Source organism: Aestuariirhabdus sp. LZHN29 (assembly GCF_049985285.1).
In the GTDB taxonomy this organism is placed as follows: Bacteria; Pseudomonadota; Gammaproteobacteria; order Pseudomonadales; family Aestuariirhabdaceae; genus Aestuariirhabdus.
Genome location: NZ_JBNIEU010000004.1, coordinates 288,358 through 343,748, shown reverse-complemented (window position 1 = coordinate 343,748; position 55,391 = coordinate 288,358). Strand labels below are relative to the sequence as shown.

The 55,391-nt window shown below is 55.1% G+C and carries 54 protein-coding genes; 36 read left to right on the top strand and 18 right to left on the bottom strand.

Annotated features, from left to right (window positions below; genetic code table 11):
* Positions 1-619: 619 nt before the first annotated feature.
* The 8 genes from ACP3PW_RS15700 (at position 620) to ACP3PW_RS15665 (ending at position 7,862) form a co-directional block, all read left to right on the top strand.
* Positions 620-1,279 (top strand): VOC family protein, encoded by a 660-nt coding sequence (locus ACP3PW_RS15700; protein ID WP_426417676.1) that lies wholly within the window; start codon positions 620-622, stop codon positions 1,277-1,279.
* Between the two features lie 130 nt (positions 1,280-1,409).
* Positions 1,410-2,297 carry an SDR family NAD(P)-dependent oxidoreductase gene (locus tag ACP3PW_RS15695; protein ID WP_426417675.1) on the top strand — a complete coding sequence of 296 codons (888 nt, stop codon included), beginning with the start codon at positions 1,410-1,412 and terminating at the stop codon, positions 2,295-2,297.
* 61 nt (positions 2,298-2,358) lie between these two features.
* On the top strand, positions 2,359-3,315 hold the full coding sequence (locus ACP3PW_RS15690; RefSeq protein WP_426417674.1) for a hypothetical protein: 957 nt from the start codon (positions 2,359-2,361) through the stop codon (positions 3,313-3,315).
* Between the two features lie 113 nt (positions 3,316-3,428).
* Entirely contained in the window at positions 3,429-5,009 is a 1,581-nt protein-coding gene (locus ACP3PW_RS15685; RefSeq protein ID WP_426417673.1) for a DUF898 family protein, read from the top strand.
* Complete coding sequence (locus ACP3PW_RS15680; protein WP_426417672.1) at positions 5,006-6,070, top strand: M48 family metallopeptidase; 1,065 nt, start codon at positions 5,006-5,008, stop codon at positions 6,068-6,070. Before ACP3PW_RS15685 ends, ACP3PW_RS15680 begins: the two co-directional genes overlap by 4 nt.
* Before the next feature lie 96 nt (positions 6,071-6,166).
* Positions 6,167-6,886, top strand: coding sequence for a TSUP family transporter (locus tag ACP3PW_RS15675; RefSeq protein WP_426417671.1), 720 nt, complete (start codon positions 6,167-6,169; stop codon positions 6,884-6,886).
* Between the two features lie 40 nt (positions 6,887-6,926).
* Positions 6,927-7,502, top strand: a complete 576-nt coding sequence (gene smrA / locus ACP3PW_RS15670) for a DNA endonuclease SmrA (RefSeq protein ID WP_426417670.1) — start codon at positions 6,927-6,929, stop codon at positions 7,500-7,502.
* 72 nt (positions 7,503-7,574) lie between these two features.
* On the top strand, positions 7,575-7,862 hold the full coding sequence (locus ACP3PW_RS15665) for a 4a-hydroxytetrahydrobiopterin dehydratase (protein ID WP_426417669.1): 288 nt from the start codon (positions 7,575-7,577) through the stop codon (positions 7,860-7,862).
* On the opposite strand, the gene ACP3PW_RS15660 is transcribed toward ACP3PW_RS15665, so the two are convergent.
* Entirely contained in the window at positions 7,859-8,575 is a 717-nt protein-coding gene (locus ACP3PW_RS15660) for a transporter substrate-binding domain-containing protein (RefSeq protein WP_426417668.1), read from the bottom strand. The two genes, ACP3PW_RS15665 and ACP3PW_RS15660, sit on opposite strands and share 4 nt — an antisense overlap.
* A gap of 245 nt (positions 8,576-8,820) precedes the next feature.
* On the opposite strand from ACP3PW_RS15660, the gene corA reads away from it, so the two are divergent.
* The 4 genes from corA to ACP3PW_RS15640 all read left to right on the top strand — a co-directional run bounded on the left by corA (position 8,821) and on the right by ACP3PW_RS15640 (position 11,683).
* Positions 8,821-9,774, top strand: a complete 954-nt coding sequence (gene corA / locus ACP3PW_RS15655) for a magnesium/cobalt transporter CorA (protein ID WP_426417667.1) — start codon at positions 8,821-8,823, stop codon at positions 9,772-9,774.
* A 101-nt stretch (positions 9,775-9,875) separates the two neighbouring features.
* Positions 9,876-10,703: a mechanosensitive ion channel family protein gene (locus ACP3PW_RS15650; protein ID WP_426417666.1), complete on the top strand. Its 828-nt coding sequence runs from the start codon at positions 9,876-9,878 to the stop codon at positions 10,701-10,703.
* Between the two features lies 1 nt (position 10,704).
* Entirely contained in the window at positions 10,705-11,145 is a 441-nt protein-coding gene (locus ACP3PW_RS15645) for a DUF4124 domain-containing protein (RefSeq protein WP_426417665.1), read from the top strand.
* 112 nt (positions 11,146-11,257) lie between these two features.
* Positions 11,258-11,683 carry a hypothetical protein gene (locus ACP3PW_RS15640; protein ID WP_426417664.1) on the top strand — a complete coding sequence of 142 codons (426 nt, stop codon included), beginning with the start codon at positions 11,258-11,260 and terminating at the stop codon, positions 11,681-11,683.
* 185 nt (positions 11,684-11,868) lie between these two features.
* On the opposite strand, the gene ACP3PW_RS15635 is transcribed toward ACP3PW_RS15640, so the two are convergent.
* Together ACP3PW_RS15635 and nhaC are read right to left on the bottom strand one after the other, a co-directional pair.
* Positions 11,869-12,174: a hypothetical protein gene (locus ACP3PW_RS15635; protein ID WP_426417663.1), complete on the bottom strand. Its 306-nt coding sequence runs from the start codon at positions 12,172-12,174 to the stop codon at positions 11,869-11,871.
* Between the two features lie 156 nt (positions 12,175-12,330).
* Positions 12,331-13,800, bottom strand: coding sequence for a Na+/H+ antiporter NhaC (nhaC, locus tag ACP3PW_RS15630; RefSeq protein ID WP_426417662.1), 1,470 nt, complete (start codon positions 13,798-13,800; stop codon positions 12,331-12,333).
* A 174-nt stretch (positions 13,801-13,974) separates the two neighbouring features.
* Between nhaC and ACP3PW_RS15625 the strand changes: the two genes are divergently transcribed.
* The 4 genes from ACP3PW_RS15625 (at position 13,975) to ACP3PW_RS15610 (ending at position 16,697) form a co-directional block, all read left to right on the top strand.
* The gene (locus ACP3PW_RS15625; RefSeq protein WP_426417661.1) at positions 13,975-14,427 is read left to right on the top strand and encodes a cyclic nucleotide-binding domain-containing protein; all 453 of its coding nucleotides are present in this window, start codon (positions 13,975-13,977) and stop codon (positions 14,425-14,427) included.
* Between the two features lie 243 nt (positions 14,428-14,670).
* A complete protein-coding gene (gene yfcD, locus ACP3PW_RS15620; protein WP_426417660.1) occupies positions 14,671-15,171 on the top strand; it encodes an NUDIX hydrolase YfcD in 501 nt (166 codons plus the stop codon).
* Positions 15,172-15,217: 46 nt separating this feature from the next.
* Positions 15,218-15,832: a riboflavin synthase subunit alpha gene (locus tag ACP3PW_RS15615; protein WP_426417659.1), complete on the top strand. Its 615-nt coding sequence runs from the start codon at positions 15,218-15,220 to the stop codon at positions 15,830-15,832.
* A 130-nt stretch (positions 15,833-15,962) separates the two neighbouring features.
* On the top strand, positions 15,963-16,697 hold the full coding sequence (locus tag ACP3PW_RS15610) for a substrate-binding periplasmic protein (RefSeq protein WP_426417658.1): 735 nt from the start codon (positions 15,963-15,965) through the stop codon (positions 16,695-16,697).
* Positions 16,698-16,729: 32 nt separating this feature from the next.
* Here the strand turns inward: ACP3PW_RS15610 and ACP3PW_RS15605 are convergent, their stop codons facing one another.
* Positions 16,730-17,668: a tRNA dihydrouridine synthase gene (locus ACP3PW_RS15605; RefSeq protein WP_426417657.1), complete on the bottom strand. Its 939-nt coding sequence runs from the start codon at positions 17,666-17,668 to the stop codon at positions 16,730-16,732.
* 348 nt (positions 17,669-18,016) lie between these two features.
* Here ACP3PW_RS15605 and ACP3PW_RS15600 point away from each other — a divergent pair, with 348 nt between their 5' ends.
* The 6 genes from ACP3PW_RS15600 to ACP3PW_RS15575 all read left to right on the top strand — a co-directional run bounded on the left by ACP3PW_RS15600 (position 18,017) and on the right by ACP3PW_RS15575 (position 24,183).
* Positions 18,017-18,265, top strand: a complete 249-nt coding sequence (locus tag ACP3PW_RS15600) for an OadG family protein (protein WP_426417656.1) — start codon at positions 18,017-18,019, stop codon at positions 18,263-18,265.
* 65 nt (positions 18,266-18,330) lie between these two features.
* On the top strand, positions 18,331-20,115 hold the full coding sequence (gene oadA, locus ACP3PW_RS15595; RefSeq protein WP_426417655.1) for a sodium-extruding oxaloacetate decarboxylase subunit alpha: 1,785 nt from the start codon (positions 18,331-18,333) through the stop codon (positions 20,113-20,115).
* A gap of 12 nt (positions 20,116-20,127) precedes the next feature.
* On the top strand, positions 20,128-21,432 hold the full coding sequence (locus tag ACP3PW_RS15590; RefSeq protein WP_426417654.1) for a sodium ion-translocating decarboxylase subunit beta: 1,305 nt from the start codon (positions 20,128-20,130) through the stop codon (positions 21,430-21,432).
* Between the two features lie 140 nt (positions 21,433-21,572).
* On the top strand, positions 21,573-22,790 hold the full coding sequence (locus tag ACP3PW_RS15585; RefSeq protein WP_426417653.1) for a hypothetical protein: 1,218 nt from the start codon (positions 21,573-21,575) through the stop codon (positions 22,788-22,790).
* Entirely contained in the window at positions 22,787-23,524 is a 738-nt protein-coding gene (locus ACP3PW_RS15580) for an OmpA/MotB family protein (protein ID WP_426417652.1), read from the top strand. Before ACP3PW_RS15585 ends, ACP3PW_RS15580 begins: the two co-directional genes overlap by 4 nt.
* Positions 23,521-24,183: a hypothetical protein gene (locus ACP3PW_RS15575; protein ID WP_426417651.1), complete on the top strand. Its 663-nt coding sequence runs from the start codon at positions 23,521-23,523 to the stop codon at positions 24,181-24,183. The genes ACP3PW_RS15580 and ACP3PW_RS15575 overlap by 4 nt, the downstream gene beginning before the upstream one ends.
* 104 nt (positions 24,184-24,287) lie before the next feature.
* On the opposite strand, the gene ACP3PW_RS15570 is transcribed toward ACP3PW_RS15575, so the two are convergent.
* Positions 24,288-24,623, bottom strand: coding sequence for a hypothetical protein (locus ACP3PW_RS15570; RefSeq protein WP_426417650.1), 336 nt, complete (start codon positions 24,621-24,623; stop codon positions 24,288-24,290).
* A 450-nt stretch (positions 24,624-25,073) separates the two neighbouring features.
* On the opposite strand from ACP3PW_RS15570, the gene ACP3PW_RS15565 reads away from it, so the two are divergent.
* Positions 25,074-25,259 carry a hypothetical protein gene (locus ACP3PW_RS15565; RefSeq protein WP_426417649.1) on the top strand — a complete coding sequence of 62 codons (186 nt, stop codon included), beginning with the start codon at positions 25,074-25,076 and terminating at the stop codon, positions 25,257-25,259.
* A gap of 118 nt (positions 25,260-25,377) precedes the next feature.
* The gene (locus ACP3PW_RS15560) at positions 25,378-26,442 is read left to right on the top strand and encodes an MBL fold metallo-hydrolase (RefSeq protein ID WP_426417648.1); all 1,065 of its coding nucleotides are present in this window, start codon (positions 25,378-25,380) and stop codon (positions 26,440-26,442) included.
* 23 nt (positions 26,443-26,465) lie between these two features.
* On the opposite strand, the gene ACP3PW_RS15555 is transcribed toward ACP3PW_RS15560, so the two are convergent.
* The 4 genes from ACP3PW_RS15555 to ACP3PW_RS15540 form a co-directional block, all read right to left on the bottom strand.
* Positions 26,466-26,837: a hypothetical protein gene (locus tag ACP3PW_RS15555; RefSeq protein WP_426417647.1), complete on the bottom strand. Its 372-nt coding sequence runs from the start codon at positions 26,835-26,837 to the stop codon at positions 26,466-26,468.
* Positions 26,838-26,971: 134 nt separating this feature from the next.
* Positions 26,972-27,337 carry a hypothetical protein gene (locus ACP3PW_RS15550; RefSeq protein WP_426417646.1) on the bottom strand — a complete coding sequence of 122 codons (366 nt, stop codon included), beginning with the start codon at positions 27,335-27,337 and terminating at the stop codon, positions 26,972-26,974.
* A gap of 101 nt (positions 27,338-27,438) precedes the next feature.
* The gene (locus ACP3PW_RS15545; RefSeq protein WP_426417645.1) at positions 27,439-27,675 is read right to left on the bottom strand and encodes a hypothetical protein; all 237 of its coding nucleotides are present in this window, start codon (positions 27,673-27,675) and stop codon (positions 27,439-27,441) included.
* Between the two features lie 222 nt (positions 27,676-27,897).
* On the bottom strand, positions 27,898-28,863 hold the full coding sequence (locus ACP3PW_RS15540) for an NADPH:quinone reductase (RefSeq protein ID WP_426417644.1): 966 nt from the start codon (positions 28,861-28,863) through the stop codon (positions 27,898-27,900).
* Between the two features lie 146 nt (positions 28,864-29,009).
* Between ACP3PW_RS15540 and ACP3PW_RS15535 the strand changes: the two genes are divergently transcribed.
* Entirely contained in the window at positions 29,010-29,582 is a 573-nt protein-coding gene (locus tag ACP3PW_RS15535; RefSeq protein ID WP_426417643.1) for a DNA-3-methyladenine glycosylase I, read from the top strand.
* A 1-nt stretch (position 29,583) separates the two neighbouring features.
* Here ACP3PW_RS15535 and ACP3PW_RS15530 read toward each other — a convergent pair whose 3' ends face one another.
* From ACP3PW_RS15530 to ACP3PW_RS15510, 5 genes are all read right to left on the bottom strand, one after another.
* On the bottom strand, positions 29,584-29,925 hold the full coding sequence (locus ACP3PW_RS15530) for a hypothetical protein (protein WP_426417642.1): 342 nt from the start codon (positions 29,923-29,925) through the stop codon (positions 29,584-29,586).
* On the bottom strand, positions 29,925-31,352 hold the full coding sequence (hemG, locus tag ACP3PW_RS15525) for a protoporphyrinogen oxidase (protein WP_426417641.1): 1,428 nt from the start codon (positions 31,350-31,352) through the stop codon (positions 29,925-29,927). The genes ACP3PW_RS15530 and hemG overlap by 1 nt, the downstream gene beginning before the upstream one ends.
* Positions 31,352-32,602 (bottom strand): radical SAM protein, encoded by a 1,251-nt coding sequence (locus ACP3PW_RS15520; RefSeq protein ID WP_426417640.1) that lies wholly within the window; start codon positions 32,600-32,602, stop codon positions 31,352-31,354. The genes hemG and ACP3PW_RS15520 overlap by 1 nt, the downstream gene beginning before the upstream one ends.
* A gap of 8 nt (positions 32,603-32,610) precedes the next feature.
* Complete coding sequence (locus ACP3PW_RS15515; protein WP_426417639.1) at positions 32,611-34,578, bottom strand: universal stress protein; 1,968 nt, start codon at positions 34,576-34,578, stop codon at positions 32,611-32,613.
* Between the two features lie 220 nt (positions 34,579-34,798).
* Entirely contained in the window at positions 34,799-35,536 is a 738-nt protein-coding gene (locus ACP3PW_RS15510; RefSeq protein ID WP_426417638.1) for a carboxypeptidase regulatory-like domain-containing protein, read from the bottom strand.
* Between the two features lie 581 nt (positions 35,537-36,117).
* Between ACP3PW_RS15510 and ACP3PW_RS15505 the strand changes: the two genes are divergently transcribed.
* From ACP3PW_RS15505 to ACP3PW_RS15470, 8 genes are all read left to right on the top strand, one after another.
* Positions 36,118-37,935, top strand: a complete 1,818-nt coding sequence (locus ACP3PW_RS15505) for a cytochrome ubiquinol oxidase subunit I (RefSeq protein WP_426417637.1) — start codon at positions 36,118-36,120, stop codon at positions 37,933-37,935.
* Positions 37,935-38,471 carry a c-type cytochrome gene (locus ACP3PW_RS15500; protein ID WP_426417636.1) on the top strand — a complete coding sequence of 179 codons (537 nt, stop codon included), beginning with the start codon at positions 37,935-37,937 and terminating at the stop codon, positions 38,469-38,471. The genes ACP3PW_RS15505 and ACP3PW_RS15500 overlap by 1 nt, the downstream gene beginning before the upstream one ends.
* Positions 38,472-38,487: 16 nt before the next feature.
* Complete coding sequence (locus ACP3PW_RS15495; RefSeq protein WP_426417635.1) at positions 38,488-40,866, top strand: c-type cytochrome; 2,379 nt, start codon at positions 38,488-38,490, stop codon at positions 40,864-40,866.
* Between the two features lie 159 nt (positions 40,867-41,025).
* Entirely contained in the window at positions 41,026-42,114 is a 1,089-nt protein-coding gene (locus ACP3PW_RS15490) for a cytochrome-c peroxidase (RefSeq protein ID WP_426417634.1), read from the top strand.
* A 12-nt stretch (positions 42,115-42,126) separates the two neighbouring features.
* The gene (locus tag ACP3PW_RS15485) at positions 42,127-43,308 is read left to right on the top strand and encodes a cytochrome-c peroxidase (protein ID WP_426417633.1); all 1,182 of its coding nucleotides are present in this window, start codon (positions 42,127-42,129) and stop codon (positions 43,306-43,308) included.
* Positions 43,308-43,871: an arsenate reductase (azurin) small subunit gene (locus ACP3PW_RS15480; RefSeq protein ID WP_426417632.1), complete on the top strand. Its 564-nt coding sequence runs from the start codon at positions 43,308-43,310 to the stop codon at positions 43,869-43,871. The genes ACP3PW_RS15485 and ACP3PW_RS15480 overlap by 1 nt, the downstream gene beginning before the upstream one ends.
* A 7-nt stretch (positions 43,872-43,878) precedes the next feature.
* Positions 43,879-46,575: a molybdopterin-dependent oxidoreductase gene (locus ACP3PW_RS15475; RefSeq protein WP_426417631.1), complete on the top strand. Its 2,697-nt coding sequence runs from the start codon at positions 43,879-43,881 to the stop codon at positions 46,573-46,575.
* 66 nt (positions 46,576-46,641) lie between these two features.
* Positions 46,642-48,477, top strand: a complete 1,836-nt coding sequence (locus ACP3PW_RS15470; protein ID WP_426417630.1) for a hypothetical protein — start codon at positions 46,642-46,644, stop codon at positions 48,475-48,477.
* Positions 48,478-48,492: 15 nt separating this feature from the next.
* Here the strand turns inward: ACP3PW_RS15470 and ACP3PW_RS15465 are convergent, their stop codons facing one another.
* Positions 48,493-48,732, bottom strand: coding sequence for a hypothetical protein (locus ACP3PW_RS15465; RefSeq protein WP_426417629.1), 240 nt, complete (start codon positions 48,730-48,732; stop codon positions 48,493-48,495).
* Between the two features lie 319 nt (positions 48,733-49,051).
* Here ACP3PW_RS15465 and ACP3PW_RS15460 point away from each other — a divergent pair, with 319 nt between their 5' ends.
* Genes ACP3PW_RS15460 through ACP3PW_RS15450 form a run of 3 tightly spaced genes read left to right on the top strand, consistent with a single transcriptional unit; the run spans position 49,052 to position 50,901 of the window.
* Positions 49,052-49,801 carry an OmpA family protein gene (locus ACP3PW_RS15460; protein ID WP_426417628.1) on the top strand — a complete coding sequence of 250 codons (750 nt, stop codon included), beginning with the start codon at positions 49,052-49,054 and terminating at the stop codon, positions 49,799-49,801.
* 51 nt (positions 49,802-49,852) lie between these two features.
* On the top strand, positions 49,853-50,125 hold the full coding sequence (gene yidD / locus ACP3PW_RS15455) for a membrane protein insertion efficiency factor YidD (protein WP_426417627.1): 273 nt from the start codon (positions 49,853-49,855) through the stop codon (positions 50,123-50,125).
* Between the two features lie 2 nt (positions 50,126-50,127).
* Positions 50,128-50,901, top strand: coding sequence for a substrate-binding periplasmic protein (locus ACP3PW_RS15450; RefSeq protein WP_426417626.1), 774 nt, complete (start codon positions 50,128-50,130; stop codon positions 50,899-50,901).
* Positions 50,902-50,914: 13 nt separating this feature from the next.
* Here ACP3PW_RS15450 and ACP3PW_RS15445 read toward each other — a convergent pair whose 3' ends face one another.
* The 3 genes from ACP3PW_RS15445 to ACP3PW_RS15435 are packed head-to-tail and all read right to left on the bottom strand — an operon-like array spanning position 50,915 to position 55,274.
* Positions 50,915-52,117, bottom strand: coding sequence for a lipocalin-like domain-containing protein (locus ACP3PW_RS15445; RefSeq protein WP_426417625.1), 1,203 nt, complete (start codon positions 52,115-52,117; stop codon positions 50,915-50,917).
* Positions 52,114-54,624: an ABC transporter permease gene (locus ACP3PW_RS15440; RefSeq protein ID WP_426417624.1), complete on the bottom strand. Its 2,511-nt coding sequence runs from the start codon at positions 54,622-54,624 to the stop codon at positions 52,114-52,116. The genes ACP3PW_RS15445 and ACP3PW_RS15440 overlap by 4 nt, the downstream gene beginning before the upstream one ends.
* A complete protein-coding gene (locus tag ACP3PW_RS15435; protein ID WP_426417623.1) occupies positions 54,624-55,274 on the bottom strand; it encodes an ABC transporter ATP-binding protein in 651 nt (216 codons plus the stop codon). Before ACP3PW_RS15435 ends, ACP3PW_RS15440 begins: the two co-directional genes overlap by 1 nt.
* Between the last annotated feature and the right edge of the window lie 117 nt (positions 55,275-55,391).

The window sequence follows — 55,391 nt, the reverse complement described above, 5'->3', positions numbered from 1 at the left end:
AATCGTGCCGGGCGCGCCAAATAAAGAGAAAGAGCTCAACCCGCGAGGGTTGGGCTCTTTTTTGTTGAGCCGCGCGGGGTCGATGAGAACGTGGTTCGACAACCTTCTCCCGGAGAAGGTTGGACCGAGGAGCGCAGCGACGAAGCCCTGGTGCTGTAACGGCCCACAGGGCGTTACAGGTCAATCGTGCCGGGCGCGCCAAATAAAGAGAAAGAGCTCAACCCGCGAGGGTTGGGCTCTTTTTTGTTGAGCCGCGCGGGGTCGATGAAAACGTGGTTCGACAACCTTCTCCCGGAGAAGGTTGGACCGAGGAGCGAAGCGACGAAGCCCTGTTGCTGTAACGGCCCACAGGGCGTTACAGGTCAATCGTGCCGGGCGCGCCAAATAAAGAGAAAGAGCTCAACCCGCGAGGGTTGGGCTCTTTTTTGTTGAGCCGCGCGGGGTCGATGGGAATCTGGTGGAAGGGCCAGTTTTGCTACCCGGCGTGTTTATCCCTGAATGACAAACTGTGGATCAGGAACCTTATCTTTAACGGGGGGCTTTAGCTCCCGACCGCGGCCCAATGATCTATTCAGGCTGTGTTAGTCTTAGCTTGGCGCATAGAGCAGGAGGTGAGCTAATGTCAGTATCGATGGACCATTTAGTAGTGGCGGCGCGTACTGTAGAGGAGGGTGTTGATTATCTTAGGCAGCAATTGGGTGTATCGCTGCCGGCAGGGGGCAAACACCCCAGGATGGGTACCCATAATCATCTGATGCGGGTTGGTGATGGAGTTTTTCTGGAGGTAATTGCAATCGACCCCAAGGCTGAGCCGCCACAGCGGCCGCGCTGGTTTGGGCTCGATGATAGTGCTGTACGCAGGTTGCTGGACAGGGGCCCTCGATTACATACCTGGGTTGCCAATGTTCCTGACCTGAGCGCGCGCTCATCTCGACTCGGGGCGTGCTACGGCACGGTCGAGGCGATGACCCGTGATGCACTGCGTTGGGATATAACCCTGCCTGAGGATGGCCAATTGCCGGGGGGCGGGTTGTTACCCACACTGTTGCAGTGGCATACGCAGGGCCATCCATCGAAGGCAATGACTGATTTGGGGTGCTGCCTGAAGCAGCTCGTTCTGCGCCACAATCGTCCCGACTGGTTGCGTGATCAGCTACAACAGATCGGCGCCGAGGCGCTGGTTGCGGTTGAGGGAGTAGGCGATGATCGATCACCTTCACTCTGCGCACGCTTTGAAACCCCAGCCGGTGAGCGCTGGCTGGATTCGAGCACAACTTGAAGGCATATCACCCCTATGAATGATCCGCATATCTTCGGGGAAATATCGCGAGTAAGGCCAGGGGCCGCGGGTTAGACTGGAAGCCTATGATAATCCTCATTTTGTGTGCACCTCGGAAAGGGGGGGCTAAGTGTCATCAGGCCCTATGCAGCAGAATAATAGAAATTCAAATGATGAAATGATCGACCTGGGAGCGCGTATGCGGAGTTTTGCGGGTAAAGTGGCGGCTATCACAGGAGCGGGATCGGGCATCGGGCAGGCGCTGGCGTTGCAGCTGGCGCAGCAGGGAGCCCATCTGGCGCTGGCCGATATCAATGAGCAGGGACTGCAGCAGACGCGAGAGAAGGCCGAAGCTCATGGCTCCAAGGTCTCTGTGCATAGAGTTGATGTGTCCCAGCGGGACCAGGTAGAGGCTTTTGCCGCAGAGGTGGAGGCAGGTCATGGCGGGTGCCATCTGCTGTTCAACAACGCCGGGGTCGCGTTAGTAGACCGTATCGAAACCATGGATATCGCCGATATGGAGTGGTTGATGGGAATCAACTTCTGGGGTGTGGTCTATGGAACCCAAGCTTTTCTGCCGCTACTAAGACGTGTCGATGAAGCCCACCTGATTAATATCTCCAGTATCTTTGGCATTGTCGGGGTTCCTACGCAGGGCGCCTATAACGCCTCCAAATTTGCCGTTCGCGGGTACTCCGAGGCCTTAAGGATCGAGCTTGCCGGGAGTTCTGTTGGCGTTAGCTGTGTCCATCCGGGTGGTATTCGCACACAGATCTCCGCAAATGCGCGGGTCGCTGAGGAGAATGTTAAGCAGAGCAAGCAGAGTTTTACTCGCCAGTTTGATAAGTTGGCCCGCACCAGTGCCGAGGATGCGGCCTCCATTATTCTGAAGGGCGTGCAGCGGGGGAAAGTTCGTATTCTTGTGGGCGGGGATGCGCGCTTTATGGACCTGGTGGCGCGGCTATTTCCCTCCCGCTATGAGCGAGTCCTTGGTCTGCATAAGTTGGTTGGTCAGTAGCTCCTGAGAACACTTTCGTGTGCCCGGGCGGCTTTTGAGCGAGGGGCGGGAGGAGTATGCTATGGGCATGATCTTCACCGGTTTAACCTTAGGTACTCGTATTCATTGCCTGCGACGGCCTGTCCGGCTGGCCTTGCTGGGGTTAGTAGCGGGCGCGGGGTCCGTACAGGGCGATTGTTTGCCAATGGCCGTTACTCCCTATGAACGGATATATTGCGATATTCGCAATCAAGGTAAAGGAGCAGGATTACCCGATTTTGCCCAGTTCCAAAACAATCCCCCGACCACCCAGCGACTGCTGTTAAAGCGTCCAGCTGGACGCCTTGGCATCAAACTGCCCGCGGTTTCATCTAAGGGTGCGCCATCGGCAATGGCTACAGTGGTTGCCATGAAAAACAGTTCAGCCTCTCCCCAAAGCTCGGTTGGCGGTGACATCGCTAAGCGAAAGAGCGCGAAAGCAGGCGAGCAAGGTTTGGGGCCGGTTAAGGGTGAGGGCCCCCGCAAAGCCGCCGCTCCTGTGATCGGGCGGCAGTCGGAGGACAATCTGGTATCCCGTTGTCGTCAGCACAGCGACCGTATTCGGTGCGGTGACAATCAATACCGGTTGCAGGGGAATTTACCCAATCGGGTGCTGGAACCCGATGCGTTGGAAGATGGCAACCGTCTCCGCTTGGTGCCATATTCCGGGGGCGGAGATGACCCGGATGCATTGAACCGCTATCTGGGGGGGGCATACCAGCAGTACATCGACAAAATGCTGGAGATCGGCCTGGGGGGCGTCACCATGAGCTACTCCCGCTTTTACTACACCTACCTCGATCTTCAGGAGAGCGGGCACGACTTTGCTGGTCGTTTTGAAACCATGTTTGAGTACCTAAAGCGGGACAAGCGGCACTTGGTCGTCGGTAGGGCGCCGCCGCCTGCCTTCGATGGATTAAAGTATTGCATGGCACTGGACCGGCGTCTGATCGTGTGTGATAACCAGCGAGTTAACTGGGTCTATCGTCTCGAAAACTAGCATCTATCGCAGCTATCTCTCCTTAACGACAGCTTATCGGCCGCTGCTTGCCCATAGGCTTCTAACCTTGTTAGCCTGCTGGTTTCCAAAGGTCAGGGACGAGGGTAAGTTTGATGCAAGATAGCGCTCAATACGATGCTGTATTTCATGGCAAGCTGCTTGATGGTGTTGATCCGGAGCGGGCACGGGAACAATTTTCCACGCTCTTTAAGATGAAACCTCAGGCCGTTGATTCACTATTTGAGCGCGTGCCTGTAGTGATCAAAAAGGGCCTTGATAAGACCCAGGCAAAACAGCTACAGGCGAAGATGGCGCGGGCAGGCTATCAGGTCGCGTTTCGTAAAATTGAGCCGGCACCCGCACTAGAGCCTGAACCAAGAGTAGAGCCTGCTCCATCCCAGGTAGGAGGTAGCTGGTCGCTCGAACCTATCGCAGGGGAGGTGGAGCAGGATCCAGCGCAGACCGGGGATAACAACAGCGATGAAGATTGCGCTGATAGCACCGCTCCAGGCCTCGTTGACGCGGTTCCCGCTACCCGTCAGGAGGCCAAGGAAAGCGGGTTGCCTGACGAAAATGGTGGCCAGGTTTGGGGGAAAGCCCAGCCTCGGGTTAAAGCTGCCCCCAGGCTGAAAGCAGATGATACCGGCACCACGGAGGCCCAGGGGGCGAGCAGCGAACCACATCAAGGTAAAAAGGAGGTCCCCGCCCCATCGGCGAGCGGGCAGTCCCGTTTTGTTGATGTGGAATTTCTTGGGGATGGCAAAGAGTATTTTCGCATCTGGATCGTTAACGTTTTGCTATCGATCGTTACCCTTGGGATCTATTCTGCTTGGGCTAAAGTGAGAAATAATCAATATTTTTATGGTCATACGCAAATAGAAGGGAGCAGCTTTGAGTATCTGGCTAACCCCATAGCAATACTCAAAGGGCGACTGATCGCTTTCGCGGTATTTGTGATATTTGTTCTCGCTCAGCGGTGGAACCCATTGATCGGATCGCTTCTTTCCCTGTTGCTAGTTCCGCTAGTCCCCTGGATTGTCATCCGCTCGCTGGCGTTTCATGCACGTAATAGCGCGTGGCGTAATATCAGGTTCAACTTTCAGGCCAGTTGGTTCGAAGCTCTCAAAGCCTTTATTCTTTGGCCTCTGGCGGGTTCATTCACGTTGGGACTCTTGATGCCCTACGCACTGCATAAACAGAAGCATTTTTTGTTGAACAACAGTAGTTTCGGGGCGACGAAATTTGTTTTTGAAGGGGGGGCCGGTATCTGGTATCGATTCTTTTTGCGTGTATTAGGGGCAGTGTTTGTGGCTACTGTTCTGTCGTTCCTGTTGTCAGGGGTGCTTTCGATCATACTCTATTCGTTGCTCTATATAGGGCTCTATGCAGCCTATAAAACATTCGAGGGCAACCTGGTTTTCAATATGAGCCATTTGTCTACGACAGGTTTTCACAGCGAGCTGGAAGCGAAAAAAATAGCATGGATCTATGTCACCAATACTCTGGGTATAGTTCTGACGCTGGGGCTTTATATTCCCTGGGCTAAGGTGCGTATGGCCCATTACCGGGCTGAGAGTTTGCAGCTGGAAGTTGTCGATAGCCTTGATAAGTTTGTTGCGGATGAGCAGGAGAAGGTGACTGCGTTGGGAGGGGAAATGGACGAAATGTTTGATATGGAGATCTCCGTTATATGATCGCCGTAGAGGGGCTGTTGTACGATGGTCGCAGCTCCCGTTCAACGCCGGCGGTACTGGAGTGCGGCAGTGATGGCATGCTTCATTGCCGCTCCTCGCACGATGGCGCCCCGCTGCTAGCCCCTGTGGCATTGCGACAGGCGAGGGTCAGCAGCCGTCTTGGCGAGACGCCCCGATATCTCTATTTCAGTAGCGGCGAGAAGTTTGAGACCAGCTCCAATGATTCGGTGGATCGTATGCTCGCGATGCAAGGGCAACGGGCTGCGCTGGGCTGGGTGTCCATGATTGAACGCCGCTGGCGCTACGTTCTATTAAGTACGGTGCTGGTGGTATTGGTCTCGTTCTGGATGTTGCGCGACGGGGTGCCCCTGGCCGCGCAGTGGGTGGCGCAAGCGTTACCTGTGGAGGCATCGCAAAAAATGGGCAGTGGTACCCTGGCGCTACTGGATGAGCGGGTGTTTACTGCCAGTGAGTTATCCGATTCCCGTCAGCAACAGATCAGGCAAGCATTCGCGCCGTTGATTGATCGCTTTCCTGAGCTACCGATCCAATTGGAGTTTCGCCATGGTAATGCATTGGGGGCCAATGCGCTCGCGCTGCCATCGGGCGTAATAGTCTTTACCGATGAGCTGGTTGCGGTGGCTCAAAACGACAATCAGCTACTGGGGGTTATGGCCCATGAAATAGGGCATCTTGCCCAGCAGCACGCACTGCGCTCGGTAGTGCAAAGTTCAATGATGTCGCTGGTATTGGTTGCCATAACCGGAGACGTCAGCGCCGCATCGTCGGTATTGGTCGCGGCGCCAACACTGTTGCTGGAGCTCTCCTATTCACGAGAGTTTGAACGCGAAGCCGACCAGTTTGCCGTATCGACCATGAAGGAACTTGGTATTGACGTATCCGATTTTTCTACCATGATCGTACGGCTCGAAAACAGCCGCCGCGATAGCGAAGCCCAAAGCAAGGACTCCTTGGAGGACGATAGGGACTCGTTCAACTGGGATGATTACCTGTCTACCCACCCGGGGGGGAGTGACCGTATAAAGAGCCTTGGGCAATAGCCGGCCACCTCGTATTAGAGTACCCCTGTACTTGCCTTGATATGGGGAGCGGGCTTAAATAGCGGCTTCTTATCTTAGTTTCCCTGGATCAATGTGATGATGGAGCCGGCTCTGGTGACCCTGCTGTTGGCGGGCGTGGTGATGTTTGTCGGTGCCTTTGTGCAGTGTTCTGTCGGCTTCGGCCTGGCGGTGGTGGCGGCTCCCATACTCTTTGTGCTCGACCCCGCTTATGTGCCGGGACCCGTTATTGCAACGGCGCTTTTGATCTCGCTCCTCAATAGCCTGCGTTTTCGTAGTCAGCTTGCGTTGGGACGTCTTAGGTGGGCTGTGCTGGGAAGATTGCCGGGTTGTGTATTGGGCATTTGGGTGTTGACCCTAATTTCGCGGGATCTTCTTTCATTGCTATTGGGGGGCTCCGTATTGATTGCTGTTATCGCGAGCCTGATCCGATCAGGCTTGGTAGCGACCCCACGTAGTTTGTTTCTAGCGGGTTTTGCCTCCGGTTTCATGGGCACCTCCTCCTCCATTGGAGGCCCGCCGATGGCGCTGGTGCTGCAAAACGAAGGTTCTGAATCGATTCGTGCAAACTTGTCGGGTTTTTTTGTTATTAGCTGCCTGATGTCTCTGGGGCTGCTGGCTTGGGCGGGTCTTTATGGGGCTCTGGAGTGGCGCTTGACGTTAGGTCTGTTGCCGCCGGCGGCGTTGGGTTTTTTGCTATCTACCCGGATCGCAACCCTTGAACAGCACCTGTTCCGACCGGTATTGTTATTGCTCTGCACACTGTCTGCTTTTTTTGTGATTTTTTCGGCGCTTTGATGTCCTATACCTCAATAGGTCGGTTGTTTTGGTGGTAGCTATGCAAGATAACGAGTCAGAACTTTTTTCCCAAGAGGTGGCCGATGTGGCGCCTTTGAAAAAAAAGCGGGCGCATACCCAAAAATTGCGTCAATCCCCGAGCTTGGCGCAGCAAGCGCGTAAGCTAAGTGCCCAGAGCACGCCCGAGGAGCGGATGAAAATCTCTTCCGAAACCGTGGTGATGGTGCATCCTTATGATGTGCTCGAGTTTAAGCGCGCCGGTTTGCAAGATGGCGTTTATCGTAAATTGCGTTTGGGAAAGTATCCGATTGAAGCCACGATAGATCTTCATAGGCTGACTCTGGCAGAGGGGCAGCGCGAGTTGGAGCGGTTTATTCGCGACTGCTTCGAACTCGGATTGCGCACGGTCACCGTAAATCACGGAAGGGGAGACCGTGACCCCGATAATCCGGCGCGAATGAAAAGTCATATTGCCCATTGGCTACCGCAGATGGACGCGGTGTTAGCCTACCATAGCGCGCAGCGGCACCAGGGTGGAACCGGGGTGGTTTATGTCTTGATCCGAAAAGCGGATTCACAAAAGCAGAAGAACCGGGAACGGTTTGGTGATCGATAGATAATGCACAAACACCCTGCCACATCCTTTGGGCCGAACGAATTGGCCCCTTGGGATTCAACCAACGAGCCGATGAGCGACGCTGAAGCTCTGCTCCGGACGCAGTATCTTTCCGGCTGGTGTGTGACTGCAAAAAAGTCGGTGATGCGATTAACGAAGACGTATCGATTTAACGATTTTTCTTCGGCGCTCGATTTTGCCAATCGAATCGGAGTCTTGGCGGAGGCGGTTAATCATCATCCGCTATTGGTCGTGGAGTGGGGGAGGGTCAGTATCAGCTGGTGGACCCACAGTATTGGCGGCCTTCACCCTAATGATTTTGTATTGGCTGCGAAGACAGATTTACTTAGTGGTCACTAAGGTCGGCAGACATCGATGTGGGTATTAAATTGCGGAAGGAACTCAGGGTGTCGGGCGAGAAAATTGTGGCCGAAATAGACTCCCAAAGGTTTGGATTGGGCAACGGTGGAGACATAGCTCGCCTTCTGGCTTTGCGGTATCTCTGCAGCTTGAAACATATTGCTTCGAGTTAGAACCGCATCAAGGTGACCATGCTCGAGCATATTGATCAGAACGCTGAGTTTTTCGTGGGCTGTGACCTGATAACCGTTGCCTTTTAACCAGCTGTGCATGTTGGTTCCAAAGGTTGTTCCGACTCGGGCGTTGCTGCGAAAAAGTCCGCTATCGGTTTTCAGTTTGGCGTTTGGCTGCTGGTACCATAACCAGTCACCCTGAAGGATGGGAGCAGAAAGAGTCGCGTACTGATTACGTAGAGCGTTTTCAGAGGCTGCATAGAATCCGTCCCCCTTGCCGTTTTGTACTCGTTTTTGCGCCCGAGCCCAGGGCAGTAGCTCTATCTCCAGTTCGATACCCATGTGACCCAGGATGCAACGTACTTTATCGGTAGCGATTCCTGCTACCTGATTGTTCTCGTCGGTATATTGATAGGGGGGGATGACGGCCGTGCTCAGGGTGACCCGGTCGGGCAGATTCGACTGGGAATGTGCGGTGTTAGCCAGTAGCAGAGCTATTAGCGCAACAGATGCTGTGCGGATCAAGTCGAATGAAGGCATGGCAGCTCGCCGGCATGGGAAGTGGTATGACCTATTTGATACAATAGCGTCAAATCGCGCTGTATAGCAATTTTTTAGCAGCTATAGATTAACGCAGGGCTCTTCAGCTTTTCGAGTAGAGGGTTCTGTGGGCTGTCAGCGGCGAGGGAATGGTTTACACTTAAGCGATAAAATAGCCACCCGATTCGCGGGTGGGGGGAGTCTAGGGGCTCGCTGTCAGTCCTTATTGAGTCAAGGGTAGATGCATGATTACAGCCTATAGCTTGAACGAATCCGGTGTTAAGATCGATACCCTTGGTGTCGAGGATACGTTGCCCACCGGCTGTATATGGCTGGATGTTGTGGAGCCCGAGGAGGCTGAACGCGAGTGGCTCGATCAGTATTTCGTGGAAGAGGTGCCCGATACCGAAGATCTAGATGAGATCGAAGCGACCTCTCGTTTTTTTACCGATAAGGACGGTTTGCATATTCTTTCGTTGTTTCCCCACCGGGCGGGAAAGGATATCCGCAACATTAACGTCTCCTTTAACTTGCGCAAGAATATTCTCATCACCCTGCGGGACGACGAGGTGGGCCTGTTTCGTCTAGTCCGTAATTATCTCAAGCGACAGCAGATCGAGGTTCAGGCCCCTCTCGAGATTATGATCAGGCTGTTCACCGCGAAAGTTGACTATCTTGCGGATCTACTGGAAGAGGTATATGAGTCCCTCGAGGAGGCCAGTCAGATGGCACTCCGTGACGACAGCGGCGAGCGGGACGAGGTGCTTAAAAACATCACCGTACAAGAGGATTTCAATGGCCAGATCCGCTTGAACCTCATGGATAGCCAGCGCTCCATGCGTTTTCTGGCACGCAATAGCCGCTCTCTTATGGATGATGCCCAGCTTACCGAGGTGAAGGAGATGCTGCGTGACATAGACTCACTGATGCCTCACACCTCTTTCTTGTTTGATAAAATCAACTTTCTCATGGATGCCACCATGGGCTTCAGCAATCTTGAACAGAGCCGGATCATCAAAATTTTCTCGATTGCTGCTGTTGTGTTCCTGCCCCCGACGGTAATTGCCAGTGCCTACGGCATGAATTTTCGGGTTATGCCTGAACTGGAATGGGCGTTCGGTTATCCGATGGCCCTGGCAATGATGGTGGCTAGCGCTGCGAGCACCTATCTGTTCTTTAAACTCAAAGGCTGGCTTTAAAGTCGAGTTGCTGGGCGGTAGGGACTATGCTGTTTTCTATGGGCAAGTAGCCTGGATGGATAATCGCTTGCAAATATAACGACAAACGGGAGGTCGTCGCCGTGGAAAGTATAAATATTCAGCAGTTGTTGGATGGTTACTTGATACCCTGGGGTATCAACTTTGGAATGGCTCTCCTGGTTTTTGTGGGCGGACGCATTCTGGCTCGCCTCATTATTTCGGTGATTAGTAAAGGGCTCTCTAAAACGCGGATGGACGATACTCTGGTTCATTTCGTGCTATCGATCCTGCGGGTGCTGTTTACACTGTTGGTCGTCGTAGCCGCGCTCGATCAGTTGGGCGTTGATACCACTTCGTTGGTAGCTCTGCTTGGTGCCGCGGGCTTGGCCGTCGGTTTGGCGCTAAAAGACTCCCTGCAAAACTTTGCTTCCGGTGTAATGCTGGTGGTCTTCCGACCTTTTGTGGCGGGAGATTTTATTGAAGCTGGTGGAGTCGCGGGTGTGGTTGAGCGTATCTCGATTTTTTCTACCTTGATCAAAACCGGCGATAACAGGGAGATTATTGTTCCCAATGGCAGTATCTTCGCAGGCACTATAACGAACTATTCCGCCAAGCCGACTCGGCGTATTGATATGGTGTTCGGGATTGGTTATGACGACGATCTGCTCAAGGCTAAAGAGGTGCTAATGCGGGTTGTTGCGGCGGATGAGCGAGTGCTAAAGGATCCCGCGCCGGCTGTTGCTGTTGCGGAGCTTGCAGATAGTAGCGTGAATTTCAATGTGCGTCCGTGGGTCAATACAGCGGATTACTGGCCGGTGCGTTCTGATCTGATCGAACGGATTAAACTCGAATTTGACCGGGAGGGTATCTCCATACCCTATCCGCAGACGGATGTGCATCTCAAACAAGTGGTGAATAACGGAGTCTAGGGTGCGATTGCTAGTACGGGTTGTGATATTGGTAGTGCTGGTGGGGGGCGTCGTCCTGTTGTTGGTTCCTCCGGGGCAGGCTCCTCTACTGGACCGGGTGCGAAACCAGTTGATTAGTGAGTTTTCGGAAATCCCAAACGAAGCCGGGGTTGACTTTAAAGCTGCGCCTCCACGGACGGTTTATCGCTGGAAGGATGAGCAGGGTGTTATTCACTATAGCGACCAGCTCCGCGACGGAATTGAACAGGAGGCGATTGAACTCAGGGATAATCTGGGGCGGCTCCCGGCACCTGAACCGGATAAAGCTGCTGATGAAAGCTCCAGTGAGTCCTCTGGTCAATACTCGGTGGTCCTAAAAGAGAGCCTTGATAAAGCGAAGGAGCTGAAGCAGCAGCTGATTAATCGCTATGAAGTGCAGCGTAAAGAGCTGGATCAAAACTAGCCTGGTATCCTCATTCTTCCAGACTCTGGCTGTTTGCTCGTTAATGCTGGCGGTCTCGGCATGTTCGCCGGGCAACCATAGGCCGGCGCCTGAATTTCCTGTGCAGGAACAGGTGTCGCAGCTACTCCCAACGCTGCGACTGTCTCGTAGCGAAGACCGTATAGACACCTCAATCCGTGGCAGCAACCTGGTTCTTGATGTGGAGTCTGTCAGCGGTATCGGAGGGCTACGCATGACGTGGGGGCAGTCTCCGAGATGGAGCCGGCTGGTGATCAATATCAACCTGCGGGGGCTTGAGTCGATGAAGGTAGTAGCCGGTAATCGACAGTTACGTTTTTCTCTACCCTATGGAGACCGTTACCCAACCCCTTGGGAGATCCGTCATAGCAAAGACGTTGATGCCTGGCGACCACTGTTAAAGGAGGGTGTCGAGGCCCCGCGGATTCTTCGCCGGGCCAGCGGTGTTTCGGTGCAGTTGCCCATTGATGGCTGGGACGTCGATGGGATGGTGGTCGAGTGGGTGGATTTTTACCGCTAGCACTCATCTGGCATGTCGGTCAGGCCCCTCACCTTTCTGGCATGATTTTAAAATTCGCACTGCTCTGCTCGCCTGTGCTGTGTAGCTTTTTATGGGAGCCGGTGCTCTATTGTCGAACTACTCCAGAGGGAGCGGCATAAAAAAAGCAGCCCAGAGGCTGCTTTTAATCGGTCTGGAAAAAGCGATTACTTTTGGGTGCAGCTGCCCTTGAAGCGCGCTGGCATCTCAGAGTCCGCAATCTCTTGACGCTCCATTGTAGTCAGCGCCTCATGGTTGCAGTAACGCTCCCACAGCTTGTCCAGGTCGGTCATCTCGTTCATGGGCTCCGGGGTAGGCGCTGGCTCTGGAGTCGGTTCCGGAGCTGGTGCTGGAGCGGTGGTTTGTGGGGTGGTGGCAGGTTCGGCTGCCATTGTGCTGCTGCTATCGGTCTGCTGGCTGCTGCAAGCAGTGATGAGTAAAGAGGTCAGGCAGAGTAGAAAAATACGCTTCATTATTGGCTCCTTGGTGATCCAGGCCGGTAAGGCATTACAAGTTCACATGGTTATTGTTAGGCGATCGCTTTTTATACTACGAGTTGTGGCCGTTTGTCGCCATATCTTAGCCCAGATTACGAGTGATGTTTGTGTTTTTTGACAGGATTATTTCGATTATGTGGAGCTCTGCTCGCTTTGTTCCTGCTCAATTCTATCCATGGTCAAATTCATGGCCCCTAGAAAAACCGAAACCAGCGGGCTAAAAATATTAAAAAAGCAGAAGGGAAGGTAGACCAAAGTCGAAACTCCCAGCACTCCGGCATGGAAAGCACCCCCTGAGTTCCAGGGAACCAGTACCGAGGTAACCGTGCCGGCATCCTCAACTGCCCGAGACAGGTTTTTAGGATCTAACCCCTGACGTCGAAATGCCTCACGAAACATTCGAGCCGGAAGCACAATGGCAATGTACTGGTCCGAGGCGGTCATATTGGTAAACAGGCAGCTGGCAACGGTTGCCCCCACTAGCGAGCCCGTGCCACGTACCGCCTTGAGGATCTGCTCGGCTAATCGCTGCAGCATGCCACAGGCCTCAAGCATGCCGCCGAAGATCATAGCGCAGATAATCAGCCAAATGGTATTGAGCATACTCGACATACCGCCCCGCGAGAAAAGCTCGTCGATGGTTGCGTTACCCGACTCTATGGTAAAACCGTCGGCCGCCGTAGTCAGTATTGACTGGTAGGCCCCGGCAATGCCGGGGGCTGCCATTGTCGATAGCAATGGCTGTTGAAAAACGGGGATCGCGACGACTCCCAGCAGTACCCCGATTGTTAGCGCCGGCAGTGCAGGCATACGTCGTGAGACCATGACAATCACGAGCGCAGGAACCAATAGCAGCCAGGGGGTGATATTGAAGTACTTTTCGATGGTGCCGAGCACCGCCTCGATTTCGCTGTTGCTGGCCATGCTGCCCTGAAAGAAGAAACCCAGGATGAGAAAGCCTACCAGGGAAAGCGCCATCGCAGGCCCGGAGGAGTACACCATATGGCGAATATGGCTGAAGATATCAGTGCCCGCCATGGCAGGAGCAAGGTTGGTTGTGTCGGACAGGGGGGACATTTTGTCGCCGAAATAGGCTCCGGAGATAACGGCCCCGGCAACCATCCCAATCGGAACTCCCAGGGTATGGCCGATGGCGATCAAAGCGATGCCGATGGTGCCGCTGGTGGACCAGCTGCTGCCGGTACAGAGGGCTACGATGGCACTGATGAGACAGGCGACGAAAAGGAATATGTTCGGATTGATCAGTAACAAGCCGTAGTAGATCATTAGCGGGACGATACCACTCATGATCCAGATGGAGATCAGGGAACCCACAATCAGGAGAATCAGCGTGGCTTGTAGTGCCATGCTGATTGAACTAATCATCGCGTCCTCCAGGGTTTTGTAGGATAGCTTGAGGACAAAAATACCGATCACGGCAGCGATGATCGAGGAGATCAGCAGCGCGTATTGGTTGGGGCCAAAGGTCGATTCATCTTTATAGATGACGACATTGATCACCATCATGATGATGAGAAATAACAGGGGGAATAATGAGATAAGTAAGCCGGGTTTGGGCGTGTACTCGTTTTGTTCGGTCACCGGTGACTCCTGATCCCTGGAGGGTGTTGGTATATCTTATTATATGAGTAAAAGTAAGGTAGAAGTAAATTTGTGACCGATCTCCAACACCGAAGGGGTGATGCTCTATAATCTGAGCAGTAACCGGCTAGGCCGACCTATAGACGCTCAACTCAACCCATAGGAGAGAGACGGATGAACATCAAGCAGTTGTTAATGAACAACTCATTGTTTGAGCAGCTGACAGCGGATGAACTGGACCAGGTGGTGGAGTTGATGCGCCCCCATGAACTGCCAGCCAATACCACCGTTTTTAAAGAGGGGGGGCATGGTAACTACGTCTGCTTCGTGATGGAGGGTACCCTGCAGGTGTTGAAGTCCCGTGACAACGGTCAGGAGTCGGTGATTGCGACCATCGGTGAGGGACAGTCGGTGGGCGAGATGGCGATTATCGATGGTTTACCTCGTTCGGCAACGGTGCGCTCGGTGACCGCGTCATCTCTGTTACTGCTCAAGCGGGACGATTTTAATACCTTGCTGTCCCGGCACCCGGAGACGGCCGCCAAAATTCTGAAAGCGATCGCCAAGATGCTCAGCATTCATCTGCGCAAGACATCCGGCGAACTGTCCAATCTTCTATTTGCCTGACACATCGTCCTTGATAGCAAGCGCCGGCTTTGGCTTCGCACATTGACCAAGCCGTTGCGCTTTTTACCGGCAGTGGCGCTCGCTGCTGTGCCTGTTCATGAATTTCGGCCCGATGAGAAGGCTTCAAAACCTGCTTTCCAGATTTCTGTGAGCCTTCTGTAGCCCTACAACAAAGGTGTTATAGCTCGCTTGCGCCCCCTCGCCTAGACTGCGCTCAGCCTAATTGATTGCAGGGAGAACGGTGTGGACGAAGAGTGGGTGTTGGAAGTCGATCAGCATAACCAACCATTAGGTCGGGTTTCTCGGCGTGAAATGCGTACTCGTAATCTATTCCATCGTGCGGTCTATGTATTTGTCTTCAATGCCAAGGGCCAGCTCTACGTACAGCATCGCACCCCCACGAAGGATCTCTACCCCGGGTATCTTGACCTGGCGGCAGGGGGTGTCGTTGGTGTGGGGGAAAGTTACGACGAGGCGGCACAGAGGGAGTTGCAGGAAGAGTTGGGTATTAGGGGAGTTGAACTTAGTTCCCGCTTCAACTTCTTCTTTCAGGATGACGCCAATCGGGTGTGGGGGCGGGTCTATCGTTGTATCTGGGAGGGTGAATTAGTGCTTCAGCCGGAAGAGGTGGTCGATGTCGAGTTGATGGAGGTAGAGGCTATACTCACCACTTCGGACCATGGGCTTTACACCCCTGATAGCCTTGTTGCCCTTAAAAGAATGTTGCACACTGCGCCCCATTAGGCAGTCCTTAGGGTTCGGCCTCCTCCCCCGATAATTTGGAATAACTATGTTCACCGGAATTGTGCAGTGCTCGCTCCCGTTGGCGGCCCTTGAACGCCAACCCAATCTACATCGTCTTTGGTTTGAATTTCCTCCTGACTTGCTCGATGGGCTTTCGCTGGGGGGCAGTGTCGCCGTTAACGGTACCTGTCTCACCGTCGCAGAGATCGACGATGAGCGCATCGGTTTTGACGTGATGATGGAGACTTTAAGGGTGACTAACCTGGTCGCACTCGAAGCTGGCGACTGGGTTAATATTGAACGGGCGGCGCGTATCAATGATGAGGTCGGTGGGCATCTGTTGTCCGGGCATATTCACGATACCGTAACGGTGGTGTCGGTGGAACAGCCGGAGAATAACTGCATTATCACCTTTGCGGTTGCCCCCGAATGGCAGCCTTATATTTTTCCCAAGGGGTTCGTGGCCCTCAATGGCGCCAGCTTGACCGTGGGCGAGATGGAAGCGGGGCGCTTTAGCGTTTACCTGATTCCCGAAACGCTTAAAGTGACGACATTTGATCGTCTTGTAGCAGGCGCTTTGGTGAACCTGGAGATCGACAGCCAAACCCAGGCCGTGGTGGATACTGTCCGGCGTATGGTAGACGCGGGTCGAATCGGTTAGGCGAGCCTGATCGGTGTAGCGCAACCCATATTGCTCTTGCTCTGTTGGGACGCAGGTTCCTATCGTCATCCGGGCACGGTAAACTTTTGCCAAATAGTAAGAATAGGGCGCTAGCCCCGTAAGGATGATTATGAGTTTCCGATCTGTTACCAGCGCTCTGGTGCTGTGCTGTCTGGCATTTTCTGTGCAAGCCGCTCCGTTACAGGTAGCCGCCAGTACCTGGCCCCCCTATGTCGACGAAAATGCGGATCGGCGCGGTGTTGCGGTCGTTATCGTTGAGCAGGCGCTGCGGCGGGCGGGGTTTGATATCAACATGGTGGTGGATATTTGGCCCAGATCGTTGGAGGGGACTCGTTCCGGGGTTTACGATGTGATTGCTGCGGCCTGGTATTCCGATGAGCGTAACAAGGAGCTGGCGTTTAGTAAGCCGTTTCTGGATAACCATCTCAAGTTTGTGGTGTTGAAAACCCGGGGGCTCAAGTACCAGAGTCTTGAGGATCTCAACGGCAAGATGATCGGTACCATCCGTGATTACGCCTATGGTGAGCCGTTCGATAGCGCGGAGCTTGCGATCAGGGTTCCCGCTAATCACGCGATTCAAAACCTGCGGCGGCTGGTGTTGGGGCAGGTCGATATGGTGTTGGCCGATGAGCAGGAGGCGCTTTATACGATCCGTACGCTACTACCCGATCAGGAGAGTAACCTGGAGGTGCTGCCTAAAGCGGTATCGACCAACGGCCTCCATATTGCTGTGAGTCGTGCAAACCCCAGACACCGTGAAATACTCGATGGGTTTGATGTGCAGATAGAAGCCATGCGCCAGGATGGATCGATGCAAAAGATACTCGACGATTACGCAATGTGATCGGGGGCGTTACGGGGAGCTGTATAGGCCGCCTAGGCGGCCTCAAGCAGGGGGCGAATCTGTAGGGGTTCGTGCAGGGGCTTGATCTGGTTGAATAACTCCTGGGCTTGTTGGTATCCCGGTGCCAGGAACCCCAGCCACTGTTTTATCCTTTGGCACAGGTACTTATCGGGGTAGTGCTGGTGGGTGACCTGGTAAAAATCGAGCAATAGAGGGCGGATCTGTTGCCAGACCTGATCACTATCAAGGTCCTGTCGTTGCTCCTTTATCTGTTTGCAAAGCAGGGGGTTTCTTAGAGCCCCCCGCCCGAGCATGAAATGCTCGCATCCACTCACCTCGGCGCAGCGCAGGTAGTCGTTGTAGCTCCAGATATCTCCATTGGCGATCAGGGGCAGGGTTACCACCTCACGAATACGAGCCAGCCACTCCCAGTGAGCAGGGGGGCGGTAGCCCTCTGTTTTGGTGCGGGCGTGCACCGTGAGCGCGCTGGCCCCGCTGGCTTCAATTGCACAGGCATTTTCCAGGGCCAGGCTGGTATCTTCGTACCCGAGGCGCATCTTTGCGCTGACGGGGATCTGGCTCGGAACCGCACGCCGAACCGCGCTTACAATGCGAGCGATGGTTTCCGGTTCTTTTAACAGTTGTGCTCCACCGCCGTGGCGATTCACGATCTTGGTGGGGCAGCCGAAGTTGATATCGATCCCGGGGGCACCCATTTCGACCACTCTATGGGCGTTCTCTCCCATCAGCTGCGGGTCACTTCCCAGCAGCTGTACATGGACGGGGCAGCCCGACGGGGTTTGGCAGCCGTTCTCAAGCTCTGGCAGGTAACGCCGGAATACCCGCTCGGGAAGAAGCGTGTTACTAACCCGGACAAATTCGCTGACGCATAGATCAAAATCGCCATGCTCGGTCAGCAGGGCTCGCATACTGTGGTCGGCGATACCCTCCATAGGGGCGAGAAGCAGCATGGCGTCATTCCGTAAAAATAGGGACGCTACTCTAGTGCTGGAGGGGGAGGAAATCAACTCGACGGCAAGATTGTCGACAATCGTGGTGTTTTGGGGCAAAAATGATAGAATAAAACGCTCGTTTGATTATGGGCAAGTAAGACTTATCGCCTATAGCTGTAAGTATCTGATTTCGGGAAAATTCAACCCGCACAAGGATGCTTATTGTTTGCCAGGTATTCGGATACAGGGTAAATTAACGCCGACTTCGGCTGCCAACAATGTCGAACTTTGTTCGAAATGTACGTTTCGGCGTGGGTTGGGGGCAGGCCGAGTGACAACAAACACTATAAACGAAGGATGAATATCATGACCTCACCGGATCTCATGAGCGAAGGTATCAACTTGATGCTGTTCGGAATGGGTTTCGTGTTCGTGTTTTTGACCCTGCTGGTGTTTTCCACCACCGCAATGTCAAAAATCGTTGGCAGGTTCGACTCTGAAGAGTCTGAACTGGTCGCCAGCCGACCTGCACCCGTGTCACAAGGGGGACCGGCGCAGGACCAGAAGCTGCTTTCCATTATCAACGAAGCGATTAAGCAACACCGCGAACGTTAATAATGAATGCCGATCGACTGGTACGTGAAACCAACGCAATATTCTGCAATTAAAGGCCATAATCCATGACCGACATAAAGAAGCCATTAGGTATTACCGACGTCGTACTGCGCGACGCCCATCAGTCCCTGTTTGCCACTCGTCTACGTATTGACGATATGCTCCCGATCGCCGAGAAGCTCGATAATATCGGCTATTGGTCCCTGGAATCCTGGGGGGGCGCTACCTTTGACTCCTGCATTCGTTATCTCGGAGAAGATCCATGGGATCGTATCCGCGAGCTGAAGAAAGCGATGCCAAAGACTCCGCAGCAGATGTTGCTGCGCGGCCAGAATTTACTGGGTTATCGTCACTACGCGGATGACGTCGTCGACAAGTTCGTTGAACGCGCCGCAGAGAACGGGGTCTCTGTGTTCCGCGTATTCGATGCCATGAACGATCCGCGTAACCTGAAGCGTGCGCTGGAAGCTGTCAAGAAACAGGGCCAACACGCACAGGGCACGATCTCCTATACTACCAGTCCGGTGCATAACCTTGAGTCATGGGTTGACCTGGCCAAGCGCATCGAAGATCTGGGCGTTGACTCCATCGCTATCAAGGATATGTCCGGTATCCTTGCGCCCTACGACGCTTACGAACTAGTGAGCCGTTTGAAAGCCGCCACCGATGTACGCATTCATCTGCACTCCCATGCGACCTCCGGTCTCTCTTCCATGACCATTTTGAAGGCGGTCGAAGCCGGTATCGATAACGTGGACACTGCAATCTCCTCTATGAGTGAGACCTATGGCCACTCCGCTACCGAGGCAGTCGTTGCCGCCTTGCAGGGGACCGAGCGTGATACCGGTCTTGATGTGCTGCAGATTGAAGAGGTCGCTGCCTACTTCCGCGAAGTGCGGAAAAAGTACGCTAAATTTGAGGGTGCACTCAAGGGCGTCGACTCACGCATCCTGGTCGCTCAAGTGCCCGGTGGCATGCTGACCAATATGGAAAGCCAGCTCAAGGATCAAGGCGCTGCCGATAAGTTTGATGATGTGCTGGAGGAGATCCCACGAGTTCGTAAAGACCTCGGGTATATCCCGCTGGTAACCCCCACCTCCCAGATCGTTGGTACCCAGGCGGTACTGAATATCCTGACCGGCGAGCGTTACAAATCGATCTCCAAGGAGACTCAAGGCATCCTCAAGGGCGAGTACGGCGCAGCTCCTGCACCTTACGATGAGGCGCTACAAGAGCGTGTTCTTGCCGGAGCCGAGGCGATCACCTGTCGTCCAGGTGATCTGCTTGAGAATGAATTGGACAAGATTGTTGCTGACGTTGAGAGCCTGTCTAAAGAGAAAGGGTTCGCACTTGCCAAGGATGCGATCGACGACGCACTAACCTTTGCTTTGTTCCCCCAAATTGCCCCGAAATTCCTCGAAAATCGTGGTAATCCTGATGCGTTCGAACCAGCACCGACCGGAAACGAAGGCGCGGTGGTAACCACGGCAGAGGGTGAGGAGATCTACACCGTTAAAGTAGATGGCGGCGAATACACCGTAACCGTTGCTAACGGAGGCGATGTGACCGGCATTGTGCAAGTAGGGGGCGCCGCAGCTGCTCCTGCGGCTAGCGCAGCCGTTGCCGCAGTGGGCGGCGGCGAGCCGATGCCATCCCCGCTAGCAGGCAATATCTGGAAGGTCCACGTTGCCCCTGGCCAGCAAGTGCAAGAGGGTGACCTGTTAATTATTCTCGAAGCGATGAAGATGGAAACTGAGATTCGTGCACCGAAGGCGGGTGTGATTGGTTCTGTCAACGTCAAAGAGGGCGATGCCGTTGTTGTTGGCGCCTCCCTGCTGACCATTGCCTGAGGGGTTTGACCGATGGATAAACTGCTAACGCTTTGGTACGGCTCCGGCATCTACAACATGGATTTTCCACAGTTTGTGATGATCCTGGTTGGAATGGGGCTACTGTACCTTGCTATCAAGAAAAACTTCGAGCCCCTGCTGCTGATCCCGATCGGCTTCGGTGGCATCCTCGCCAACATCCCGGAAGCTGGCCTGGCTTATTCGGCGGTCGAGCAGGCGATTCACATGGCCAAGCCCGAGGTGCTGGAAGCTTTGTCCCAGATTCTGGGGGTTGCGGCAACCGATCCTGCGGCACTGGCCCATGCCTATGAGAGTTCGGACGCGGCTACCCATCTGGCGGCGGCTAATGCTGCCCGGGACATGGGTTACAGCAACGGCGTACTCTACAGCTTCTATACGGCGGTGATTGCCAGTGGCGCGGGTCCGCTCATCATCTTTATGGGCGTGGGCGCGATGACCGATTTTGGTCCGCTGCTGGCTAACCCAAGAACCCTGTTCCTGGGGGCGGCGGCGCAGTTTGGTATCTTTGCTACCGTATTAGGAGCGGTTGCCTTTAGTTCCATAGGGGTCATGGACTTCAGCCTGGCGCAAGCGGCAGCGATCGGCATCATCGGTGGAGCAGATGGCCCAACCTCCATCTACGTTGCCAGCGTACTGGCGCCTGAACTGCTGGGTGCTATTGCGGTCGCTTCCTACTCGTACATGGCGCTGGTACCGTTGATTCAGCCTCCCATCATGAAGGCGCTGACCACCCAGGCAGAGCGTGAGCTCAAGATGAGCCAGCTGCGCCACGTCGGCAAAACCGAGAAGATCGTCTTCCCCTTGGTATTGCTGGTGCTGGTGGCGATTCTGCTACCCGATGCGGCGCCGCTGCTGGGTATGTTCTGCTTTGGTAACCTGATGAAGGAGTGTGGTGTGGTCGATCGCCTGAGCGATACTGCCCAGAACGCTCTGATCAACATCGTTACCATCTTCCTCGGGCTTTCCGTGGGTTCGAAGTTGGTGGCAGACAAGTTCCTGCAGGCAGAGACTCTGGGTATTTTGGCGCTGGGTATTGTGGCTTTTGGTATCGGTACCGCTACCGGTGTGCTGATGGCCAAGTTGATGAATAAAGTCAGCAGCACTCCAATCAACCCATTGATCGGCTCTGCCGGGGTATCGGCGGTGCCGATGGCTGCGCGGGTTTCGAACAAAATTGGTCTGCAGGCCAACCCGCAAAACTTCCTGCTGATGCACGCTATGGGTCCGAATGTGGCCGGTGTTATCGGTTCAGCGGTCGCAGCCGGTGTGATGATCAAGTACGTCTCCGGTAGTTGATTCATCAAACCTTGCAGTGAAGAGCAGGCCCCTCGGGGCCTGTTTTGCGTTTAGGGTCTCCCTTCACGGAGCCCTGTATTTGCTCTACTATCGGGAGCTTAACGATCGATCGCCGCTTCCCACAGAAGGTTTGCCTGTAGATGGAGATAACCACCTCTTTTCCCACCCTTAGCCTGGCCATGATCGGCTTGGTGGCACTATTGACCCTGTGGTTTCATCTGCGTGGGTTCAATGCCCAAACCGCGAGCAATGCCCCAACAATTCTCACAAGCCTCGGCATATTTGGCACCTTTTTGGGGGTGGCTCTTGGTCTGATGGATTTTGATACCACCGATATCCAGGCGAGCGTCCCGGACCTGATTGACGGTTTGAAAACCGCGTTTTGGTCTTCGATTGCGGGTCTCGCCGGTGCTCTTAGCATTAAATTGCGGTATCTGGTTGAGCTGCGACGTGACCGTGCTAGTCGCGAACAGATTCGTATGGCGACGGTCGATGATCTAGCCCAGCTACTGGCCCAGATCCGGGATCGCCTCGAGGACGCTAACGAAACCCGCCATGAAGCGGAGATGTTGGCGGAGATGCGTGAGCTCAAACTTAATAGTCAGCAGCAACTAGGGGTCCTCAACCAGCAAATAGCTGACTACCAGCAGCGCATGGTCGACGCCAATACCCAGGCACTGGTGGGTGCGCTGGAAACTGTGATGCGGGACTTTAATACGCGTATTAATGAGCAGTACGGTGAGAATTTCCGCCATCTTAACGAGGCGGTGGGTGAAATGCTGCGCTGGCAGCAAGCCTATCAACAGCAACTCGATACACTCATTGCGCAGCAGCAGAAAACCGGTGAGATCATGCAGGAAGCGACCCGAAGCCATGAGCGGGTAGTCGAGCAAACCCGGGTGTTCAGTACGGTGTCCGAAGCTCTGGAGGGGATGTTGTCGGGTCTCGAAACCCAGAGTAAGGGGTTGGAGGGGTATCTCTCTGCGCTATCTTCCCTGGTCAGCAGTGCCGGTGAAGGACTACCCCAGCTAGAGGGGCGTTTTGAGGTGTTGACCAGCCAACTGCACAAATCGATCACCACCAGCAATCAACAGATGCATGGGCTGCTGGAGAGCAGTAGCGAACAGTTTTCCCGAGCCCAGATCGCACTCAATGAGCAGGTGGAGACGATCCTTGCCCGCAATGAGCAGCAGGTGGAGCGGCTCGACCAGTCGATGGAGGAGCAGCTGAATAAGGCCCTGCAGAGTTTTGGCTACCAGTTGACCGCGCTGTCGGAAAAATTTGTGAGTGATTACGCTCCGCTCACCGAGCGGCTGCGGGAGGTGGTGGCGTTGGCCCAGGAGTCTGAGTCTCCGTGAGCCAGCAGCGTCATGATGGGCTCGACAACCAGCGGGTAGAGGAGCTGGAACACGAGGAGCATTGGGTCGCGGTCAGCGACCTGATGGGTGGCTTGATGATGGTGTTCCTGCTGATCGCACTGGTGTTTATGGTGATCGTTGAGCTGGAACGGCGTAAAATTCGTGATGTGGCGGTGGTGTACGAGCGTCTCAGGACTCAGTTGTATGAGGATCTTCGGCGGGAGTTCGCCGAGGACCTGCCGCGCTGGGGAGCGGAACTAAACCCGGACCTCAGTATCCGTTTTTTACGTACAGAGCTGCTCTTTGATCGGGGTGAAGAGGAACTCAAACCCGATTTTTCAGCGATTCTCTCAGACTTTTTCCCCCGTTATGTTCGTATTATCGCCTCCGATCAGTACCGGCTCGATATTAATGAAGTCCGCATCGAGGGGCATACCGACAGGGGCTGGTCGGACGCGGCAACTGAGGATGAGGCCTATATTCGCAATATGGAGCTGTCCCAGGCCCGCACGCGCACCACGTTGGCCTATGTATTGGGGCTCGATTCGGTCTCTTACCGCAAGCCCTGGCTGAAATCTCACCTGACCGCCAATGGGCTCTCCTCCTCCAAGCCTGTTCTATACAGCGATGGGGAGGAGGATAGCGATCGTTCACGGCGGGTAGAGTTTCGTTTGCGGACCGACGCCGAGTCCAGGATTGAAGCGATATTACGCGAAGGCGGCGACGGGGGGTGAAGCTTACCGATTTCCTCCACTTTGCACCCTTTAACCGGTTGCGCGAGCAGATGGGAACGCGTCGGTTGGGTTATTTTGAACTCTTTGATCCCCGCTATCACCTGACCGGTGATGAACGCGTTGGGCTTGCCCGTGAGGGCCTTGTGCTGGCCCCCGGACAGTTGCAGCGCTTGGTGGATCGAACCTTTGCCTATAAAAACAGCCGAGTTCTCTGTTATCCGGAGCAAAGCAGTGGCGCACAACTACAGCTTTCCCCGCCTGTATACCATGTAACCGATTGCGCTGATTTAGTGGAAAAACTGAGGCCCTCTGGCAAGGGCACACCGCATCTTCGCGTCACCACTTCGGGTAGTGGTGTTTTTCCGCTAAGGGTAGATGGTGAGGTTGAACTGCGTCAGTTCCAGGTGTGTGAGATTTGCTTGCAGCAGTTAGGGTTTGAGGGTTTTGATGCCCAGAGGAATCGGCGCAGGGCGTGGAGCTTGCAGCTGCTTGAGGCCTTCACGCCTGAAAGATTTTTTGCCCGTTACCGCCAATACCCGGTTAAGCCGGAGGAGTATGGAAGTCGCCTGACCCGTGGTGAGGAGCCGGCCGGTGATCTCACCGAAGAAACTTGCGAGGGAGGCAGGGTCGATCGGTGGTGGCAGGCGCCAACAAAGTAGGCGCCTTAAATCGGTCTTGCCGGGTTCATCAGGAAAGGAAGGGTTATCGTCAGCCAGGTTTTACGTGCGCTCCAGGCAGTCGACTAACCCTATCCGCTACAGGTTTATGCGTGGGCCGCTATCTCATTTGCAAATGTGCTGTGGTTGCGTATGGCCCGACTCTTTTTGAACACGATCGTAGGCTGTGCTTTTGGCTTACGGCGTGATTCGATATCGGCAATATCAGCGATGCTCCGGTTATCGGTGCCGCCTGGGTGCCGCTCAGTTTGAGTTTGACACTGCTCACCTTGCAGCTCTTGCTCCTGCATTCGCATATTATGGCGCATGCGGTAGGGGTGGCCGTGAGTGCGTCGTGGTTTACGCTCGTTGTTGGTCTGAGGCTCGGGCGGTTTTTCGCCAGTGAACTGCTCGAATACGGTGGTATATAGGTATTTGCTCATCTGCAAGTCCTCCGGGAGTCATTGGTTCCCGTAATGTGATCCGTCTAGTTGGTACCTATTCTAGGGGGTGTCGGGACGGGTAAAAATAGGTATCTGTACCTAAAAAGTTGTGGGAAATCGGTGTGTTAGCCGATTGTTAGTGCCATATTCATCTCTGACCGGAGTCTCCCGGGAGAGTTTCAGCTCTTTCTGTAAAGGTTGTGCAAAGTCTCGTTGCCGGGGAAGAGGGCGGTTAGTCAGCTACCTGACGGGGTCTATAGGGTTAGATCGCGGCGCACTTGAGTAGCCGAATCGCAGATGGCAGGGTGGTCGTGTGGAATAATCCGCAACGCAGTCAAAAACCGTTCCAAAATGGGGGTATAAATATAGTGGCTTGTACGCATAGGCGAGCAGGATGGGGAGGAGTAGCCTAAGCTTTGAATTTCTAAATATCCGCAATGGGAGGCGGTTATGCCAGACGTTAAACTAACCCGAGAAATCTGCACCAAGTTGCACGAGGCCCCAGACGATATAAAAGCCCGAGCCGAAGACCTTCAGCACAACGCCAAGCTGGAGAAACACAATATTAAGGGGACCGAGGCTGAGCGTTCCGGCTACCAGGAGCCAGGGTTGTGGAAAGAGTGGCGGGTAGAATAGCCTGACGCAGTGAGAGGTATCAACGCACAGCCTTTGCTGTGCGTTTTGCATTTTTGACGCGCCATTTGTCTTGGCTCTGGTAGTATGGCTATCTCCTGCCTGACGGAGATTTGTTGCCATGTCTGCTTCGACAAGACCCAAGCGAGCCGACCTGAACTACCCCTACGATTTCATTCCCGAAGAGGGTGAACTTAGGGAGGTTGCCGAGGGTGTGCACTGGCTGCGCATGCCGCTACCGTTTTCCCTGAATCATATTAACCTCTGGGTGTTGGATGATGAAGGAGAAGGGTTCACTCTGGTGGATACGGGCCTGGCCAACGATACCACCATCGATCTCTGGCAATCCCTGTTTGAGGGGCCGCTCTGCTTAAGGACGTTGCAGCGTATCCTGGTGACCCACATGCACCCCGATCATATTGGGTTGGCCGGGTGGCTCAATGAACGCTCCGGCGCGCCACTGTCTATTACTCGAACCGAATATCTCTCCTGCCGTAGTTTATTGCAGTATTCCCACGAACAGGCGCCACTCGATGCGATTGAATTCTACCGGGGGGCGGGGTTCGACGCAGACAACCTAACCCACTACCGTTCACAGTTCGGTGGTTTTGGTCGCATGATGCGAGGACTACCTCATAGTTTTATCCGGCTTGAAGAGAATCAGCGAATTTCCATTGGTCGCCGTGAGTGGCAGGTCGTGGTAGGAGAGGGGCACTCACCTGAGCATGCCTGTCTGTTTAACGAAGCCGATAATCTGTTTATCTCCGGTGACCAGTTGCTACCGACGATTTCATCAAATGTCAGCGTATGGCCATCTGAACCCCAAGCCAATCCGCTCGAACTCTGGTTGAAAAGCTGCCGCCGATTGGAAGAGCTATTGAATGAGCAGACTCTGGTACTGCCCTCCCATGGAAAACCCTTTACCGGCGCACCGGCACGTTTGCGCGCGCTGATCGATGAGCACGAATCTGACCTGTTGTCGTTGAAGCAATTTTGCAGCGTACCGCGGCGAGCAGTGGACTGTTTTGAAGTGTTGTTCAGGGCGCCGATCAACCGTCATAACCTGATCATGGCGACCGGGGAGAGCTTGGCGCATCTCAATTGCTTGCTAGCGCGGGGGGAGCTGGTGTGTGTGCAGGAGGATGGGATCAATTGGTATCACGCCGGGGGCGTCGTTAACCCGTGAGCGGCCATATTAAAGTCAGCAGCTTAGTCTTCCGTTACCCGTAAAGGAGTGTCGTGACTAATGCGGAAGTTATCACCGTAAAAATGTCGGCATTCGTTATCGAATACTGCATCACACCGCATGCCGGTGGTATAGCCCCGTTCGCCTCGGGTGATTTTGCACAGCTGAAAATAAGCCGCGTAGTGGTCGTTGTCTGCGACAGGGGCTGACAGCAGCACCACGGAGCGGATGTCCAGAGACTCCTGGCGAGCGAGTTGACGTACCTGCTTTTGCATTAGTTGCAGGCTTTCACCGCTTACTCCCTGCTCCAGGGCCGATGCAATCTGGTCTTCGAGACGCTGTTGCAGTAACACCTGTTGCTCCAGCTGGAACTCCAGGTCATTGCACTTAATCACAATCCGAGAGGCACCATGGACAGGGGCTCCGAATAGTATTGAAGCACTGAGTAACAGGCTGGTGAAGAGGTGGCGCACGGAATGCTTATCCTGAGGTTAGCCGGGGGCGCCCATTGTACGTCCATTGAGCCTGATTAGCATATTACCCGGTTGCAGCCCTCGTTTTCACGCAGGTCGTCGCCCATCAGAATCGCCTTACCCTTGTCGCCGTCGGCATCGGTGACGATAATCTCGAGCTGGGTGGCGAGGGAGGGGACTCGAAACGTGAGTTGTCCGCGACCGTCGAGGGGTTTATCCACCACCACACGGCGAATATCGTCGATCACTCGCACCTGGGCCACCTTGATAATGCCCTTTTCGCCGGAATTAACCGTAACGCTAATGCGGTTGCCAACCAGTTGGGTGTTGACTGTAAGGGGGAACGCCTTGTTCTGCTCGGCAATCTGCGCGCAGCCTGCGAGCAATAATGCGGCTATGGCCATGAGCAAGTACCTGTTCATTCAAATCTCCATGATCTTTCGTGCTTCTATTTGGGGGCTATGGCTCCAGTCTCGGGGTGATGCGCATCCGGTGAAGAGATGAAGCAGGTTGCAGCCACAGCCTATTTTCCTGAAGCATAGTCTTCATACCTTAGATCGTCTTCTGCCAGCAATAGTTTCCCGCGGTCGCCATGGGTCGAGGTTGCTATCAGACTCAGGCGGTTTGCATCGGAGGGAACGGAAAAGCTAAGGGAGCCCTCGTCGCTAAGGGGGCTGTCGACAATTGTGCGGTTCCTGTCGTCGATAACCTGAAGTTGGGCGTGGGGGACCAGATCCCTTTCATGGTTACGGACTTGCACTGTTATTTGACTACCCAAACGCTGTGCTTGGATGCGTAAGGAGGCGTTCGTTGCTGTGTTCCCCGGTTTGGGCGCAGCCCGCAACTAATACAGCACTTATGGTCGCAGCACTCAGCAAAACCCTGTTCATCCCACACTCCTTAACGGAACCACCAATGATTAGGACTCGTTTGCGGGGGCTTGGTTCCCGGGATCGGTTTGACCCCGGGGAGGTCGGCGCTCTTACGGCACGGAAACGACGATGTTGCCGCAGGCTCCAGCTTCAAGCACCGCTTCGTGAGCCAGGCCCATCTGGGCCAGGGGGAAGGCCTTGTTGACAACCGGGGTGAGGGAGCCATTCTCCAGCCCGGCAACCAGCGAAGCGTGGATGCAGCGCAGCTCGTCAGGGGTGGCGTTGGCTAATGCCATACCCAAAATAGCGGCATCCCGCGCCATGGTGTCCCGTGGATTGATTTCGACCGGGCCCCGGCTACCGATGATGACCACACGGCCACCCTTGGCAAGGGCCGGCAGATCGTGGCCAAGGTTGACGTTGGCCAGCATCTCCAGAATCAGGTTGACGCCGTTACCGCCGGTCAATGCAATTGCTTCTTGCAAGTGGTCAGGGTCGTTGTGGTCCAGTACATGGTGAGCACCGTTGGCCAGCACCAGGTCACGGCCAACATCGGTGCTGGCCGTACCTATAACGCGTAATCCCGCTGCGCGGGCCAGCTGCACCGCAGCCAGGCCGACTCCGCCACTGGCGCCGTGTACCAGTACGGTTTCTGAGGCCTTGGCATGGGCGCGGATAAACAGCGCCCGCCACGCGGTGGTGTAGGGGACGCCGAGGCAGGCTCCCTGCTCGAAACTAATACTGTGGGGCAGGGGCTGCACCTGATTTTCGTTGCATAGGGTCTGCTCGGCGCTGGCACCGGTGAGGGTGCCAGCGCAGTAAACACGGTCGCCCTCTTTAAAGCGGGTGACCCCCTTGCCGACCGATGCAATCACGCCTGCCGCGTCCTTGCCCGGGCAGTGGGGGAACAGGGCGCTGTAATTGTTGATGCCAGCACGGATGTAAGTGTCGACAGGATTAACGCCGGCAGCTTTAACCGCAACGACCACCTGACCCTCACCCGGTTGCAGGTCGGCGACCTCTTCCAGCTTGAGAACACCAATATCGCCGTGCTCGTGAGCCTGAATCGCTTTCATGTTTGTCTCTCCCGTCGAAATAAATGATCGCCATAGCATAGACAGTTCGTCATCAAAACAACAGCGCCAACCGGTGTCTATCGTACTTGACCGCAGCGCAGCTTCGGGCAATCCTGAAGGTTCTAACAGCAGACGGAAATGCCGCTATGGAACGTTGCCCCTGGCCCACTACCGACCTCTATTGCCACTATCACGATACGGAGTGGGGGGTGCCGCTGCACAGGGATGCAAAACTGTTTGAGTTTCTGTTGCTTGAAGGCGCGCAGGCAGGGTTGTCATGGCTCACAGTGCTTAATAAGCGCGAGGCATATCGACAGCTGTTTGATGGCTTCGATGCTGAAAAAATAGCATGTTATAGCGATAGCAAACTTGAACAGTTAAGGACCAATCCGGCGATCATTCGCAATCGCCTTAAAATTGAATCCTTCCGGCGCAACGCTCGCGCTTATCTAAGCCTGCTGGAATCGGTGGATAGCTTTGACAGTTTTATATGGCAGTTTGTCGACCACCGGGTACAGCAAAACAGCCCGGTGAGTATGGCGGACGTTCCCGTTACCACTGCCGAATCTGATGCGATGAGCAAAGCACTGAAAAAACGGGGCTTCAATTTCGTGGGCAGCACTATCTGCTACGCCTATATGCAGGCCACAGGGATGGTCAATGACCACCTCACCAGCTGTTTTCGGCATCGGGAGCTGATGCACCATCAGCAACGCTAGATTACCGGCAGTGATTGTCGATAAGGGTGCCTACTCGCAGCAGATAGGTCTCTACCGGTTCATCGCCATCTCGCGGGTAAAGGTAAAGCAGCTTGGCAGCTATCAGGTAGGGGCGCCTGCTCTCTTCACCTGCCGGGCGCGGTTGGGTAATGACCTTGTGCAGGTAGTCGAGCGTCTCTTCGCGCTGTTCGCAGTAGCGTGGAAGTGATACCTCCTCGGTGTAGAGGTGAAACCAGAGATTAATCGCAAGCAGGGCGATTAAGACGCCGAGAATAATTTTCCAGGGCCGGATCGCCGTTGGCAGAGGATCGCTGTCGTGGGGGGAGGGTGACGAGGAGCGCATCAGGGTATCGCGACTCTCAGGTCAACGGGCACCTGCAGCGAACGCGAAGGGTGCTCTTTGATGGTATGGATCACCCGCCCCGCCAAACGATAACTGGCAGCGATACGTTCGCGTACAGAGACACCTTCAAGATAATTCCCATTGAGACTAAGCCCAGGCTGCTGCTGGCACAGTTGCTGAATTCTCTGGTAGCGCTGGTGATGACCGAGCGGGTAGCGCGGAAGACCCTGGGGATGGCGAACCAGGGAGACGTAATCCGGATCTGCGCCGATCCCTAGCAGCTGGTCCAGGTCATCCAGTACGGCCTGCAGGCTTGTTTTATGGTCCCAATCGACTGCCTGCGGGCGACGAGAGCCGCCGAGGTAACTGGTCAGCAGGTGGTGGCCAGTGGGTGCCCGGTTGCTGAAAATCGAGCTGGGCCACAGGCAACCATTGATGGACAGCGTGCTCTTGCTGGGGGTCAGGAACCCCTGACTGTCGAGGGGGTGGTTAATGTTTTCTGATGCGAACCCCGTGTGAACCAGGGTTATGGGGGCGTATTCGATACCTGTCAGTAGATGACTTAGTTCGGCAGCGCTGGATTTCAACAGTTGTGCGCTCACCGTCGCCGGGCAGCAGAGCATCAGTTGGCGACATTCGACGGTGCGCTCCCCGTCGGGCGTCGAGGCGGTTACTCTCCACCCGCGCGCGCAACGCTCTACCAGCAGGGCTCGGTGGTGATAGCGCAGCTGTCCGGGCCGAGCTTCCAGCGCTTGGGCCAAAACCCGGGGCAGGGTCTGCATGCCTTCAAGGAAGGAGAAGGAGGGCTGCCCTACGGGTGTACGTTGACCCTGTAACCGTTTCCATAGAGCCCCCAGCAGGATGCTGCCGTATTCGGTTTCGAGGGCCGTCAGGCGGGGTAATATCGAACGGGCGCAGGCCTGCTCGGGGTCATTGGCGAGGGTGCCGCTGACAAAGGGGTCGAGAGCGCGATCCAATAGTTCTGGCCCCATGCGGCGGCGAATAAAATCTGCCACGCTCTCTGTGGCGCTGTTGCCTCTGGGTAGCAGGGGCTCGGCCAGCATGCGCAGCTTTCCGCGCCAGGAGATCAGCGAGCTTCGGGCCATGCCAGGCAGGGTGGGGCGAAGAGGTAGCAGCCGCTCCTGCTCCAGCAGGTAACGGGTGGCGTTCACTCTTGCGGGCCGTTGTAATCGTGTCAGTCCGGCGCCGCACTCGGTAATCAGCCGCTCGACTTCAGGTCGGTGGTTGACGATCATCGACGCGCCCTGCTCGCACAGGTAGCCAGCCTCGCGGCGGCTTGCGATTTTTCCCCCCGGCTCGGCGCCGCTTTCCCACAGCTCCATCGACAGTCCGAGGTGATGCAGCCACCAGGCACTGGATAGCCCGCTGATACCGCCGCCGATAATCAGTAGGTCGAGCGGCTGCATCAGTCGTTTAGGTCCGGTTTAAACGGTGGCTTGGATCCGAAACGTCGTGCGGTAAGTTCATCGAGATGACGGCAGCTGACGTGGCTGTCTCCCTGCTCACGGGCATAGGCTTCAGCGCGTTTGCGGACCATTGCGCGGATAAATCCGGGTACTCGGGAGATGCGCTGTTCGGCGTCGGGGTTCCAGCCCAGCGGGGCGTCGATCACGGGCGCTATGGTTGCGCCGCCCTGGGGATGGTAGGCGCACAGAGGATCTTCCCCCATCAGCCCATCGCCAGAGGCCTGCGGTCTGGCACGACAGCCTCCACAAAGTTGCTGGTATTCGCATTGGCCGCATTTGCCTTCGAGTCGTGGGTTGCGCAGGGTGTCGAAGGTTGGGGCGTTGTCCCATAGTTCGAGAAAGGAGTGCTGGCGAATGTTGCCCACTTCATCGGCGATGTAAGGGCATGGCGTAACCCCCCCCTGAGGAGTTATGCGACAGTAGCCGCTACCGGCGATGCAGCCATCGCCCTCGTTGCCGCTGATCCGGTTGATTTCAGCATGGGGGTGACGCTGGTGGGCGACGCGTTTGTAATGGGGCGCGCAGCGGGGGCGTATCAGCATGTCGGGATAGTGCTCCTGCAGCTCCAGTGCCTGATGCAGTACGCGCTCGTATTGCTCGGGGGTGATATCGGTAACGCGTTCGCCGCGGCCGGTACACACCAGGAAAAACAGATTGAAGACGCGGGCACCCTGTTGGTGAGCGGCGTCGACCATCGCTTCGAGTTCGTGGGCGTTGCCGGCGTGAACAGAAAAATGAACCTGAAAGCTCAGGCCCTGGACGCGGCACTGCTCCATCGCGGTGACTGTCTGGTACCAGGCTCCGGGTTTACCCCGGAAGCGATCGTGCCAGTCAGGATCGATTGAATCGAGGCTTATGCCTACCCCCATTAACCCGGCGGCTTTGAGTGAACGGATTCGCTGTTCACTTAGCAGGGTGCCGTTACTGCCCAGCACCATAAACAGCTTTAACCCACTGCCATGGGCGATCAGCTCTTCGAGATCACGACGCAGCAGAGGCTCGCCACCCGTCAGCACCACCATGGTCTCGGTGCCTCGGCTGGCGATCTCCTCCAGCAGCGTGCACACCTCGGCGGTAGAGAGTTCGTTGGGGGCGCCGTCGCTTAATGTGCGGGCGTCCAGGTAACAGTGGTCGCACGCCAGATTGCAGCGATCCGTGAGATTGATAGCGATCATGGAGAGGGAGGGCATGGGGCTACCTACTGGTACTGATCCGGGTTGTGCTCCGAGTGGAAACCGCCACTGTCGAGCCAGCCGCTATTGGCCTCTTTCATCACCTCAAGGTTAACGCGCTCCAAGCCCTTCTCCCGGGCGCACCGTTCCACCTCCTTGATCACCATGCCGCGCACAAAATCGGGTATGCGGGCTATGCGGCGCTCGGCAGCCTCGTCCCATGGCAGGCTCATCTGCTGACCCTGTGAATCCTGTTCCCATTGGTCGTATTTGTCTTCCATCAGGGCCAGAGTCACTTCGCCCTGTTTTAGCTTGAGGGCGTGGGCTTCTACTCGCTGGCGAGTCATTTGGCGCATAAAACCCGCTGGAACCCGCTGCAATCGTTGCTCTGCATCCGCGGTCCAGGGTATCGATTGGGAGGGGGCCGCTTCGCTCTTTTTCATTCCGAACGGGCATTTGCCGGCAGTATCGCCTGTACTGTTGATCGCATTGATGTCGGCCAGCTCTGCCAGCTGTACGAACGCCGCAACATCCTGCAGCCGGACCTCCTGGGCGCCCGCTTGCCGGGTATGTTTTTCTGCGCGCAAACGAATGGTGTCGCGCAGGCTGGTGGAGGGGATCTGCTGTAGGCGTGCCAGCGCCTCATCACTCCATAGCGGGTTAAAAGGAGGCTCGGCGGGGCTCTTTTGGTGGGGCTTGTTATCGGTCGCTCCACTGTCAAAAGCCTCAGGTTCGTCGTGCATTACCGGACACAGCTTGGCGGTGGCTTCTGCGACTATGCTCTCGGTAATGACGGTATGGCCCTGCTCCTGGGCGAAACGCAAAATAGCCAGGCGTGCCATGGAGCGGGCAAAGGAGGGTACCGACAGCAGGCGCTCCTCGGCTTGGGTGCTCCAGCTGGTGGTGGCTTCGGCGATCCACTCGATGCGAGGGCGGTACTCCCGTTGGCTCAGCAGCAGGGAACAGGTTGCACTGCGCAACAGGTTTTCGGCGTTGCCACCAATATCCAGCTCCTCATCGGCGTGGATGCCCAATTTACCGATCAGTAAAAGCGCGGGGTCCAGGGTTTGGGCATGGCGCAGGATCACCTCCCAGGGTTTGCCTGCAAGGAGCGTGGTGGTGGCTTCGATCCCCTGTTCGCGGCAAATGTCCGCCGCGACATCAAGGTGACCCTGGTAGATTTTGGCTAACCCCGCGTCGATGATATCTTCGTGCAGCTTTTCCTGCTCCTTGAAACGAAATACCTTTCCCGCCTCCTCGGACAGCACCGCGGCGATTCGGTTGAAGGCAACGTAATGGTAGTAAGGGTCGTAGGCGGAAACGATGTGCAGCGGCTGAGCCCAGGCTGTACAGAGGCGAATAGCGGTAATAAGGGCGCCGTAGGCGCGCGATGATCCATCAAGGGCGACCAGTAATGGACCGCTGCTAATGGGGCGTTGGGCATCCTTGATGACCAGTGTATCGATGGCGCTGCGGCGCACGCTGCGCTCGCACACGGTGCCCAGGCCTCCTCCGGCAACGGCCCCCAGCCCCTGGGCTCCCAGCACCAACAGGTCATGGCGACCACTATTGGCCTCGCGCACCAGCTCGCGGTAGTTCTTCCCCTCGAGGGCACAGCGTACATAGGGAAGATTGGCGCGTTCACAACTGGTCTGTAGCTGGTCGAGGTAGGAGTCGGTGATAACAGACAGGCCCCTGGTGATCAGTTCGTCGTGGATGTCCCGCTGGCGCTCCAGCTCCTCCTCTTCCTGGTACTGCTCTGGCAGTCCCCCCTCCATTTGGCGAAAACGCTGGTCGTGGAGACGGGCCGCATAGACATGGGCACCGGTAATTTGTGCATTCGATAACGCTCCGATCGCCAGCGCGGCCTGGAGTCCATGGTTGGAGTGGTCCGAAGCATCTGCTGCTATGAGGAGATGGGAGTAATCGTCCAGCCCGGGAACCAGCAGAGTGTCGTCCGTATTGGCTTGGCGAAGAGAGTCGGAGGGAGTCATGGGCGGTTCCGTTATCAAGAAACAGTCGCGCTGGCCGGACTACGGTTAGTGTATAAGCCAGTAGCCAACGATCGTTACTATGACAGCGGCATTTACAATGGCCCCACAGAGTACGAAACGATCGAAGCGGTCAAGTCGCGGTGTTTTTGATGTGTCAGGTTGATCCATAGTGCCTTGGCGCTGCGCTAACCCATCAGGAATGATGAGCCAGGGCAGTATATCACTTGTAATCGAAGCTGACGTTAGCCGTGCCGTTGGGTAACACCTCAATCGAGGCGCTTTGTTCTCCCAGGGTGCCGTGCCAGCTTTTTATTTTGTATTTGCCTGGGGGGACGGCGTCAATGGTGAAGCTTCCATCGTTGTTGACCACCGCGTAATAGGGGTTTTTTGCCACGAACACAAAGGCATGCATAAAGTCGTGGGCGTCGCATTCCAGCTTCATTGCGTTGCCGCGTTTGAGTACGACCTTTTTGGTTAGCGTGCCAGGTTCTGGCTGCGAGAGGTTAAACACCGTTTTTTTAGCGAGCTTCTTGCCCGCCTGAATCTGCTCATAGGTGTGAATGTTGTGCAGCACGGTGTCTTTGTTGATCGAGCTGATGGTATCCCGGTTATGCATGACGCTCAGGTAGGGCAGGAAGTAGCACTCCTGTTGGTCCACCACGGCCGGTTTTGAAGGGAATGCCTTGCCCTGGTTGACCCTGTCGAGAAATACCACGACATCGCTCAGCCCACCATCGTTGACCTTGATAAAGTCGATCTCCCGCGTGCCTGTGCCACAGACAGAGTTATCCTTGGTCACACTATAGGGGCGCGGCGGCTGGTCGGTACCGCTGAAGGTGACCTTACCGGTTACGGTGCCGCCATCCTTTACGTCAACCTCCTGATAGCTGGCCGCCAGAGCGCCAGTGCTGAACACGAGGCTGAAGAGCGCGGTACAAAGACGTTTGCTGGTCGTCATGATCTACTCCTGATAGACAACGGATCGATTCTCTGTGGCAGGTTTTACCATGGACTTCCGGGGACTGCCACCGTCAGGGTCAGTCTCAGGGGCTGCTTTGGAACTCAGGCAGCAGGGTTTGTGACCTGGATCAGTTTGCTCGACCTTAAGGGGGCTGGAAACTCGGCATACTGCTGTATTCTGGTAAGCTACGCAGCAGTCTGGCCGGTTCACTATAAAGGGCTTTGCAACGGGCGTTAACCAAGGCAGTAACAGGGTAGAACAATGAGTGTGCATCAGGATAATGAATCTCGGCAGGAGCCAGCGGGAGCCGCTACAAGTTGGGGCCCCTGGTTGTTTCGTGGGGTGTTATTAGTGACCGCAGTCTATTTCTGGTGGCTGGTTATCTATGATCACGGTGTTAGCGCGAACCACTGAATAGGGAACTATTATGGAGTCGGGAAACGGAGTTGGTTTTAAAGTCGGGAGTGCAGTTTTTCTCTTGGTTGGCCTGTGTTTTTACCTGATGACCCATTGGGTGATGGATGCCCAGGGTTTGCCCCTGTATTTCAATTTGTTGCCGGCAAAATAGGGAGCAAGGGATGTTCGCAGGAATCGAGCGCTCGAGATGGCTGGCAGCACTGGTTTTATTGGCAGCGCTGCTGCTTGCCGGGTTCCTAACGGTACCGACGGCTGAGGCTGCGGCACCGGTCGAAATAAGCGCGGTGGCCGAGTCCGATGCAAGTGAAGGCCGTTTTTCGGCACCGGACCTTAAACGTGAGGACTACCCTCGCAGTCGGTACAGCAGCCGTTCGGTGGTATGGGTGCTGGCCCAGATGCATCTGTTTTTTGCTGCATTCGTGCTAGCAGTACCCCTGTTTGTGGTGTTTATCGAGTGGCTGGGGGTGAGGTCAGGAGACTCCCGTTACGACGATATGGCTCACGAGTTTATGAAAATCAGTATGACCGCCTACTCGATTACTGCCCTGTTTGGCGGTGCCTTGGCGTTAGCACTGTTTATGTTGTACCCCCAGTTTATGCAGTATATGGCGCGGGTATTTGATGGTCAGTTTTTGATCTATGCACTGCTGTTTTTTGCTGAAACGGTGCTCCTTTACCTCTATTTTTACAGCTGGTACGCACTTCGCTACGGTAATTTGAAGTGGGTCCACCTGTGTTTGGGGGTTGCTTTGAACGTAGCAGGTACCACCATTTTGGTGATGGCCAACGCCTGGTCCACCTTTATGATGGCGCCTTCAGGGGTGGATGTGAGTGGTGCCCTGACCTCGGGTAATATCTGGGAAGTGATTCGCGGTCCTCTGTGGAACCCGATGAACCTGCACCGGTTTATCGCCAATATCGCCTTCGGCGGAGCCATTGTCGGTGCCTACGCAGCGTACAAATTTCTTGCGGCACGCACTCTGGCGGAGCGGGCCCACTACGACTGGATGGGCTATACCTCAAACTTTATTGCGATTCTTGCCTTCCTGCCGCTTCCCTTCGCGGGCTACTGGCTCATGGCGGAGATCTACGCATATTCCCAACAGATGGGTATTACGGCCATGGGGGGGATTCTTGCGTGGCTGTTTATCGTGCAGGCGGTGCTGATTGGAACGATCTTGCTGGCGGCCAACTACTACCTCTGGTCCGGTATGTCGCGCACGGGAGGGGCCGGTCGTTATGGTTGGATGATCAAGTACATAGCTGTTGTTTTGGTGCTCAGTTTTTTGGTGTGGGTAACACCCCACTCCCTCATCCTGACTCCCGCTGAATCCGCACAGATGGGAGGAAGTGCCCATCGCTGGCTGGGGCCGCTAGGGCTGATGCCTGCAAAAAATGTGGCCGTTAACCTGATGCTGGTGGCCACTTTTCTCTCCTTTCAGCTGTACCGGCGTTCGGGTAAGCAGCCTACCGTGGCCTACGCAGGAGTGCTGAATACTGTGATGGTGGCAATCTATTTCTGGGCCGTCGTGACGATCATCTTCAGTGGTGTCTATTACGGCTACTTCACCAATACCGTTTACAAGGTGGGGTCGAGCGTGGTGCAGGTCGTTGCGACTCTCAGTGTTATTGTCGGGGGGGTGGTCATTGACAGCCTGCTATTTCGCAGGGCTCGGGTCGTTGAGGCGGCTTGGGGACAGGTATCGACACGCTCCCAGTACGCGTTGTTCGCCTTGCCGGTAGCCTTTACCTGGCTAATGGCGCTGATGGGATATATACGCTCCTCGGTACGCGGCAACTGGCACGTTTACACAGTGATGAAGGATAATTCGGCTGACAACTTTATTCCGGCCATTGGTCACGCCGGCAATATGATGACCCTGGTCACCCTGCTGTTTCTCGCCTGTATTCTGTTTATCTTCTTTATCGCATCACTTAGCGAGAAGCGGCAGCTGCCACCCGTAGCGGGGGAAGCCTAGTGCCCATTTTACTGCGGGTGGTGTTGTTCTCCCTCTGCTTGACGCTGCTCTTTACCGGGTTCGCCAATCTCTTACCCCAGATAGAGGGTGAGGCGGAGGCTCCGTTGGCAATATCGACAGAGGATGAGCCGCTGCGGGTCGCTGCTGGAGAGCAGCTTTTCAACGGCAAGGGCAGTTGTGCCCTGTGCCATAACTCTATGGGGCGGGCCCCGGATCTGTTGGCCATGGATGTGGTGGCCAGTGCCTCTGCCCAAGTGAGCGACCCGGCCTATGGAGGGCTGGCCACTACGGCACCAGCTTACCTCTACGAGTCCATGGTAGCGCCCAGTGTGTTTGTGGTGCCAGGCTATGGCATAAAGGGCAGCGCTCCGCCCAAGTCACCTATGCCCGATGTGAGCGCAGCGCCGATCTCGCTAACCGAACAGGAGATGGGGGCCATTATTGCGTACCTGCAAGCGAAGGATGGTTACCGGGTAACCCCCTGGATTGTTCCTGAGGCGTTGAAGGCGCTCAGGTTGGGAGAGATGCAAGAGTAATGGATGGATGGGCCGAATGAGGCAGATATCACCATTTTGGCAGGCGCTGTTGCTGTGGGTGGGCTGCGGACTGGCGCTTGAATTTGCCGTTTATCCGCTGATGCCACGCTCCCTCTTGATCCAGTACATGGTAATTCTGGCGGTGGGTCTGTTGCTTTATTATTCGGCGGATGACCAACGCTGGCAGGCATTTCTGGCGCCGTTACGTGCCCTGGTGGTATCTCCCCGGCTTGGATGGTTGAGAGTCCTGTTGCTGGTGGTGATCCCCCTTGGTGGTGGGGCACTCACCTACGTTGTGCTTCAGCCGACTCATCAGGCACCACTGGAGCTGCGCCAGGCGCATCCTGCGCCGCCCTCCAGTTTCAACGCCTGGGGTAAGCGTATCGAGCTTAACGGGTTGGATAACCCCATTCGTGCCGAGTTCAGCCAGCAGTGGCAACAAGACCCCGAAGGTGCGCTGGGTGTGTATCGAGAGGCCGTTGAGCAGGGGCGTGATCATTACTTTAATCGCTGTGTTTTCTGCCATGGAGCACTCCTCGATGGTCAAGGCCATCTGGGTTTGGGGCTGAACCCTGCACCGGCTAATTTTCGGGACATTGGCACCATTGCCCAACTGGAGGAGAGCTATCTATTTTGGCGTATAGCGACCGGTGGCCCCGGGCTACCGCGTGAGGGAGCGCCCTCACGCTCGGCGATGCCGGCATGGCACGAGACGATGGATGAGCGGCAGGTATGGCAGACGATTCTTTTTCTGTTCGATGCGGTGCAGCAGGAACCAAGAATTTGGGACCCTGAACGTTCTTCGGTGGCCAGTGCGATTCGCCAACGGGTTGCAGCGGAACGGGCCAATCTTGAGGGAGAAAAACTCTACCAGTTGCACTGCGCCTCCTGTCATGGCGAGGAGGGACTAGGTGACGGCGTTGCGGCAGACAAGCTTTACCCCAGGCCACGGGATTTTGGGCTGGGGTTATTCAAGTACAAGCGCTCTCCCGGGGCCGCCCCGCCCCGGGATGAAGACCTCGTAGAGATCATTGCCAATGGGTTGGCGGGAACCAGTATGCCGGCCTGGAAAGGGTTGCTCAGCGAGCAACAGATTCGCTCGCTGGTGCCGGTCATTAAAGGGTTCGACTATGTGGGCACCTGGGCGCCCGAAGATGCTGAAGAGTCGGACTTCGACGAGCAGGGCCGTTATCGTGGTAACCAGTGGTTAATTGTTGAGGATGAGGAACCGGTGGCAGGGCGGGTGGCCTATAGCCCTGAGTCGGTCGCTTTGGGGCGCAAGCAGTACGAGGCGACTTGTCAGGAGTGTCACGGCGAGCAGGGGCGGGGAAATATTCTCTCGGATAAACCCCTGGAGGATGACTGGGGTTACCGGGTATGGCCTCGGGATCTGACCAAACCCCTGAGCTGGCGCGCTAGCGAAGAAACGGGCAGCGATGCCCGCGATAAAACGATTGCCCGTCTTTACCAGCGTATCTCAATCGGCATTAGCGGTACCCCGATGCCGGCCCACAGAGAGGTGGAAGCGGGCAACAAGGACCCACTTTCTCTCGCTGATCGCTGGCACGTTGCAAACTATATCTACTCGCTCCGCGCAACGGATCTCCCCTTGGCTCCCGATGCGCTCGTGCGGGGGCATCGCATCGACGGTGCGTTGCCCGATAACGGGGCCGACCCGCGCTGGCAGCAAGCAAGAGCAGTCGCGTTGCCGCTTGCGCCGAATTTGATGGTGGAGGAGCGGCTCTACACTCCATTGAATACCTCAGTCGAGGTGCGCGCGCTCTTTAATGCCGAACAGATCGCCTTCTTGATCGAGTGGAATGATCGCACCGATAGTCGTCCCGGGGCGGAAACTGCAGAAAGGCTGCAGGACGCCGCGCTGACACTGTCCCCCGATGCCCTGGCCCTGCAGTTTCCCCGGGCTGTGTTACCCGGGACTGGTTCACCACAGGATAAGCCTCTGTTGCGCCACGGCGATCCTCGTCACAGGGTTGCGCTTTGGTACTGGAATGCAGGGCGGGTCTCTCCCCCCTTACCACAAGCGGTAAACTCGTTTGAGGGCCACGGCTTGCAATCGCCTTTGCGCCCTGGGTCGTCGGCTCCCGGGTTATCTGCGCAAGGGCAGTGGGATGCTGGACGCTGGCAGCTGGTTATACGAGCTGACCGCGAATCCCCTGGTTTGGCTTTCAGGGAGGGTGAGTACCTGCCGTTCTCACTGGCTAACTGGGACGGGAGCAATGGTGAAGCGGGGTCGCGCCATACACTGACCGGCTGGCATCAGCTATTGCTTCCAGAGACCTTATCAGCGGCAAGACTCTATGGAGTCCCCGTGGGTGTCATGCTTATACTGCTGTTGTTGATGCTGTGGCTGAACCGCAAAACAGATCGACCATAATCACTCCAACTTTTTCCTATTTGCGCTACCCTTAACCGAGGCGTGGCGGGCCCTTGACCAGCCAATTTTTTCATTCATGGATGACGACCGGCGCGTTGACTGTGAATGCTATTTGGCTCAGCAAAGGACCAGAGGATGAGCGGCAAGGAGATCCGGGTAGTGAGAATAATAGTGGTTGTGGCAAGCCTGTTAGCAGGGCTTCTGGTAGCAGGGTCTCCCCATCTCGCTGCGCAGCCTATTGAGCCTTTCACTGTCGATAGTGCCAAAGCGGAGCTGGGCAAGCGGCTCTTCTTTGACCCCCGCCTGTCGGGTGACGCGGGAATTTCCTGCGCCAGTTGTCATATCCCGCAAAACGCGTTCGCCCATCCCGATGCCCTGGCTCCCGGCTATCCAGGCAACAAACACTTCCGAAACTCTCCAACGCTGGTTAACAGTGCTCTGAAAAAAAGCTGGATGCACGATGGCCGCCTCGGCACCAATCTCAACGATGTGACCCGAGAGATGATTACCGAAACCTACTTGATGAATATGGATATGCGCTTGATGCAAGAGCGCATTAAGCAGGACCCGGAGTATGTGCGGATGTTTTCAGAGGCCGGAATGGGGGAGCCCTCAAACGGAGGGGTACGCAATGCAATCCCTGAGTACCTTAAAACCTTGACTTCCCGCGGCTCAGCCTATGATAGCGGTACAATGAGTGAATCAGCGCAGCGTGGAGAGCAGTTATTTAAGGGCAAGGGAGGCTGCAGCCAGTGCCATGGGGGGCCGCTGTTTCTCGATAACAAGGCGCACAATACCGGGGTGCCGGAAAACTTCGATATTTTTCTCGACCCGCAACGGGATCAGGCCTTTATCGCCTTCAATAAGTTTATGGGGGTTGCCAACTACATGAACTTAAAAAGAGATGTTGGGGCCCACGTTCGACTGCACAAGCAGGATAAAAGCGATGTTGGCTCGTTTATGACGCCAACCCTGCGCGAACTTAAATATACCGCACCCTATATGCACAACGGTATGTTGAGCACTCTGGAGGAGGTGGTTGAGTTTTATAATCAAGGTGGAGGCAAGGATCGCAATAAATCTCCGTTAATGAAGCCGCTTGGCTTGGACAAATCCGAGCAGTCAGACCTGGTTGATTTTCTGTTGGCACTGTCCGGAGATCCTTTGCTTGGGCCACAGTGGGTATGGGATCAGCCCTATCCCGAAGAGTACGAAGCGATTGGCGATTGGCGTGATAAAAGCAACTAGGAGGCGGGAATAATGGAAGGCTTCAGTCGGAATATTGGTGTTACTGCCCGAGTTGCTTTGGTGGTTGTTTTTATATGCGCTCTTTCTATAGTGCAAGCCGCAAATGGCCGAGCCCTGGCGCCACTGGGAGAGGTTCCGGTGCCGGCAGATAACCCCCAATCGGAAGCCAAGGTGGAGTTGGGGAAACTACTATTTTTTGATCCTCGCCTTGGAGGCGATGCCTCTATCGCGTGTGTCGGATGCCACGAGCCGAACTCTGGCTGGGCGTGGTCCGATCAACTATCGCGGGGGTACGCCGGAACGGTGCACTGGCGCAACAGTCAAACTATCGTCAATTCGGCCTACTATCCCGACCTCTTTTGGGCGGGGTCTGTGCCCTCCCTGGAAAAACAAGCCCCCTCGGCAGCTAAGGGAGCAGTTGCCGGCAATGGTGAAGATGATTTGATGGAAGCACGTTTGGCGATTATTCCAGAATACCGGCAACGTTTTGCAGAGGTGTTTGGCGATGAATGGCCAAGAATATCCAATGCCTGGAAAGCCATTGCCGCCTTCGAGCGAACCCTGGTGCAGAGGGATACGCCGCTGGATCGCTATCTACGTGGAGACAAAACCGCGCTGAGCGCCCAGCAACTAGAGGGGAAAACACTGTTTGAAAACAAGGCCGGTTGTATTCAGTGCCATAGTGGTGCCATGGCTAGCGATTTTCGATATCACAATATTGGTGTTCCTCCCTCCGAGGTGTGGGATGAGAGTGGTATCGCGCAGGTGACCTTTCGTTACGAGCTATATGCCAAGGGGGTCTCCGAAGCGCTCTACAGGCGTTTGAAGGATGACCCGGGTGCCTATTTTAGAGGCAAAAACAGCTGGGATATGGGTAAGTTTCGTACCCCGTCGTTGCGTTATATTGCCTACACCTCACCCTATATGCATAACGGATCCTTTTACTCTCTCGAGGAGGTGATCGATTTTTATGATCGCGGAGGATACGACGAATACGGCAATACCAATGAGTTTGTGGAGACGCGATCCAAGCTGATTAAACCCCTGGGTCTAACCGAGGCAGAGAAAACATCTCTTTTGGTATTTCTTGAGGCATTTTCCGGACCAGAGATCGTTATAGAAACTCCTCATTTACCCGAGTATGCACCACGCTTTACACAGCAAGAGTTGAGCGCCGCTCAGGAGGCGAAGTGATGACGGCTAACAGGCAAAAAAAAGAGACGGAAGGCTGCGTAGTTTCACGACGTAATTTTTTGATTGGAAGTGCCGCCACCGCCACCACTATCAGTGTAAACCTCTTTCCTGGAACGGCCCAAGCCGTGGCCACGAAGGCGAGGGTGGTTGGCTATCCGCGTAAGAAAATCGCCACGCTTAGTGAGCTGGAACCCAATAAACCGATCGCGTTTTCCTACCCTGAAGAGGGTTCGTTGAATAACTGTGTGCTGGTTCATTTAGGGGGCGTACAGGCGGGCGGAGGCATAGGTTTGAAACGCGATATCGTCGCATTTAGTTCAGCCTGTACCCATCAGGGCGGGCCATTAGAGAGTACCTATAAAGCCGTAGGTGAGCACCGGGTCCTTGGTCAATGTCCATTTCACCTGTCTACCTTTGATCTGCGCCGTCACGGTATCGTGATATCAGGGCAGGCCTACCAGAGCTTACCCCAGGTTTTGCTTGAGGTGGAGGGGCATGATATTTACGCCGTGGGCATGATGGGACTGCTGTTCGGCCACGATCGCAACTTGAAGGAGGCGTAGAAAGCTTATGTCCAGCAACTACTATATCTCTCCTGATCACGCTCCCCTGCCACCGACAGATGCCGAAGTGCTTACTACTGCCTGTGACTACTGCATCGTTGCTTGTGGATATAAGGTATATCGTTGGCCTTTTGGATCTCCTGATGGCGGTGCTACTGCGGCGGAGAATGCCTTTGGTGTCGATTTTCCAACCGGGCCACTGCAGCAGTGGGTTGCACCGGGCCAGCATAACGTAGTGATGCACAAGGGGGCGCCCCACAACATAGTTGTGGTACCGGACAGGGCAACTCGAGCCGTTAACCTTAATGGTGATTCCAGCGTTCGCGGTGGTTTGATTGCGCAGAAATGCTACAACCCGTCTACGCCTACCCGGGATCGTTTGATGACGCCGTTGGTTCGAATATACGGACAGCTACAGCCGGTACCCTGGGAGTTTGCACTGGATATAGCTGCGGCCGTGGGGAAGCACGTTATTGAAACCCATGGTGCCAACGCTTACGGCGTAAAAACCTACTCGTACCAATATATCGAGAATACTTACGCAATCACCAAATATGCACGTCGGCACATTAATACGGCGAATTTTACCTTTCATGATACCCCCTCTGATGTTACCTCAACGCCGGGGTTTCGCGACGCCGGCTTTGATAACTTTGGTCCCAGCTACGAAGACTGGGGAGGCGCAGATACGCTAATGGTGTGCGGTACCGACCCCTACGAAACGAAGACTGTATTGTTCACCCAGCACATGATGCCAGCGATTCGCCGAGGGATGAAAGTGATAATGCTCAACCCCAGGGAAACTGCAGGGGTTGCGTACGTGAAGACAATGGGAGGGATGCACATTGACCTGTTACCGGGTACAGATAACCTGGTATTGGGCGCGATTGCCCGGGTGATTCTTCAGAACGGTTGGGAAGATAGTGAGTGGATTTCACAGTGGGTAAACAATAAATGGGAATCCAGTTCGGGTTTTGGCCAGGGTACTCGTAATACTCCCTGGCAGTGGCGGACCACATGGGGCTTATTTCAAACCAAGGGCTTTGAAGACTACAAGGCCTGGAACCTGGCCCAAAAGGAGTACGACCCAGAGTATGCCGCAAGGGTTGCCGCTATCGACGTTGAAAAGATATATCGTGCGGCTCAGTGGCTTGCAAAACCGACCGGAGAGGGGCGGCCCAAGGCATCCTTTGGTATCGAAAAGGGACTCTATTGGAGCAACAATACCGGCAATACCAACGCGATCAGTTCATTGGCGACAATCTGTGGTGCGGGCGGTCGACCGGGGCAGGTTGTAGGCCGCTTTGGTGGCCACCAACGGGGTGGGTTATCGGGAGGAAGTTACCCCCGTAATAAATCCCCGGAGAAGTTGCCGGGGCGCAGGCGGCGGGCGCTCGATACCGACCGCTGGACCTACTCTGGTCACACACGTATGGCCCACGTGATAGGAACAACCTGGCTACAGTCTATGTGCGGAAGCCAGGGCTTGCAAAACCGTTTCTGGGAGTTGGTAACCTCCAACCCTCACCAGGTTCGCAGTTACGATAAGCAGGAGATCATCGATAGCCTGAAGGCGCGCGCAGATTCCGGGGGGATGGTGGTGATCAATCAGGATATCTACCTACGAGATCCCATCGGTGCCAAGTTTGCGGATATCGTATTTCCGGCAGCAACCTGGGGTGAGGAAGACTTTATTCGCGCTAACGGTGAAAGACGCTTGCGCCTGTATCAAAAGTTTTATGATGCTCCCGGCCAAGCCAAGCCGGACTGGTGGATTATCTCAAAATTGGCCAAGCGTATGGGCTTCGATGGCTTTGATTGGAGCAATGCTAATGACGTTGCTGAAGAGGCATCTCGCTTTAGCCGAAACAATCGCAAGGCGTTTCATATGGTGACGGTGGCCGCACATCTGGAAGGAAAAACCTTGCATCAAAAGATGGCCGAGTTTGGTACAGATGGCATCCAGGGTCCGGTTTTTTACAATTACAAAACGGGCCAACTCCATGGCACCAAGCGGTTACACGATACCACGTTAACCGAAGCTGACTTCGAGCGGCTCGGTGTGGGTAACGGTTTGGAGGGGGCCAACCGATACGGTAAAAAGCTAACTCATTTTAATAGCCAGACAGGCAAGGTAAATCTTCAAAAACATCCCTGGAGCCTGTTTTCAGATTTCTATGAGTGGTTATCCCCAAAAGGAGAGGAGCTTTGGTTTAGTAATGGACGCATCAACGAGATCTGGCAGTCCGGTTTTGATGATGTGGAGCGAAGGCCTTACATTAGTCAGCGCTGGCCAGAGAACTGGGTGGAGATTCATCCGGATGATGCTGCCCAGCGAGGTATTGAGTCTGGAGATCAGGTTATGTTGTTCTCAGATCGAGTGGCTGCCTTTAAAGATACGATACTGGGTGTTGAGGGTAATAATTTTCAGTTTTCAGAGCTGATGAAACGAGGTCATATAGAGCTGAGCAAAGCTGCGGTTACTGCGGTTGCAATGGTTACCCCCGCAGTCAAAAAGGGGATGCTGTACGCCAATATGCTCGATCCTCGCCAGCCTACGAATGCACTAACGGCCCGGGTCGTCGACCAAATTAGTGGCAATTACAATTACAAAATGGGTGTTGCCCGGATTAAAAAAATAGGTGAATCGGCTTACAAACATGAATTTCGGAGCATGTCGTTCGTTCCAAGGAATATTGTGTAAAAATATCACGATACCCTGTTTTTCAGTTTCGCCAGGACGCTAAGCAAAACGTAGAAGGATTTGATAATGATTACGCGCAAACTGGGTAAATTGCTTCGAGGCAATGCCTCCCCGGCACAATTGGCCATTGGTGGTTTTCTTGCTGTCTTATTAGGGTTTCTTCCCGCCTTTTCGACCGCGCCAGGATTGACAATATTGGTCGTTCTGCTGCTGCTGGTACTTAATGCAAACCTGACGCTGGTGGGGCTTTTGTTTGCGGTTTCAAAGATACTCTCCCTGCTATTGCAGCCGGTAAGTTTTGCCCTTGGACGGCAGTTACTGGAAGGCGGGGCAGAGCCGTTTTTTGTTGTTTTGGTGAATGCGCCGGTACTTGCCCTGTTCGGGTTTGAATACTATCTCACCACGGGTGCTACTGTATTGGGCGCTGTTCTGGGGGCGGTTTGTGCGCTGGTCCTGGTCGTGCTTGTTGGGGGGTTCCGTCGCAAAATGGCGGCTATGGAGCAAGGCAGTGATTGGTACGCAGCGGCCACTAGCAATATGGGTGGGCGCATCTTGACCTGGGTGTTTATGGGGGGCGGAAGTGATCAGCGCTATCAGGAGCTTCTACAGGTAAAGGGTAAATCGATTCGCTGGTCTGGTGTGGTAGTGGCTGCCGTAATCTGTATATTGTTGTGGGTTTTGCAGGGGGTGTTTGCGAGCAGTTGGCTGGTCGGGCAGCTGCGTCAGGGTGCGGAGCAGGCCAATGGCGCCACGGTAGATCTAGAGAGCGGAGAGCTCGATCTCGCAGCAGGGCGTTTGGTGTTGCGCGGTATTGCCGTTGCCGATCCTGAGGCGCTGGAGCGAAACCTGTTCAGTGCGGAGCTTTTAGAAGCAGACCTCAGTAGTGCCGACCTTTTGCGCAAGCGCTTGCGTCTGGAAAAAGTCACCATTAGCAAGGGGGCTTATGGCGCCCAGCGCGTCCAGCCGGGTACGCTTTTAACTCAGCAGTCGGTACCTGAGTCGGTGGAGCAACCCGGTGAAGCAGCGGCTGATTCGGCAGCGGGTTTGACGCAAGGAGAGATCGATCGTTTTTTGACGACGGGTAAGTTGTGGCGGCAACGGTTGCAGCAGATCTCCCATTGGCTGGAGCGTATCCCTGCGGCGCCAGCAGAGGATTCTCCGGTGGCTACGGAAACTCTGGAGGAGAGGTTGCGGCGCGAGGTGGAGAGGTATGGTTATGCGGCTATTCGCGCAGATCACCTGATTCAGAAGGTGCCTTTACTCTCTATCGGTTTGTTGCAGGCCGATAAGGTGACGGTACCCGATTGGCCTGACGTGACGCTGCAAATTAGAGCGCAAGAGATATCTACACAACCCTGGCTGTTAGCGGCGCCACCCGCGATTAAGTTGGAATCAAGTGATCAGCGGTTATTAGTCGCGATGACATTGGCGCAGCTCAGTATGGCAGGCGGAAAGAACGATACTCGTCTGCGTCTGCAACGCTGGCCGGCACAGCCCCTGCTTGACCAGCTCAAGGTGCAGGGAGGCACGAGTGTGCGTGGTGGAGAGCTGAGTGTGGATGCGACAGGGAGTATCGGTTTGGAAGCGGAACCAACAATCGACCTGCCCTTAATGCTGGAGCTTACCAATGCAACGTTGATGGTCAATGGCGCTGGAGAGGCACCTATCCGGCGCTTGCAAGCGCGGGTAGGTTTGAGTGGACCTCTGGCGTCACCACAGGTGAGTGTTGATCAGAAAGGATTACGGCAATCGATTGAGAACATAGGCGGAGATCTGCTTAAACAGCGAGCTACGGAGGAGATCGACAAACAGACCGCCAAAGCCAGGGATAAAGCCCAGCAGGAAGCGGAGTCAAGACTTGGAGATGAAGTGGGAGGAGCGCTGAAGGGAATTTTTAAATAGCGCTCCCAGAATTGCTTATGCGGCGATTTTAGGAGGTGCCTTGGTGGCGGGTTGATCCAGGTGCAAAGCCTGGAGCAGGTCGTCGCGGCACTCGTATGCGTTGATTCCGCGATCCCAATCCTCATGGATAAGGTGTGCTATATCGCCATTACGCCCAATGGAACCAAGTCCGGACGGAACCCCGTTACTCTTGTTACTGGCTAGCGTTGTATCGTCACGATTTAAGTCGTGAAGTGAAATCTTAAGCAGATCCATAACGCACACACGGTAATCTGAATAGAATCCAAATTGGCGCTGAATCTCATTTCTGAGAAGAAGGTGCTTCAAATAACCAAACATTGTTATTTACCTCTCGGTTTTTCCAATATCAAACTAGCCCCAAACGAGGGCTTCGTATATACGCAAATACCGCAATAAACCAGTAAAATAGCGAAATTGTGCTCTGTGTCCGTTTGCAGGCACTGGTACAATGGTGCCCGAACCTAAAATAGCGGAAGCAAAAAGCAATTATCACGCCATCGGCAGGAATATTGCATGTTTTGGCCCCTAAACCCGTCAGTAGGAAGCTGATGATATGCGATTAAAACCCTGGCTAACCCTTTTACTATCTTCGGTGATGATGGTGCTGGGTGGCTGTGCTTCACAGGAACCGGAGCAAGCCGACTCATTTTGGGAGATCTGCTCCGGAAGTGGCGCACTCATCGGTGGCTTGGCGGGGGCCGCAGTGGCAGGCCCTGCAGGCGCACTGATTATTGCCGGTGTAAACAGTAGCCTTGGATGCTACATAGCGACCGGGCCGGTGGTGGGAGCCCCAATAGAGCGACCGGTTGACTGTCCCTTTGGCGACTGCCAGGAAACCATGGTTGCCGATGCGGATACCGAAGAGTTGATTCTGCCTGGCCGGCCAACAATAGCGATGGCCGCCCCTGCGGTTGACGCCGTTGCTCCGGTCGTTACCGCTTCAGATTCTCTGGAAACGTCGGCCGAAGGTCCTATTCTTGGCACGATCTATTTCGACGCCAACTCTTCCGAACTGCGCTCTCGGGATGAGGCAAAGCTTCGCGCCTACGCCAAGTTTATCAAGAGCACAGGTAATTACGCGATCGTGCTGCATGGTTATAGTGATGATGATGGCTCCGTCGCCAAGAATCTATTGCTATCGAAGAAGCGAGCCGAAACTGTACGGGAATATCTCGAAGGGGAGCGTATCCTCGACGGGGATATGGCGGTTAAGTTTTACGGCAATCGCAACCCGCTTACGCCTGGCGGAGGGGAAGATACCCGAGCCCTCAATCGCCGTGTGGTACTCAGGCTGGTAAGATAACGGCTGTTCTCTAGTTAGGGTCACGGCAATGCTGAGTTGGCATAGTATCTCGTGAAATATCTGCTTAAAAAACTGCTGCGCCTGTACCAGGTGGCGATCAGTCCTCTGTTGGGGCCGCGTTGCCGTTTTTATCCGAGTTGTTCGGAGTACGCAATCGAAGCCATAGAGTTGCACGGCGTTATCAAGGGCGGTTGGCTCAGCCTAAAGAGATTGGGGCGCTGTCACCCCTTCAGTGGATGCAGTGGAATCGATCCGGTACCCGGGTCAACACTGTCTGCAGAATATAATCAACATCAACATCAACAGCACTCACCGGGAGATTGAGCATGTCACGCCGATGGATATGGCTCGTGGCTGTGATGGGAGCCGCCTTTTTTTCTGCGCAAGCCTTCTCTGAGGTGCGGCCTCTACGAGTTGTCTATGCTAATCAATGGGCTCCTATCTCTTATGGGGATGAGGTCCAGGTTAGGGGGATTTTACCTGCGCTGGTCGATGAGATTGTCAAAAAGCGCATGGGGGTAGATGTTGTGCACCGCGGGGTTCCCTGGGGGCGAGCCCAGAGTATGGTGCGATCAGGCTCTGCTGACGGCTTTATCACTACGCCGACGGAGGCGCGATTGCGCTATAGTCAGCGCTCTAGTGAGACCGTCTATGAATTGACCTTTCGGGCGTACTCGCGCAAAGGCTCAGACATTGGCGAACAACTGGATTCCGGAGTGACTCTGCCGGCGTTGGCTCACTACCAGTTTTGTGATGTGTTGGGGAATAGCTGGGCCGATCACTTTTATGGTGAGTTGGAGATCGCATTTGAAGCGACCCCTGTTGTTGATAACTGTTTAAAAATGTTATCGATGGGGCGTACGGACCTGCTGATTCATTCCGAGGTGGTGACCGAAGATAAGATTCTGGAGCTCGATCTAGATTGGTCCATCCAGCGTCATGATGGGGTTTTTGATCGAGTCGAGTTTGTGTTAATGCTCTCTAACCAGTCGAGTTTTGATGCGGCGTTTATCCAGCGCTTTGATAAAGAGTTGGCTTTAATGAAAGTGGATGGAAGCTACCAAGCGTTAATTGATAGGGTCCGTAACGAGGGCTACTGAACCTAAGGGCTATTTAGTACCCGCTGAGTTCAACGTAGCCTGCGCCAGTATGGGAGCCGCTGACGGCAACAGCACCTTCCCAATAGACCACGGTGAGGTGCATCTCCTGATCCTTTACTCGCGGCTCAATGCTTAGGTCTAACTGGTAGCGAGGGATGTGGATACGCCACCCGCTGGGGTATCTGCGTGAGTCGGGACTATCCCAGTAGCCGGATATTTTCACATCGACCTCTTTGGGCTCCAGGGATAAGCGGTTGCCGCGGGCATCGACCAGAGTAATTGCTCGTGTGTTGAGTTTTGGGTCGCTGCTGCGAATCTCGAACCACATCAAAGTCATTCCATTATCCAGTTGCAGCGAGAACCAATCCCACCCCAGCTGTCCGTTTTCGAGATAGCTGCTTCCCCATTCATGGTCGAACCAGGCTTGGCCCTCGACCGCTATCCGCGCGGCATTATCGGTTGAGATAGAACCGCTTACTTTAAGCCGGGGATAGGAGTAGTAGTGGGATGCGGTATTGGGCCCTTTGGGACTAAAACCCTGATCCCCTTGGAGCACAATGGGGGCCCCGCTCTCCATGACCAAGTTAAGATCCAGTGGCAGCAGGGGGTCCTGCGCGGTCAGCATTAAGGGTAACCACGCACTGTTTCGCAGTGATTCGATACGCCAGTTTTTTATCCAGACGCGCGGAGGCTCAAGGGCGGATCCGGCAATGTCGGGCCCGGCCCGGCTGATCATTTCACTGGCGAGGTGTTGCCCGCTTTCGAAATCCGTAAGGGCAAGGTGGCCCATGTAGATTTGGGGGGAGTTCCATCCCTCACTGTGGGTATCGAGTGGCGTCAGGGCATGCCTGAAGATGGTGAACTGAAAGCCATAACGAAACTCCGGGCTTTCCGGTGAGCGAAGTTGGCCGGTGAAATACCACCATTCGCTTCGGTACTCCGGGTGGCCAATATGGTCCCTGGGGAAGCTGAACGGGCGTGGCCCGCTAACCTGGGGGAAAACAGGCCCCGCTGCCCCCTCTCCCAACAGGGATCCGAGGGTGAGGTCTCTATCGCCCCCTGTCTGCGTTGCGTTGGTTTCGACCTCCCCGGGCGTCTGTTTTAGGTGTCCGTTTGGTGAATCGATTGATTCTGTGTGGAGAGTTAGCAAAGCGAGAATCCCTGCCGTAACAAGTGCCGCTAGCAAGCTGAGTCGGATGGTGGCGGAGCGCTTCATTCGTGCTCCTGCGATGGGGGCAAGGGGCGTGCCATTTGCCAGGCGGGATAAAGCGTTGCCAATAAGGCTGCCGTGCAGCCGAGCAGTATAGGATGAAGCCAGAAGCCGCTATGGTGAATAAGGGGCAGGTTCCAGCCAAAGGCTTTGAGGTTGATCACTTTAAGTAGCACCCAGGCCAGCGCCTCTCCGCAAGGGATTGCAATAATCCCTGCGCAAAGCCCAATAATGAGTCCCTCTCCCAGTAGCAGGCTCGCACGCTCGGCGGCGCTTAATCCGAGCTGATGGAATACTCTCATCTGCTTTCTGCGTTCGAGCAATATCGCCAGCAGCGATGCAAACAGCCCCATAAATGCAACCAGGACCGCGAGAAGCTGCAGCGCCGAAGTGATAGCAAAAGTTTGATCGAACACGTTCAGCGACCGTTCTCGTAGCGCTTCCTGATCGATAACATCCACGCGGGACTGCCAGTGGGCATTCAGGGAGTTCTTGAGGGTTCTGCTATCGACAGTGCTGTAGATTCCCAGTGCACTGGCAGCGGGTAAAGGGGACAGGGATTCGAAAAGAGATGCGCTGACTGCAAGACGCCCCTGCTCGCTGCCGTAGTCCTGAAAAATTGCCACCACTTCAAGTGGGATGGCTTGACCGTTAAGGTTCGCGGTCAGGGTGTCGCCTACCTTCAGGTTCAGGTGGTAGGCCAGGGGTTCGCTAATAATGGTGGCCGACTGGCTGGCGAGCTGCTTCCAGGGTGGGGTTCCGTTATCCTCCAGCAGCTGGTATCCCTTATGGGAGGGTGGGGGGAAGTTACCGATAATCATTTCAACCTCCCGGCTGCCTATCCAGACAGGTTGAAATGCAAACTCGGAGATCTGTTGGACCCCATCGGTTTGCCGCAGGTTCATGATTAACTCTGGGGGGATGCGGGGGCGTGCAGACCCGCTAATGGCACTCATCCTGAGATAGATTGGTGCATTGAGGCGCTGGTCCAGCCACTGCTCAACGGATTCACGAAAACTGTTGATCATCAGTTGCATGCCGAAGCTGGTCGCAACGGCGACCATCAATGCGCTCAGGGCGACTCGGGTACGGCTAAGGTTGTGCAGGGTCTCGCGCAACAATAGCAAGCCCAGCCAGTGCTTGTTGGGCATTACCCTTTCCCGGTACTTTAGCGCGAAGCGCAGGGTCTGGCTCAGCATTAGCGGCGCGAGTAATGCGGTGCCCAACAGCAGAGTGCTGATGGCGACGTAGCTCACCAGTATCGGGGTGTTGGGCAAAGCAATCAGAATGGGGGCTGCCAGTAGGAGCAGGAGCGCTATAGGGAGTTGCCAGCGGGGTAGGGTTTCGCTACCGCCGAACGAACCTTGTGCAGCACCAAAGGGGCGGGGTTCGGTGCCGGGGGCGCTAATAAAGGGCATGAGGCAAGCGCCAAAACTGGCACCACAACCAATGATCAAAGCAGACTTCAGGTTTCCAGCGTGCAGTGATACCGCAGTACTACCTCCTGCCATCACACCGCTGCTCATAAGCGCAGCGAGTTGGTGGGCCAGTAGCCATCCCAACGGGATCGCAAATGCTGAGGCACTAATCGATAGTGCCGCGTACTCAACCACGAGGCACTTGCCTATCTGGCGATTGCTGGCTCCCAGAGTTCGCAGTTGGGCCAATATGGGCTGGCGCTGGAGGAAACCAAAATGACTGCTGTTGTAGACCAGGAACAGACCCATTAGAAGTGCCATGGCGCTAAGGGCATTCAGGCTTAATTCAAAGGAGCTGCGCATCTGTAGCAGGTTTTTGACCTGCGTGTCCAAATGTCGCAACTGGAGGGAAGAGGGTAGCAGGGCCTGGATTTGATTGCGGGTGTTGTCATCCAGTCTTAGCCGTACTTGACTGATCGCCGGCTCGGAGCCCAGTAGCTCCATAGCCTTACCGATGTCTATAAACGCAACAGGACCCGAAAGCGTAGGGTGTGACGGGCTCACCTCGATAGTTCCCAGCAGGCGCAGGGATATAGCGCCACTTGGGCCTTGAAATAGCCGTTCGCTGGTAGGGCTCCACAGCAGTGTTGTTGCCGAATCTCGATCCAGGTAGACACCGTTGCCCTGACCCATTAAACGGTAGCCATCGAACATCGGTGCAGTATCCGCCGCCGATACGCGTTCAAAATCGCGTAGGCTGTAGGGGTCTACCCCCAGTATATCGATACTCAGCCCCGTCGTGGGGTCGATCACGGGAACCCGCAATAGTGGCGTTGCCTTAAGGCCGGGGATTCTGCGCAGCAGTATTCGGTAGTAGCGTTCGAGGGTTACCGGGTCCCCTTCCAGTAGGTGAGTGGTAGCGGGATTCAAGGCTTGCTGCGAGACTGCAATGCTGCGCCGTGCGCTGTCATTGAGCAGTTCCACTGCAATGATGGTTGCGACGCCGACAGCAATACCGATCCACATCAATAACAGCTGCCAGGGGTGCTGACGGTAGTGTCCAATAATTGCCTGGAATATCAACGGAAGCTTCATCAGATTTTTATCAGGCGGCCATCGTGCAGGCGATAGCTTTGATCGGTCAGGGTTTGCAGGGCTTCATTATGGCTAACGATCAGCAGGGTTTGTCCTAGTTTGCGAACTTGCTCGAACATCACCTGAATGACTGCGCGCGCCGTGATGTTGTCGAGGCTGCCTGTAGGCTCATCCGCCAACATCAGGGTTGGTTTGTGAATCAGTGCCCGGCAGATGGCTACCCGCTGCTGCTCCCCGCCAGAGAGTGAGGCGGGCATGCGCTGTGCCTTATCGATGAGTCCAACCGCCTCGAGCAGCGCCGCGGGTTTTTCGTCTCGCTCCTGAATTCGGTTGAGTTGAAGTGGTAAGCGTAGGTTTTGCTCGACTGTCAGGGTCGGGATCAAATTGTAATGCTGGTAAACAAACCCGATATGGCGCCTGCGCACCAGCGTTCGTTGGTGGTCGTTCATGGCATGAAGCGGATTGCCGGCAACGCAGATCTCACCGCTATCGGGCAGTTGCAAACCCGCAAGCAGGTTAAGCAGGGTTGACTTTCCCGAGCCACTTTCTCCCAACAGCAGGACGATGTCACCCGCGGGGATCTCCAGGTTGATATCCTGTAGTAAGGGCTGCGTGAAACCTTTGTAGAGCTGATGTGTGGTAACGATCACTAATGCGATTCACAGGGCATGGGGAGACGATTCTCGGTTGCGTGAAGTCACAGGGACTTTGCTGCTTGCTTTAATATAGTGTAGAAATGACTCGCGTTGAGCATTAATAAGTGGATG

Bases quoted from the DNA above. Each gene is read 5' to 3' on its own strand.
- ACP3PW_RS15700 (WP_426417676.1), top strand. From the start codon at position 620: ATGTCAGTATCGATGGACCATTTAGTAGTGGCGGCGCGTACTGTAGAG.
- ACP3PW_RS15690 (WP_426417674.1), top strand. From the start codon at position 2,359: ATGGGCATGATCTTCACCGGTTTAACCTTAGGTACTCGTATTCATTGC.
- ACP3PW_RS15685 (WP_426417673.1), top strand. From the start codon at position 3,429: ATGCAAGATAGCGCTCAATACGATGCTGTATTTCATGGCAAGCTGCTT.
- ACP3PW_RS15680 (WP_426417672.1), top strand. From the start codon at position 5,006: ATGATCGCCGTAGAGGGGCTGTTGTACGATGGTCGCAGCTCCCGTTCA.
- ACP3PW_RS15675 (WP_426417671.1), top strand. From the start codon at position 6,167: ATGATGGAGCCGGCTCTGGTGACCCTGCTGTTGGCGGGCGTGGTGATG.
- smrA (WP_426417670.1), top strand. From the start codon at position 6,927: ATGCAAGATAACGAGTCAGAACTTTTTTCCCAAGAGGTGGCCGATGTG.
- ACP3PW_RS15665 (WP_426417669.1), top strand. From the start codon at position 7,575: ATGAGCGACGCTGAAGCTCTGCTCCGGACGCAGTATCTTTCCGGCTGG.
- ACP3PW_RS15660 (WP_426417668.1), bottom strand. From the start codon at position 8,575: ATGCCTTCATTCGACTTGATCCGCACAGCATCTGTTGCGCTAATAGCT.
- corA (WP_426417667.1), top strand. From the start codon at position 8,821: ATGATTACAGCCTATAGCTTGAACGAATCCGGTGTTAAGATCGATACC.
- ACP3PW_RS15635 (WP_426417663.1), bottom strand. From the start codon at position 12,174: ATGAAGCGTATTTTTCTACTCTGCCTGACCTCTTTACTCATCACTGCT.
- ACP3PW_RS15625 (WP_426417661.1), top strand. From the start codon at position 13,975: ATGAACATCAAGCAGTTGTTAATGAACAACTCATTGTTTGAGCAGCTG.
- ACP3PW_RS15615 (WP_426417659.1), top strand. From the start codon at position 15,218: ATGTTCACCGGAATTGTGCAGTGCTCGCTCCCGTTGGCGGCCCTTGAA.
- ACP3PW_RS15610 (WP_426417658.1), top strand. From the start codon at position 15,963: ATGAGTTTCCGATCTGTTACCAGCGCTCTGGTGCTGTGCTGTCTGGCA.
- ACP3PW_RS15605 (WP_426417657.1), bottom strand. From the start codon at position 17,668: ATGCTGCTTCTCGCCCCTATGGAGGGTATCGCCGACCACAGTATGCGA.
- ACP3PW_RS15600 (WP_426417656.1), top strand. From the start codon at position 18,017: ATGACCTCACCGGATCTCATGAGCGAAGGTATCAACTTGATGCTGTTC.
- oadA (WP_426417655.1), top strand. From the start codon at position 18,331: ATGACCGACATAAAGAAGCCATTAGGTATTACCGACGTCGTACTGCGC.
- ACP3PW_RS15590 (WP_426417654.1), top strand. From the start codon at position 20,128: ATGGATAAACTGCTAACGCTTTGGTACGGCTCCGGCATCTACAACATG.
- ACP3PW_RS15585 (WP_426417653.1), top strand. From the start codon at position 21,573: ATGGAGATAACCACCTCTTTTCCCACCCTTAGCCTGGCCATGATCGGC.
- ACP3PW_RS15570 (WP_426417650.1), bottom strand. From the start codon at position 24,623: ATGAGCAAATACCTATATACCACCGTATTCGAGCAGTTCACTGGCGAA.
- ACP3PW_RS15565 (WP_426417649.1), top strand. From the start codon at position 25,074: ATGCCAGACGTTAAACTAACCCGAGAAATCTGCACCAAGTTGCACGAG.
- ACP3PW_RS15560 (WP_426417648.1), top strand. From the start codon at position 25,378: ATGTCTGCTTCGACAAGACCCAAGCGAGCCGACCTGAACTACCCCTAC.
- ACP3PW_RS15550 (WP_426417646.1), bottom strand. From the start codon at position 27,337: ATGAACAGGTACTTGCTCATGGCCATAGCCGCATTATTGCTCGCAGGC.
- ACP3PW_RS15540 (WP_426417644.1), bottom strand. From the start codon at position 28,863: ATGAAAGCGATTCAGGCTCACGAGCACGGCGATATTGGTGTTCTCAAG.
- ACP3PW_RS15535 (WP_426417643.1), top strand. From the start codon at position 29,010: ATGGAACGTTGCCCCTGGCCCACTACCGACCTCTATTGCCACTATCAC.
- ACP3PW_RS15530 (WP_426417642.1), bottom strand. From the start codon at position 29,925: ATGCGCTCCTCGTCACCCTCCCCCCACGACAGCGATCCTCTGCCAACG.
- hemG (WP_426417641.1), bottom strand. From the start codon at position 31,352: ATGCAGCCGCTCGACCTACTGATTATCGGCGGCGGTATCAGCGGGCTA.
- ACP3PW_RS15520 (WP_426417640.1), bottom strand. From the start codon at position 32,602: ATGCCCTCCCTCTCCATGATCGCTATCAATCTCACGGATCGCTGCAAT.
- ACP3PW_RS15515 (WP_426417639.1), bottom strand. From the start codon at position 34,578: ATGACTCCCTCCGACTCTCTTCGCCAAGCCAATACGGACGACACTCTG.
- ACP3PW_RS15510 (WP_426417638.1), bottom strand. From the start codon at position 35,536: ATGACGACCAGCAAACGTCTTTGTACCGCGCTCTTCAGCCTCGTGTTC.
- ACP3PW_RS15505 (WP_426417637.1), top strand. From the start codon at position 36,118: ATGTTCGCAGGAATCGAGCGCTCGAGATGGCTGGCAGCACTGGTTTTA.
- ACP3PW_RS15495 (WP_426417635.1), top strand. From the start codon at position 38,488: ATGAGGCAGATATCACCATTTTGGCAGGCGCTGTTGCTGTGGGTGGGC.
- ACP3PW_RS15485 (WP_426417633.1), top strand. From the start codon at position 42,127: ATGGAAGGCTTCAGTCGGAATATTGGTGTTACTGCCCGAGTTGCTTTG.
- ACP3PW_RS15480 (WP_426417632.1), top strand. From the start codon at position 43,308: ATGACGGCTAACAGGCAAAAAAAAGAGACGGAAGGCTGCGTAGTTTCA.
- ACP3PW_RS15475 (WP_426417631.1), top strand. From the start codon at position 43,879: ATGTCCAGCAACTACTATATCTCTCCTGATCACGCTCCCCTGCCACCG.
- ACP3PW_RS15470 (WP_426417630.1), top strand. From the start codon at position 46,642: ATGATTACGCGCAAACTGGGTAAATTGCTTCGAGGCAATGCCTCCCCG.
- ACP3PW_RS15465 (WP_426417629.1), bottom strand. From the start codon at position 48,732: ATGGATCTGCTTAAGATTTCACTTCACGACTTAAATCGTGACGATACA.
- ACP3PW_RS15460 (WP_426417628.1), top strand. From the start codon at position 49,052: ATGCGATTAAAACCCTGGCTAACCCTTTTACTATCTTCGGTGATGATG.
- ACP3PW_RS15450 (WP_426417626.1), top strand. From the start codon at position 50,128: ATGTCACGCCGATGGATATGGCTCGTGGCTGTGATGGGAGCCGCCTTT.
- ACP3PW_RS15445 (WP_426417625.1), bottom strand. From the start codon at position 52,117: ATGAAGCGCTCCGCCACCATCCGACTCAGCTTGCTAGCGGCACTTGTT.
- ACP3PW_RS15440 (WP_426417624.1), bottom strand. From the start codon at position 54,624: ATGAAGCTTCCGTTGATATTCCAGGCAATTATTGGACACTACCGTCAG.